The organism is Claveliimonas monacensis, assembly GCF_014982975.1.
GTDB lineage: Bacteria > Bacillota > Clostridia > Lachnospirales > Lachnospiraceae > Claveliimonas > Claveliimonas monacensis.
Map to the genome: position 1 here is coordinate 230,456 of NZ_JADCKL010000003.1, position 57,067 is coordinate 287,522.

Annotated in this window: 49 protein-coding genes (1 of these 49 only partly in view); 47 read left to right on the forward strand and 2 right to left on the reverse strand. The window is 49.7% G+C overall.

Features of this window, described 5'->3' with window-relative positions; all coding sequences use genetic code 11:
- The 10 genes from INF30_RS06710 to rfbC form a co-directional block, all read left to right on the forward strand.
- Positions 1–597, forward strand: partial view of a glycosyltransferase family 2 protein gene (locus tag INF30_RS06710; RefSeq protein WP_226394649.1) — the end only. It extends 1,893 nt beyond the left edge of the window; the window shows 597 of its 2,490 coding nt (coding positions 1,894–2,490); its start codon lies off the left edge, out of view; it ends in the stop codon at positions 595–597.
- A 166-nt stretch (positions 598–763) separates the two neighbouring features.
- Positions 764–1,483 carry a glycosyltransferase family 2 protein gene (locus INF30_RS06715; protein ID WP_226394650.1) on the forward strand — a complete coding sequence of 240 codons (720 nt, stop codon included), beginning with the start codon at positions 764–766 and terminating at the stop codon, positions 1,481–1,483.
- Positions 1,484–2,161: 678 nt separating this feature from the next.
- Positions 2,162–5,314 (forward strand): GBS Bsp-like repeat-containing protein, encoded by a 3,153-nt coding sequence (locus INF30_RS06720; RefSeq protein WP_226394651.1) that lies wholly within the window; start codon positions 2,162–2,164, stop codon positions 5,312–5,314.
- Positions 5,315–5,411: 97 nt separating this feature from the next.
- Complete coding sequence (locus INF30_RS06725; protein WP_226394652.1) at positions 5,412–7,559, forward strand: polysaccharide pyruvyl transferase family protein; 2,148 nt, start codon at positions 5,412–5,414, stop codon at positions 7,557–7,559.
- A 359-nt stretch (positions 7,560–7,918) separates the two neighbouring features.
- Complete coding sequence (locus tag INF30_RS06730; RefSeq protein WP_226394653.1) at positions 7,919–8,536, forward strand: GerMN domain-containing protein; 618 nt, start codon at positions 7,919–7,921, stop codon at positions 8,534–8,536.
- 17 nt (positions 8,537–8,553) lie between these two features.
- Entirely contained in the window at positions 8,554–9,735 is a 1,182-nt protein-coding gene (locus INF30_RS06735; RefSeq protein WP_226394654.1) for a MerR family transcriptional regulator, read from the forward strand.
- Between the two features lie 126 nt (positions 9,736–9,861).
- On the forward strand, positions 9,862–10,758 hold the full coding sequence (gene rfbA / locus INF30_RS06740) for a glucose-1-phosphate thymidylyltransferase RfbA (RefSeq protein WP_076776986.1): 897 nt from the start codon (positions 9,862–9,864) through the stop codon (positions 10,756–10,758).
- A 45-nt stretch (positions 10,759–10,803) separates the two neighbouring features.
- Positions 10,804–11,835, forward strand: coding sequence for a dTDP-glucose 4,6-dehydratase (gene rfbB, locus INF30_RS06745; RefSeq protein WP_191384170.1), 1,032 nt, complete (start codon positions 10,804–10,806; stop codon positions 11,833–11,835).
- On the forward strand, positions 11,835–12,776 hold the full coding sequence (gene rfbD, locus INF30_RS06750) for a dTDP-4-dehydrorhamnose reductase (protein WP_191384169.1): 942 nt from the start codon (positions 11,835–11,837) through the stop codon (positions 12,774–12,776). Before rfbB ends, rfbD begins: the two co-directional genes overlap by 1 nt.
- A gap of 15 nt (positions 12,777–12,791) precedes the next feature.
- Positions 12,792–13,400 carry a dTDP-4-dehydrorhamnose 3,5-epimerase gene (gene rfbC, locus INF30_RS06755; RefSeq protein WP_226394655.1) on the forward strand — a complete coding sequence of 203 codons (609 nt, stop codon included), beginning with the start codon at positions 12,792–12,794 and terminating at the stop codon, positions 13,398–13,400.
- A 121-nt stretch (positions 13,401–13,521) separates the two neighbouring features.
- Here the strand turns inward: rfbC and INF30_RS06760 are convergent, their stop codons facing one another.
- Positions 13,522–14,502 carry a glycosyltransferase family 2 protein gene (locus INF30_RS06760; protein WP_226394656.1) on the reverse strand — a complete coding sequence of 327 codons (981 nt, stop codon included), beginning with the start codon at positions 14,500–14,502 and terminating at the stop codon, positions 13,522–13,524.
- A gap of 243 nt (positions 14,503–14,745) precedes the next feature.
- Here INF30_RS06760 and INF30_RS06765 point away from each other — a divergent pair, with 243 nt between their 5' ends.
- The 33 genes from INF30_RS06765 (at position 14,746) to INF30_RS06925 (ending at position 50,001) form a co-directional block, all read left to right on the forward strand.
- A complete protein-coding gene (locus tag INF30_RS06765) occupies positions 14,746–16,149 on the forward strand; it encodes an undecaprenyl-phosphate glucose phosphotransferase (RefSeq protein WP_076776996.1) in 1,404 nt (467 codons plus the stop codon).
- A gap of 25 nt (positions 16,150–16,174) precedes the next feature.
- Entirely contained in the window at positions 16,175–17,302 is a 1,128-nt protein-coding gene (locus INF30_RS06770) for an LCP family protein (protein ID WP_226394657.1), read from the forward strand.
- 5 nt (positions 17,303–17,307) lie between these two features.
- Positions 17,308–18,636, forward strand: coding sequence for an O-antigen polymerase (locus tag INF30_RS06775; protein ID WP_226394658.1), 1,329 nt, complete (start codon positions 17,308–17,310; stop codon positions 18,634–18,636).
- Positions 18,620–19,534, forward strand: coding sequence for a glycosyltransferase (locus INF30_RS06780; protein WP_226394659.1), 915 nt, complete (start codon positions 18,620–18,622; stop codon positions 19,532–19,534). The genes INF30_RS06775 and INF30_RS06780 overlap by 17 nt, the downstream gene beginning before the upstream one ends.
- A gap of 82 nt (positions 19,535–19,616) precedes the next feature.
- The gene (locus INF30_RS06785) at positions 19,617–21,065 is read left to right on the forward strand and encodes an LCP family protein (protein ID WP_226394660.1); all 1,449 of its coding nucleotides are present in this window, start codon (positions 19,617–19,619) and stop codon (positions 21,063–21,065) included.
- A 59-nt stretch (positions 21,066–21,124) separates the two neighbouring features.
- Complete coding sequence (locus INF30_RS06790) at positions 21,125–22,714, forward strand: cohesin domain-containing protein (protein WP_226394661.1); 1,590 nt, start codon at positions 21,125–21,127, stop codon at positions 22,712–22,714.
- Between the two features lie 128 nt (positions 22,715–22,842).
- Positions 22,843–24,669 carry a glutamine--fructose-6-phosphate transaminase (isomerizing) gene (gene glmS, locus INF30_RS06795; RefSeq protein ID WP_226394662.1) on the forward strand — a complete coding sequence of 609 codons (1,827 nt, stop codon included), beginning with the start codon at positions 22,843–22,845 and terminating at the stop codon, positions 24,667–24,669.
- 41 nt (positions 24,670–24,710) lie between these two features.
- Positions 24,711–25,820, forward strand: coding sequence for a UDP-galactopyranose mutase (glf, locus tag INF30_RS06800; RefSeq protein ID WP_226394663.1), 1,110 nt, complete (start codon positions 24,711–24,713; stop codon positions 25,818–25,820).
- Between the two features lie 89 nt (positions 25,821–25,909).
- Positions 25,910–27,172 (forward strand): S1C family serine protease, encoded by a 1,263-nt coding sequence (locus INF30_RS06805; RefSeq protein WP_226394664.1) that lies wholly within the window; start codon positions 25,910–25,912, stop codon positions 27,170–27,172.
- Positions 27,173–27,324: 152 nt separating this feature from the next.
- On the forward strand, positions 27,325–28,560 hold the full coding sequence (gene glyA, locus INF30_RS06810; RefSeq protein WP_076777014.1) for a serine hydroxymethyltransferase: 1,236 nt from the start codon (positions 27,325–27,327) through the stop codon (positions 28,558–28,560).
- Between the two features lie 72 nt (positions 28,561–28,632).
- A complete protein-coding gene (locus INF30_RS06815) occupies positions 28,633–28,911 on the forward strand; it encodes a metal-sensing transcriptional repressor (RefSeq protein ID WP_076777016.1) in 279 nt (92 codons plus the stop codon).
- Between the two features lie 141 nt (positions 28,912–29,052).
- Positions 29,053–29,367, forward strand: a complete 315-nt coding sequence (locus INF30_RS06820) for a spore coat associated protein CotJA (RefSeq protein ID WP_311136009.1) — start codon at positions 29,053–29,055, stop codon at positions 29,365–29,367.
- Positions 29,367–29,639: a spore coat protein CotJB gene (locus tag INF30_RS06825; RefSeq protein ID WP_076777018.1), complete on the forward strand. Its 273-nt coding sequence runs from the start codon at positions 29,367–29,369 to the stop codon at positions 29,637–29,639. Before INF30_RS06820 ends, INF30_RS06825 begins: the two co-directional genes overlap by 1 nt.
- Positions 29,640–29,642: 3 nt before the next feature.
- Positions 29,643–30,245 (forward strand): manganese catalase family protein, encoded by a 603-nt coding sequence (locus INF30_RS06830; protein ID WP_076777020.1) that lies wholly within the window; start codon positions 29,643–29,645, stop codon positions 30,243–30,245.
- Between the two features lie 168 nt (positions 30,246–30,413).
- Entirely contained in the window at positions 30,414–31,619 is a 1,206-nt protein-coding gene (locus tag INF30_RS06835; protein ID WP_076780772.1) for an FtsW/RodA/SpoVE family cell cycle protein, read from the forward strand.
- Between the two features lie 103 nt (positions 31,620–31,722).
- On the forward strand, positions 31,723–32,562 hold the full coding sequence (locus INF30_RS06840) for a DegV family protein (protein ID WP_226394666.1): 840 nt from the start codon (positions 31,723–31,725) through the stop codon (positions 32,560–32,562).
- A gap of 59 nt (positions 32,563–32,621) precedes the next feature.
- On the forward strand, positions 32,622–32,864 hold the full coding sequence (locus INF30_RS06845) for a hypothetical protein (RefSeq protein WP_226394667.1): 243 nt from the start codon (positions 32,622–32,624) through the stop codon (positions 32,862–32,864).
- Positions 32,865–33,083: 219 nt separating this feature from the next.
- Positions 33,084–33,524, forward strand: coding sequence for a division/cell wall cluster transcriptional repressor MraZ (gene mraZ / locus INF30_RS06850; protein ID WP_076777027.1), 441 nt, complete (start codon positions 33,084–33,086; stop codon positions 33,522–33,524).
- 11 nt (positions 33,525–33,535) lie between these two features.
- A complete protein-coding gene (gene rsmH, locus INF30_RS06855) occupies positions 33,536–34,471 on the forward strand; it encodes a 16S rRNA (cytosine(1402)-N(4))-methyltransferase RsmH (RefSeq protein WP_076777029.1) in 936 nt (311 codons plus the stop codon).
- 38 nt (positions 34,472–34,509) lie between these two features.
- Positions 34,510–35,067, forward strand: a complete 558-nt coding sequence (locus INF30_RS06860) for a hypothetical protein (RefSeq protein ID WP_226394668.1) — start codon at positions 34,510–34,512, stop codon at positions 35,065–35,067.
- Positions 35,068–35,124: 57 nt separating this feature from the next.
- Complete coding sequence (locus INF30_RS06865; RefSeq protein ID WP_226394669.1) at positions 35,125–36,936, forward strand: peptidoglycan D,D-transpeptidase FtsI family protein; 1,812 nt, start codon at positions 35,125–35,127, stop codon at positions 36,934–36,936.
- Positions 36,937–37,010: 74 nt separating this feature from the next.
- On the forward strand, positions 37,011–38,735 hold the full coding sequence (locus INF30_RS06870) for a peptidoglycan D,D-transpeptidase FtsI family protein (protein ID WP_226394670.1): 1,725 nt from the start codon (positions 37,011–37,013) through the stop codon (positions 38,733–38,735).
- An 84-nt stretch (positions 38,736–38,819) separates the two neighbouring features.
- Positions 38,820–39,776 carry a phospho-N-acetylmuramoyl-pentapeptide-transferase gene (gene mraY / locus INF30_RS06875; RefSeq protein ID WP_226394671.1) on the forward strand — a complete coding sequence of 319 codons (957 nt, stop codon included), beginning with the start codon at positions 38,820–38,822 and terminating at the stop codon, positions 39,774–39,776.
- A gap of 24 nt (positions 39,777–39,800) precedes the next feature.
- Complete coding sequence (murD, locus tag INF30_RS06880) at positions 39,801–41,159, forward strand: UDP-N-acetylmuramoyl-L-alanine--D-glutamate ligase (protein ID WP_226394672.1); 1,359 nt, start codon at positions 39,801–39,803, stop codon at positions 41,157–41,159.
- 14 nt (positions 41,160–41,173) lie between these two features.
- Positions 41,174–42,259, forward strand: coding sequence for an FtsW/RodA/SpoVE family cell cycle protein (locus INF30_RS06885; protein WP_076777038.1), 1,086 nt, complete (start codon positions 41,174–41,176; stop codon positions 42,257–42,259).
- Positions 42,260–42,312: 53 nt separating this feature from the next.
- The gene (locus INF30_RS06890) at positions 42,313–43,113 is read left to right on the forward strand and encodes a cell division protein FtsQ/DivIB (protein WP_226394673.1); all 801 of its coding nucleotides are present in this window, start codon (positions 42,313–42,315) and stop codon (positions 43,111–43,113) included.
- Positions 43,114–43,313: 200 nt separating this feature from the next.
- Positions 43,314–44,543, forward strand: a complete 1,230-nt coding sequence (gene ftsZ, locus INF30_RS06895) for a cell division protein FtsZ (protein WP_076777043.1) — start codon at positions 43,314–43,316, stop codon at positions 44,541–44,543.
- 229 nt (positions 44,544–44,772) lie between these two features.
- Positions 44,773–45,561: a sigma-E processing peptidase SpoIIGA gene (locus tag INF30_RS06900; protein WP_226394674.1), complete on the forward strand. Its 789-nt coding sequence runs from the start codon at positions 44,773–44,775 to the stop codon at positions 45,559–45,561.
- Between the two features lie 23 nt (positions 45,562–45,584).
- On the forward strand, positions 45,585–46,325 hold the full coding sequence (sigE, locus tag INF30_RS06905) for an RNA polymerase sporulation sigma factor SigE (RefSeq protein WP_226394675.1): 741 nt from the start codon (positions 45,585–45,587) through the stop codon (positions 46,323–46,325).
- Positions 46,326–46,375: 50 nt separating this feature from the next.
- The gene (locus tag INF30_RS06910) at positions 46,376–47,983 is read left to right on the forward strand and encodes an MBL fold metallo-hydrolase RNA specificity domain-containing protein (RefSeq protein WP_226394676.1); all 1,608 of its coding nucleotides are present in this window, start codon (positions 46,376–46,378) and stop codon (positions 47,981–47,983) included.
- Positions 47,984–48,159: 176 nt separating this feature from the next.
- A complete protein-coding gene (sigG, locus tag INF30_RS06915) occupies positions 48,160–48,939 on the forward strand; it encodes an RNA polymerase sporulation sigma factor SigG (RefSeq protein WP_226394686.1) in 780 nt (259 codons plus the stop codon).
- A gap of 111 nt (positions 48,940–49,050) precedes the next feature.
- Positions 49,051–49,710, forward strand: a complete 660-nt coding sequence (locus INF30_RS06920) for an HAD family hydrolase (protein ID WP_226394677.1) — start codon at positions 49,051–49,053, stop codon at positions 49,708–49,710.
- A 27-nt stretch (positions 49,711–49,737) separates the two neighbouring features.
- Positions 49,738–50,001, forward strand: coding sequence for a glyoxalase (locus tag INF30_RS06925; RefSeq protein ID WP_226394678.1), 264 nt, complete (start codon positions 49,738–49,740; stop codon positions 49,999–50,001).
- Between the two features lie 45 nt (positions 50,002–50,046).
- Here INF30_RS06925 and INF30_RS06930 read toward each other — a convergent pair whose 3' ends face one another.
- A complete protein-coding gene (locus INF30_RS06930) occupies positions 50,047–50,475 on the reverse strand; it encodes an FMN-binding protein (RefSeq protein WP_076777056.1) in 429 nt (142 codons plus the stop codon).
- A 143-nt stretch (positions 50,476–50,618) separates the two neighbouring features.
- Here INF30_RS06930 and pth point away from each other — a divergent pair, with 143 nt between their 5' ends.
- The 4 genes from pth to ltrA form a co-directional block, all read left to right on the forward strand.
- The gene (gene pth / locus INF30_RS06935) at positions 50,619–51,203 is read left to right on the forward strand and encodes an aminoacyl-tRNA hydrolase (protein WP_226394679.1); all 585 of its coding nucleotides are present in this window, start codon (positions 50,619–50,621) and stop codon (positions 51,201–51,203) included.
- 4 nt (positions 51,204–51,207) lie between these two features.
- Positions 51,208–54,546 (forward strand): transcription-repair coupling factor, encoded by a 3,339-nt coding sequence (gene mfd, locus INF30_RS06940; protein WP_076777060.1) that lies wholly within the window; start codon positions 51,208–51,210, stop codon positions 54,544–54,546.
- 53 nt (positions 54,547–54,599) lie between these two features.
- Entirely contained in the window at positions 54,600–55,661 is a 1,062-nt protein-coding gene (locus INF30_RS06945) for a peptidyl-prolyl cis-trans isomerase (protein ID WP_226394680.1), read from the forward strand.
- A 621-nt stretch (positions 55,662–56,282) separates the two neighbouring features.
- The coding region (gene ltrA, locus INF30_RS06950) for a group II intron reverse transcriptase/maturase (protein WP_226394687.1) at positions 56,283–57,067 on the forward strand (785 nt) is incomplete at its 3' end.

Genomic DNA, 57,067 nt, shown 5'->3' on the forward strand with positions numbered 1-57,067 from the left:
TACGGGGTAAAAGAAACCAAGGGAGAATACCTTCTGTTCTTAAACAATGATACAGAGCTGATCTCACCGGATGCAATTGAAGAAATGCTGGGCTGCTGTATGAGAGAAGATGTGGGAGCTGTAGGTGCAAAGCTCCTCTATGAAGATGATACGGTTCAGCATGCAGGTGTGGTGATCGGCTTTGGAGGATACGCCGGACATGTGAATACAGGTATTGGACGGGATGACTATGGATACATGGTACGGGCTCGTATCAATTGCAATTACAGTGCGGTAACTGCGGCCTGTATGATGACTAAAAAGACTCTTTTTAATGAGGTGGGAGGTTTTGATGAGCAGTTTGTCGTTGCCTGCAATGATGTGGATTACTGTCTCAAAATCAGAGAACTGAACAAATGGATTGTATTTAATGCATTTGCTGAGTGGCATCACTATGAGTCTAAATCCAGAGGGTATGAGGATACGAGGGAAAAGAGAAAACGGTTTGACGGCGAAGTGGAAAAATTTCAGAAAAAATGGCAAAATGTATTAGATAAAGGTGATCCGTTCTACAATAAAAATTTTGCGATTACTCAAGCTCCCTTTACTTTGGGATGAATTTATATAGGAATAAAAGAAAATGAACCTCAAAGTGGGGTTCATTTTTTGTATGAAAACCCTTTGCTTACTATACTGGAAAATGTTATGATTATATTAGCTATTCACAGACCATATTTGATAAGATTACACAGCTAAATAAGGATAAAATTAAAGGAGATATAAGATGACTAGTATTATAATGTTGGTGCATAATGCAGTAGTATACACGAGAAATACGATAGAAACACTTCAAGGCACGAAGGGAGAATGGGAGCTAATAGTAGTAGATAATGCATCAGACAAAAAGACTAGAAAAATGTTATATAAAATGTATGAAACGAAAAAGATTAATAAATTACTGATGCTGGATGAAAACACGTTGTTTGCCAAGGGAAACAATTTAGGATTAAAATTGTGTGATCAAAACAGTGAAAAGATACTGCTTCTTAATTCGGATATAGACATACGGAATAAAGAATGGCTGTATGAGATGGAAAAACGATATGAAAAAGGAATTTTCACACTTGGAGTTTGTGAGAATGAGCCACATGTTCGTGTGGACGGGTATTGTTTTATGATAGATAAAGATTTATACGAAAAATATTTGTTGGATGAAAATTATGAATGGTGGTGGTCTATTACAAAGTTGCAGGCACAAGTTCTTCAAGCTGGATATTCTGTAAAAGGAGTAAAAAAATGTACTAATCTTATTTTTCATTATGGTGGTATGTCTGGAAAAGATTTTAAAAATGCAAAAGGGATGGAAATAGAAATCAAAAAAGTAAAAGATTGGTTTGGAGATAAGAATATTGAAATTATAGAAGAAATAGATAATACCCATGTAGATTATAATCCTAGGTCATGTGCAAATAAAATGTATAAGAAAACCAGAAAGGGTTTATAGAATAATAGAAATTCTGTTGTGTAAGACCGTTGTTTGAGGATTCACTGTCTTTCTGCGTGGCCAGACCGGCTTTACAGATGGGGATCCCTTGCGGAAGAAGTTTTGGATTTTTCGTATTGCGCTTGCTTAGAGGGGTGATGCATTCGCTACGATAAAGAAAATTCAACTCGATAAAAAGTATCGATAATCTCTTGTTGGACAAGAAGGAGTATCTGCGATGTTGGAAAGAACAGAGTGATCAAAGTCTTTCAAAAAGCAGTTAAATGCCCAGTAGAGAGGAAACGGTGCTGTAATATCAAAGCTGTAGTAGTGGGCAATAAGAAGGTTGTTGAAGTAATTAACCAAATTGATAATCATAGAAAATCTTTCGTATTCCATAACGATGAAAGCACAGCTCATGGAGCATGAAATAGGAGGAAAAACTTTTGTGGCAGTATGGGGATGTTCTGGATGATTTCTTGATCATAGATAACAATTAGCTTATTTTAGGTGGGTTAATGTTGACAACTTAATTATACCATTAGGAGTTGATTGGTGTTATAAATTTATAGTGATAAAGAGGCTTGCCATGTCTCGTAGACCTGCATAAATACTGAAGATGTGGAGCTGGACTCATGGCTATTACTTATTAAAAAGAGGTGGTTCTGATGCCACCCAATCTAGTAGGAGGGAAGGGAAATGAAAAAGAAATTGCTTAGGATGACAGCGCTTATTATGGCCTTTTGTTTGTTTTCGGGGGTAATAACGCTGCAGGCGGAAGATGTGGCAGCCACACAAGATGAAGTGCAGACGGGAGATACAGATGAGCTAGTCGAAGATAGTGAGATTGACAACGCAGGGGTAGGGGAAGAAGGGGAACAGGAAGATTTACAAAGTGAAGAAGACATAAATGAAAATGGTAAAAAAAGCGAAGAAAAAAATTCATTGAATGACAGCAGTAATTCTTCTTTGCCTCCGCAAAACATAGATAGTAATTTGGATAAACAGCCGCCACTAAATGAGCAGGATGCGGATATTACGGCAAATGTTGATATTTCGAATGAAGATAGGGAGAGAGGGACATTTTTAGCGCGAGCATACGGATTTTCCGATATAAATGTAATTCGGGATGTACGCTTTGCAGTATGGAGCGAGCAAGGAGGTCAGGATGACCTTGTTTGGAAGGTTGTGGAAGATGAAGAAAATGGGGAATATTGTACAGGTGTGAGCATATCAGACCATAACTATTCTCTGGGGAAATATATTGTTGATGTATATGCAGTACTTGAGTCAGGAGAACAGATTGGACTGGGCTCTGCGGAATATGTAATAAATGTTGAAAATTCTGAACTGAAGATTTCGAAGACGGAAAATGCAGGGGCATATTCTTTTGTGTTGGAAGAGGTGATGGTGCCTGGTGGAGAAGATGCTATCATGTTTGCCGTGTGGAGTGAAAATGGCGGACAGGATGATCTGATTTGGTATGATGCTGCAAAACAGACAGATGGATCTTATAGATATAACTGGTCTGTGAAAAATCACAGAGCATTAGGAAAATATAATGTACATGTGTATGCGCGAACAAAAGGTAATTCGATGCAGGAAATGGGAGCGTATGAATTCACTATTGATCAACCTCGGATTGGCAATATAGAAATAGAGAATTTAAATGAAGCGGAAGGTACTTTTACTATAAAGATAAAAGATGTAGCCGACCCGGAGTTGATTAATGAGATTTTAATCCCAGTGTGGAGTGAGAAAAATGGGCAGGATGATCTGGTGTGGTATGGTGCCCAGAAGAGGCCTGATGAAACATATGAATTGAATGTCAATATAAAAAATCACAGGTATATGGGCGGACTGTATAATGTTCACGCATATATAGCAGATGCTACTGGATATCAATATTTTGCTGGTAGAACAGAATGCACTCTGGGAGAACAAAAAGGGAATTTGCAGATTGAAGAGGTCAACGATAATAAATACCGTATTGTGTTAAAAGATCTTATGATTCCTGGCGGTGTATCAGAAGTGCTTTTTCCAGTGTGGAGTGAAAACAACGGACAGGATGATCTGATTTGGTATACAGTTGCTAAAAATTCAGAAGGGAACTTTGCCTATACACTTGATTTAAGTCATCATAGAGGATTAGGAAAATACAATGTTCATGCATATGCGAAGAAGAAAAATGGAGATCAGATTGCTTTAGTAAGCGCTGATTTTACAACAGAAGCACCTTATATTAATAATTTTGAAATTGAGTCTGTTGACAAAACAGCGGGACGCTTTACTGTCAAAGTTTCAGATATTGAAAATGCGGATTTGATAAAGAATGTAAAAATCCCCGTGTGGTCAAAAACAGATCAAAGCGACCTTGTCTGGTATAATGCCAGAAAAACTTTGAAAGGTGAGTATGTCGTTGAAGTAGATATTAGAGATCACAGATACAATATTGGGAGATATAATGTCCATTGTTATGTAGAAGATATAACGGGTGGATTAAGCGGAGTGGGAACAACAGTCTGTGACATGTCCGCAGAGATGAGAAACTTACGGGCAGAAGATAAAGATGGTACGGAGTCGATCTTCACGGTCTCTATTGAGGGACTTCAAGTTCCGGTGCGAGAAAAGGAATTACGTATTGCCGTGTGGGGAGACAAGAATGGCCAGAATGATTTGGCATGGCATACCTTGAGCTATCGGTCGGATGGTAATTACTCATTAAATGTAAAAATCCGTAACCACGGTGAAACGGGATTGTATAATGTGCATATATATTGTGTGACCCAGAGTGGTGAAATGGTTGGGCTGGGAAGAACTAGTTTTGAAGTGTCCAGTGTTCCTGTATATGCAAATGTAGTGACTTCGGAGGTGGATGGCACAAAGGGAACATTCCGGGTGACAATTTCTGGGCTTATGGCGCCTTCTGGGATAGAGAAGGTTGAAATGCCTATGTGGTGTTCAGAAGACCAGAGCGACATAGCATGGTATGAGGCCTCAAAGCTGGGAGAAGGCGTATATACTACCATAATGAATGTTAAAAATCATCGATATCATTTTGGGGATTACAAGATTCACGTATATGTTACAATGGGAAATGGCGTCAGAGTTGGAGTTAGCTCATCCACTATTCAGAATATTAGCCCAAGTAATTATTTGTATAATGAGCACGTAAGCGATACACAGAGAAGAGTATGGTTGTTGGGAGCTGACGGTGAACTTGTGCAATTTCCCACCTGGAGTGATGAGAACGGTCAGGATGATATTGTGTGGTATGGAGGTACTAATCACGGAAATGGTACGTGGAGTACAGTTGTTGACAGTGCGAACCATAGTAGTGGTGGCAACTATACGACACATGCGTATGTGACGAAGAATGGAGTGAGGAAGTCTGTAGGAGCTACAGCATATTCTTTGAGTAAAATACCTACTGATCAAGAAATGATGGGACTGAAAGCTAATTCATATTCCAGTACTACTGGATATATTGCACTTGTCAACAGGACAACGCATAAAGTTGGAATATTCCAGGGATGGCAGGGGAATTGGAGATGTATTCAGTATTGGGACTGTTCTGATGGCAAAGCAAGTACTCCTACGGTAGAGGGAGTGTTCCGAGTGGGAAGCAGGGGACATCATTTTTATTCTGGTGATGCAATATGTTACTGGTGGACACAGTTTTACGGAGATTATTTGTTCCATTCTGTGCTTTATAACAGATATAATGGTTCTTTGATGGATGGAAGACTTGGAATGGGTCTGTCGCATGGGTGTGTAAGGCTTGATATTAATAATGCTAAATGGATTTATGATACAATTCCGTCTGGGACGACGGTAGTGGTTTATCATTAAGTAAGTGATTGGCTTATATGTCGACTATTGTGTGAATGTATAAAGTGAATGGGATTAAAACGGGAAGGAGAAAGTGTTAAAACACAATAAGGAGTTTATGGAAAAAGAATTAGTTAGCGTAATTTTGCCAAATTATAATGGGGGGACTTTTTTAAAAAAAAGTATTGAGAGTGTTATTAGTCAGACATATAGAAAGTTAGAGCTTATTATAATTGATGATGCATCGACAGATAATTCGAGAGAAATAATCGAAAGTTTTAACGATGAAAGAATCAAAACAATATGTTTGTCTGAGAACGGACATATTTGTGCTGCGTTAAATAAGGGAGTGAGTGTTGCAAGGGGCGAGTTTATTGCACGAATTGATAGTGATGACATTTGGGAAAAAGAGAAGTTAGAGAAACAGATAAAAGTATTAGAAGAAGATCTGGAGGTAGGAGCGTGCTTCACATATGTGAAATTAATAAATAGAGAGGGGGAAATTGTTAACGAACAATATAGAGAAGTGTACAATTTGTTTCGGCCTGTGTTTAAAACACAAAAAGAGTGGTTACATTTTTTTGTGTTTAGCGGTAATTGTCTCTCGCATCCGTCTGTCGTAATTAGAAAGCAGGTCCTTGATCAAGTGGGAAAATATAATTTGGCACTAGTTCAAGGTCAGGATTATGAACTTTGGATGAGAATTGCTTTGAAGTATAATTTATATGTTTTATCAGAGGAATTGGTAAGATACAGATGGATGCCAAATGATGAAAAGAGTATTAGTACGAGTACAGAATTGAATGATACTCGATTTTATAATGAATACTTAATGAGTGTATATCGTTTTTTTCAAAATATCTCAGATGAGGATTTTGTTAAATATTTTAAAGAGCTTTTTATTATGCAAGAGGCGAAGAGTCCGATGGAATTATTGTGTGAAAAGGCATTTTTGTGTTTGAAATTCGATCACACAAAGCGATTATATCCTATTGGTATAGAGATGCTGGAACGAATATTTGCGAAAGATGAGGGAGCTAATTTGTTGAAGGAAAAATACAATTTTACTCCCAAGGATTTTTATAGAATCAATTCGCAGCATTTGTTTTATGATAATTTTATAAGGAAGGAATCTGAAGAGTATGAAAAGAAAATAGAGAATTTAAAACAGGAAATTAATAGAAGTATTATAGAGGCGGAACAAAGAATACGTGCAGAATATGAAAGTACAAAAAGTTGGAGGATTACAGCTCCTGTACGCTATGGAGTAAACAAATGCAAAAACTTTAAGGAAAATTTGTTGCCACCCAAATTTTATTTATTAGGAACTGAAGATTATGGTAATCTGGGGGATCATGCCATTGCTATAGCGGAAAGATCTTTTTTGAAGAAATTTTTCCCTAAAATTGAAGTTGTTGAAATTCCTGTTTCGCAATATTATTCCAAGAAAGATGAACTATATCTCAAAATAAGGAAAAAGGATATTATTTTAGGCCATGGGGGAGGAAATATTGGAAATCAATATCCAGTTGCAGAAGAGATACGAAGGGATATAATTAAAACATGGCCTGAAAACATGATTATTATTTTCCCGCAAACTATTTATTTTACTCCTCAACTAGAAAATATGGAAGCTGAAGTGGAAAAAACTCAAATGATATATAATGCGCACAAAAAGCTTGTTCTTTTTACAAGAGAACAGAGGTCCTATAAATTCGCTAAAGATAATCTTTATAACTGTGATGTGTATTTGGTTCCAGACATGGTACTTTTTAGCGAAAAGAGAAAGCGTATACAAAGACAGGAAAAGATAGTTTTGTGTTTGAGAAATGATATTGAAAGGATTTTAAGCGACCGAGAGGAGCAGGCTATAAACTTGATTGCTCACAGCTTGACAGAAGATGTTTGTTATGTTGACACTCAAAAACAATATAATATTCCAGTCGATGGCAGAGAACGATATGTTGATGAGTTTTTGGAGCTTTTAAGTTCCTCTAAATTAATTGTTACAGATAGAATGCATGGAATGATTTTTGCTGCCATTACTGGTACGCCATGTTTGGTATTGGATAATTATAACTCGAAGATAAGAGGATGTTATAAGTGGATTAGGGAATTACCATATATATCTTTTGTAGATAGTTTAGGGAATCTGGAAGAATCAATGAGAAAACTGTATTTATACGAGGAAAAGGGAGAATATAGCGTAAAAAAATTGGATAAATACTATAGTTTTCTTGCTGAAATAATAAAAAAAGAGTTATAAGAAGATAAAAGAGCGGTAGTTACATGGAAAGAATATTAAATAAGGGGGAGTGGGAAAGAACACTTGCTAATGAGAATTTTACTATTTGTTATTTGTTTAATTGAAATTAGAAAAAGAAGAATCTGTAGAGCAGTATAAAGGGATGCTGATGGAAAAGAAAAAGATTCAGGAGTTCTAGGCCAGAATTAAAATATAGCAGATGAAGAGAAGAATTTTACATTAAGAAGATGTAAGGTGTATTTATTTGAAATGTTTATTTTAAATAAGCGAGTAAAATTCACACTAACTACACTGGACATAACTGCCAAATCCGCTTATAATTTCTTCAGACCATTCTTCACAAACGGAGGACAAGCATAATGAAATCCAAACTGATAACAACAATCTTACTAATAACTCTGGTTTTTTCCCTGACGGCCTGTGGAAAGAATTCAGGTGACAGCCAGGAGCTCTCTGACACTTCCGATACGCAGACAGAAGAGCAGAAAGAAGAAGAGCCGGGAGAGGTGGAAGACACGGAGACAGAGAATGAGGAGCCTCAGCAGGAGTCGGAAGACGGCCAGGATACGCAGACCCCTGTGCAGGAACCGGCAGCTGAGACGGCAACGATCACTGTCTATTACAGTAATGCGGATGCCACGGCTTTTGAGTCTTCTGAAGTGTCCATTCCATCCCTCTCACCGGAAGCGGTGCTTGGGGCTCTGGTTTCTCAGGGAGCATTGACTGCTGATGTTGCGGAAAATTCATTTACTGTGAATACAGTGGATGGAAAGGCAAGTATCGAGCTGGATCTGAACAGCGCGTTTGCTGCATATGTTTCCAATATGGGAAGTACAGGAGAGTACTATACGGTTGGCGCTCTTGTGAATACATTCCTGGATGCTTATGAGTGCGAGCAGATCCGGATCACGGTGGATGAGGAAGTGCTGTCCACAGGACACGCCGAGTATCCGGGGTATCTGGCCAGATTTGAGTAAGGCTTGGGGAGCAGGACATGAAGAAACCAGGTTATTATTCATCCGGCGAGTTCGCCCGCATGGCCCAGGTGACCCTGCGGACGATCCGCTACTATGACAAGCAGAATATTTTAAAGCCCTCGTATGTAACGGATGCGGGGGCACGTTTTTATACAGATGAGGATTTTGCAAGGCTGCAGCAGATCCTCCTTTTGAAGTATCTGGGGTTCTCCCTGGATGATATCCGGGAGATGACCATTGCGGACACGGATTATCACTTTATGCTGAATTCTCTGGACATCCAGAAGAAACTGATACAGGACAGGATCGAGCAGATGCAACTTGTGGAACAGGCCATTGAGGATACGACCACGGCTATCCGGGAGGAGCATGCCGTGGACTGGAGCAGGATGCTGGATCTGATCCATCTTACCGGGATGGAGAAGAGCTTTAAGAACCAGTATAAAAGCGCCACAAATATTGCTGCCAGGATCAATCTTCACAGCCTCTATGCACAGAACAGGCAGGGGTGGTTTCCCTGGATCTATGAAAACCTGTGTATGGAGGATGGGATGAAGATCCTGGAGCTGGGATGCGGGGATGGGACTCTCTGGACAGAAAATAAGGAGAAACTCCCGGGACATGTGGCGGTGACCCTTTCGGATATCTCGGAGGGGATGCTGAGGGACGCCAGGCGTGCCATCGGGACAGGAGATGGAAGATTTTCTTTTCGGAGTTTTGACTGTCATCGTATACCGTATAGGGAGGAGCAGTTTGACCTTGTGATCGCCAATCACGTGCTTTTCTACTGCCAGGATGTGCAGGCTGTGTGCCGGGAAGTAAAACGAGTGCTGAAACCTGGCGGAAGGTTTGTCTGCAGTACCTATGGGCGGGAGCATATGAAAGAAGTCAGCCGGCTGGTGCAGGAGTTTGATGAGAAGATCGTTCTGTCTGCGGACAAGCTGTATGAGAAGTTTGGAAAAGAAAATGGGGAAGAACTGCTGGAGAAGAGTTTCGCTAAAGTGGAGTGGAAGCAGTACCGGGACTGCCTTTTTGTCACGGAACCGGAGCCTCTTATCTCTTATGTGCTTTCCTGTCACGGGAACCAGGGCCAGTATATAGGTGAAAAGTATAATGACTTCCGGGCATTTGTGAAGAAGAAGACTGCGGAAGGATTCCGGATCACGAAGGATGCAGGAGTTTTTATTTGTGCAAAATGACTAAATTATTACAAAATGTTAAAAAACACTTGAAGGTGACCTAAGGTCACCTTTTATAATGCAATTAAACTAATAAGATACGGCTTATCAGAAATACCAGATACAGGGTACCAAGGAGGTTTTGAAATGAAAGGTATTATTTTAGCAGGAGGATCCGGCACACGCCTCTATCCTCTCACCATGGTTACATCCAAGCAGCTTCTGCCTATCTATGACAAGCCGATGATCTACTATCCCATGTCTGTTCTCATGAATGCAGGCATCCGGGATATTCTGATCATCTCCACACCCCAGGATACACCCAGATTTAAAGAGCTGCTGGGGGACGGGCATCAGTTTGGCGTGCAGCTTTCCTATGCGGTGCAGCCAAGTCCGGACGGACTGGCCCAGGCGTTTATCATTGGCGAGGAGTTCATCGGCGACGATACGGTAGCCATGGTGCTGGGAGACAACATTTTTGCGGGACACGGACTGAACAAGAGACTTCGTGCCGCCGTAAAAAATGCAGAGGAAGGCAAGGGAGCCACAGTGTTCGGCTACTATGTAGATGATCCGGAGCGTTTCGGTATCGTGGAGTTCAACAAGGAAGGGAAAGCGATCTCCATCGAGGAGAAGCCGGAGCATCCAAAGAGTAACTACTGTGTTACCGGATTATACTTCTATGATAATAAAGTGGTAGAGTACGCCAAAGGCTTAAAACCCGGCAAGCGGGGAGAGCTGGAGATCACAGATCTGAACCGCATTTATCTGGAAGACGGTCAGCTCAATGTGGAGCTTCTGGGACAGGGCTTTACCTGGCTGGACACAGGAACTCATGAGAGCCTTGTGGATGCCACCAACTTTGTTAAGACCATGGAGACCCACCAGCACCGCAAGATTGCCTGCCTGGAGGAGATTGCCTACTTAAATGGCTGGATTTCCAGGGAGGATGTGATGGAAGTGTACGAAGTTCTGAAGAAGAACCAGTACGGCCAGTATCTGAAAGATGTCCTGGACGGCAAGTACCAGGAGAACCTGTACTAATTACGAATACGAAAAAAACAAGCAGCATAAAGGAGAAGAAACACTATGAATATTATTGTAACCGGCGGAGCCGGATTTATCGGGAGCAATTTTGTATTTCACATGTTAAATAAGTATCCGGACTACCGGATCATCTGTCTGGACTGTCTGACATACGCAGGAAATCTGTCCACACTGGCGCCTGTCATGGACAACCCGAATTTCCGTTTTGTGAAGGCCAGCATCACAGACCGCGAGGCAGTATATAAATTGTTTGAGGAAGAGCATCCGGATATGGTGGTGAACTTTGCTGCTGAGAGCCATGTAGACCGTTCCATCGAGAACCCTGAAGTGTTCCTTGATACAAACATTAAAGGAACTGCAGTGCTTATGGATGCATGCCGCAAATATGGTATCCAGAGATACCACCAGGTATCTACAGACGAGGTGTACGGCGATCTGCCGCTGGACCGCCCGGATCTGTTCTTTACAGAGGAGACACCGATCCACACAAGCAGCCCCTACAGTTCTTCCAAGGCAGCTGCAGACCTTCTGGTGCTGGCTTATCACAGAACATACGGCCTGCCTGTGACTATCAGCCGCTGCTCCAACAACTATGGTCCTTATCATTTCCCGGAGAAGCTGATCCCGCTGATGATCGCCAACGCGCTGAACGACAAGCCTCTGCCGGTATACGGAAAAGGCGAGAATGTCCGGGACTGGCTCTACGTGGAAGACCACTGCAAGGCCATTGACCTTATCATCCACAAGGGACGTGTGGGCGAGGTTTACAATATCGGCGGCCACAACGAGATGAAGAATATTGATATCGTAAAGATCATCTGCAAGGAGCTTGGAAAGCCGGAGAGCCTTATCACCTACGTGGAGGACAGAAAAGGACATGACATGCGCTACGCCATCGATCCTACAAAGATCCACAACGAGCTTGGCTGGTTGCCGGAGACAAAATTTGCAGACGGCATCAAGAAAACCATCCAGTGGTATCTGGACAACAAGGAGTGGTGGGAGACCATCATTTCCGGAGAGTATCAGAACTATTATGAGAAAATGTACGGAAACCGGGAGGAGATCAAATAATGAAAGTATTTGTGACTGGTGTGGCAGGACAGCTTGGGCATGATGTGATGAATGAGCTGGCTGGCCGCGGCTATGAAGGAGTCGGCTCTGACATTAAGGAAGAGTACAGCGGCATCAAGGATGGCACTCCGGTGGAGTCTATGCCCTATGTGCCCATGGATATCACAGACCAGGCGTCTGTGGAGAAGGTCCTCACGGAAGTGAAGCCGGATGTAGTGGTGCACTGTGCAGCCTGGACAGCAGTGGATCTGGCCGAGGATGAAGATAAAAAAGAAAAAGTGCACGCCATCAATGTGGACGGTACAAAATATATTGCGCAGGTATGTAAAAAACTGGACTGCAAGATGATCTACTTAAGTACGGACTATGTGTTTGATGGCCAGGGTGAGACTCCCTGGGATCCGGACTGCAAGGACTACAAACCGCTGAACGTGTACGGAGAGACAAAGCTGGCAGGAGAGCTGGCTGTGTCTGAGACACTGGAGAAGTACTTCATTGTCCGCATTGCCTGGGTGTTCGGTAAGAACGGAAAGAATTTCATCAAGACCATGCTGAATGTGGGTAAGACTCACGATACGCTGACGGTAGTGGATGACCAGATCGGCACACCTACGTATACATTTGATCTGGCAAGACTTCTGGTGGACATGCTGGAGACAGAGAAATACGGTTACTATCATGCCACCAACGAGGGCGGCTACATCAGCTGGTATGACTTTACAAAAGAGATCTTCCGCCAGGCGGTGGAGATGGGACACACAGAGTACAGTGAGGACCGTCTGACCGTGAAGCCGGTGACCACGGCAGAGTACGGTGTGTCCAAGGCGGCAAGGCCTTTCAACAGCAGGCTGGATAAAAGCAAGCTTGCAGCCAATGGCTTTACCCCTCTTCCCACATGGCAGGACGCGCTGGCAAGATATCTGAAAGAGATTGAATTCTAAGGAGGCTTTTGGAAAATGGGACAGATCAAAGTAGAGAAAAATGCAGGCGGCATTGAGGGGCTCTGTGTCATCGAACCGGCTGTGCACGGTGATGCCAGAGGATACTTCATGGAGACATACAGCCAGAGGGACATGGAGGAGAACGGTCTGGACATGGTATTTGTGCAGGACAACCAGTCCTGCTCCACAAAGGGTGTTCTCAGGGGACTTCACTTCCAGAAAGAATTTCCCCAGGGCAAGCTGGTGAGAGTCATCAAAGGTTCTGTGTTTGATGTGGCAGTGGATCTTAGAAGCGGCAGCGAGACATATGGCAAATGGTTCGGCATCGAGCTGACAGAGGAGAACAAGAAACAGTTCTACATTCCGGAAGGATTTGCCCATGGATTCCTGGTGCTCAGCGATATTGCCGAGTTCTGTTACAAATGTACAGACTTTTATCATCCGGGAGACGAGGGCGGACTTGCCTGGAACGATCCGGAGATCGGCATTACCTGGCCTCAGCTGGAGGGCGAGTATCAGGGCAGCGCTTCTGCGGAGGGGTATCACCTGGCAGATGGCACAGCACTGAACTTAAGTGAGAAAGACCAGAAGTGGGCCGTGCTGAAGGATACATTTCACTTCTAATTAGCCATAATGTGTGAAAAATTAAAGAAATGACAGAGCGATGTACACAATTGTACACCAGTAAAATGCATTGGGGACGTAATACTTTTTAAAGGGATTACGTCCCCATTTCAAAATTGTTTTATTTGTGTCCCAGTTTTCTGCTGAACCAGTCCTTTGCGTAGGCGAAGGTGTGGGCGATCAGCTCCAGCTCGATCTTAATGTAGTTTCCCAGATGGCGGAGCCGGAAGGGAACTTTTTTCTGTTTGGAGAGAGTCTGAAATCCTTCTTTCAGCCCTTCCCGGTAGTCTTTGCCAAATCCGATTTTCATAAAGAAGATAGATTTGACCAGCCAGCCCAGGGCCAGGGGGATGAAGTTGAGGATCAGCTGTGCCAGGGGCATGTTCTTGTAGTTCAGATACACGCTGTTCCTTGCGGATAATTTTACCTTGAAGGAGTTGTACTTGGAGCCGCTTGTGCCGCTGCCTACATGATAGACAAGGGCAGTAGGACAGTACATATTTTTGTATCCATAGATTTTTGCCCGGTAACCTACGTCGATATCTTCCAGGTAGGCGAAGTGGGACTCGTCAAAGTAGCCGATTTTTTCAAAGGCAGAGCGGCGGTAGATGGCTGCTCCGGCACAGGCGGTGAAGATTTCGTCCGGCTCGGTGTAGTTGGATACCGGTCTTCCGGTGCCGCGGCAGACGCCCCAGCCCATGAGGGTGTAGAGGTCTCCGGCGCTGTCTATGAGCTCCGGGTGGTACATCTGGACCATTTTGCTGCTGACGGAGAAGATCCGTTTTGATTTTCGGATGGCTTTCAACATCTCTTCCACATAGTGGGGATCCACAGTGGTATCGTTGTTCAGGAGGATGACGTAGGGAGTGCGGGAGGCCCGGATCCCTTCATTTACCGCCCGGCTGAAGCCATAATTCTTATCCAGCCCAATACAGTGGATATCCGGATAAGTTTCTTTCATATATTCTATACTCCCGTCGGAGGAGGCGTTGTCCACCACAATGATCTCAAAATCTTTGCAGGTCTGCCTGTCCAATGATTCCAGACAGGGCTTCATGAAATGTTTCCCATTATAATTCGGAATAACGATGGTAACTTGCATGATTTGTTTCCTCTGTTCCTGATTTTTCAGATGATTCATGTTAAATACTTATTGATTATACCAGAGACGGCGCCGAATTGCCATATGATCTTCATGAATATTTCAAAAGTGTTAAATAAATGTTAAGAAAAAATGTGTGGGGAAGTCTTGTTCATTCACTATATTTAGTGTATGATAGAACAGGATTTGATAGCAGTATGTCAAATAATGATAATGTTTATATAAAATTGAGGAAATTATAAAATGATAAAAGACAACCAAAGGTTCTGGAATGGACTGCACGTAGTCCTGGATGCATGTGTCATCGGTATATCTTATGTGCTTGCCTGGTATATCCGGTTTAAGTTTGGCGTGTTCCCGCCTTCGCCGTGGTATTTGTCGCTGCAGGAATATACACGGGTTCTCATCTTTGTGATCCCGGGATATCTGATCCTGTACTATATTTTCCAGCTCTATACCCCTAAGAGAGTGCAGGGGCGCAGGCTGGAGATCTGGCACATCACGCAGGCCAACGCTATTGGTCTTATGGGGCTGATCCTTGTCCTCTATCTTGTAAAAGAGCAGAATTTCTCCCGAAGCATGCTCTTTGTATTTTTCTGCGTCAATGTCTTTGCAGAGGCGCTTATGCGCAATCTGATCCGAATTCTGCTGCGCAGTATCCGCAAAAAAGGGCTGAATCAGAAACAGATCCTTCTGATCGGTTACAGCCAGGCTGCGGAGGCGTATATTGACAGGGTGGTGGCGAACCCTTCCTGGGGGTACACGGTGCGGGGCATTCTTGCGGACAATGTGCCAAGGGGAACAGAGTACAAGGGGATCAAGGTGCTGGGACGGATCGACAACCTGTCCATCATTCTGCCAGAGAACCGGCTGGATGAGATCGCCATCACACTGGGCCTTGCAGAATACCATAAGCTGGCAAAGATTGTCAGCATGTGCGAAAAATCAGGTGTCCATACCAAATTCATTCCGGATTACAACAATATCATCCCTACCAAGCCATATACGGAAGATCTACTGGGACTTCCTGTGATCAATATACGCCATGTGCCCCTGAATAACCGGCTGAACGCCTTTATGAAGAGGTGTGTGGATCTTTTTGGCGCAGTGGTGGCGCTGATCCTGTTTTCACCGGTCATGGCTGTGGTGGCTGTGATCATCAAAGTTACGTCTCCCGGACCTCTGATCTTCAAGCAGGAGCGGATCGGCATGCGGAACAAGCCTTTCTATATGTATAAGTTCCGTTCTATGGTGGTGCAGGACGCATCTGCTGAGAAGAAGGCCTGGACGACCCAGAACGATCCCAGAGTGACGCCCATTGGAAAGTTTATAAGGAAGACCAGCATCGATGAGCTGCCTCAGCTTGTCAATGTGCTGAAGGGAGATATGAGCCTGGTGGGACCGCGCCCTGAACGCCCGCAGTTTGTTGAGCAGTTTAAGGAGGAAATCCCCAGATACATGGTGAAGCACCAGGTGCGCCCGGGGCTGACCGGCTGGGCACAGGTGAATGGATACAGGGGAGACACCTCGATCCGGAAGCGGATCGAGCATGATCTGTACTATATTGAGAACTGGACTCTTGGTTTTGACTTCAAGATCATTATTATGACGTTCTTTAAGGGATTTGTGAATAAGAACGCTTACTAGTTAACGGAAGATGACAGGAGATAGAATGAGCAAGAAGAAGAGATTGCAGAAAAAGCTGACCCGCGAGGAGCGGCGTCAGCTTCGTAAGAAAAAGAGAAGAAAACGGATTATCGTGCTTGTGATCGAGCTGATCATCCTGGCAGTTCTGGGAGTTGTGGCCTACGGTGTATTCAAGCTGGACAAACTGGATTTCAATATTCTGGACCAGAACAAGCTGGATGTTTATAAAGATACAGGGCCGTACACGAACATTGCCCTGTTTGGGCTTGACTCCAGGGAGGGAGAGCTGGAGGGCGGCGTCCAGAGTGATACCATTATGATCGCCAGCATCAACAACGAGACCAGCGATGTGAAACTCGTGTCCGTTTACCGGGATACGCTGCTTCAGCAGGCGGACGGTACATACGAGAAGGCGAATTCTGCCTATAATACCGGAGGCGTGGAGCAGGCAATCAGCCTGCTGAACCGCAATTTTGACCTGGATATTCAGAATTATGCCAGTGTGAATTTTAACGCCCTTGTGGATGTGATCGATCTCCTTGGGGGCATAGAAGTGGAGATGACAGCAGAAGAGGCGTTCTGGTGCAACGGCTATGCTTTTGAGACTGCACAGGTGACGGGAAAAGAGATGGTTCAGATTAAAGAGGAGGCAGGTACGCAGCTTCTGGACGGAGTTCACGCCGTGGGATATGCCCGGATCCGGTATACAGATGGAAACGATTTTAAGCGGACAGAGAGACAGCGGATCGTGCTGGAAAAAGTTGTGGAGAAGGCGAAGAGTGCCAGCTTTTCTACGCTGAACAAGATTATTGACCAGGTATTCCCTCAGGTATCTACCAGCTTTTCTTCGACAGATCTGCTTGGGTTTGCGGCTAATGCACTGAATTACAATATAGTAGATACTTCCGGCTTTCCGTTTGAAGTGACTACATCGGAAAATGTGCTGAACCACAGCGGTTCCTATGTTGTGCCTATTGATTTTTCATCTAATGTCAGCCGCCTGCATGAATATCTTTTTGGGGAGAAAGACTATACTCCATCAGAGACAGTACAGCAGATTGACAATGACATTGTCTATCTTACAGGAGTAGATGCGGGCACAGCGGCGATCCAGTCGGATTTTACGGAGTCGGAAGATACAGGAGATGAGTAGATGCTATGAATGAAAAAGCAGTTCGTAATTTGATAGTGGAGACAGTGATCTGTGCGGCTTTTTATGTTGGCAGTTTCCTGGCCTCCAGGGGAGGAGTGCACGTGTTGAGTGCTCTCCTTCTCATTGTCTACGCTCTTGGCGTCTATATCTGCCGCTTCAGGGAGACAGGAAATCTTGTGGATATGAAAGGATTGTTTGTGCTGGCCTGGGTGGGCGGACAGGGGATTGCCTGCCTGCAGTTGAGCAATCTCCAGACAGATTGGAATGTCTGGACCTGGGTGAGCTTTTTTTTGGCTTACATCGGCTTTTGTGCCGGATACCTGCAGAAGAGGACTCCCTCTGAGGACAGAGAGATTTCGGGTGATGCGATAAGTGCAAACAGACTTCTGATCTGCGCCTGCGCGCTGGCAGTCATATCCTGGATCTGTTTTTTGATCGAATTTTTGGCAGTGGGCTTTATCCCTCTCTTTTCGGAGGAACCTCACGCCTATTCTTATTTCCACGTGTCGGGTGTGCACTACTTTACTATCAGCTGCATACTGGTCCCGGCTATCACCGTTCTCTACTGGAAGGCAAAAGAAAAGAAAAGCACCAGAGACTGGGTGCTGCTTGGATTGGCAAATTTTACAGCTGTAGCGGTTCCGATCCTGTGCGTGTCCAGATTTCAGCTTTTGTTTGCCGTGGGGTTTGCTGTTGTGGTCTATATCCTGACTAACAAAAATCTGAACTGGAAAGTGCTGCTGCTTCTGCTGGCCATTATGGTTCCTGTTTATGTCGGACTTACCGTGGCGAGAAACCATGATGTGGAATATCTGAATGGCATTTTTGATATGAAGAATCGTAATACGCCTATTTTTGTCACGCAGCCCTACATATATGTGGCAAATAATTTTGAGAATTTCAACTGTCTGGTAGAGCAGATCGCAGAACATACATATGGCCTGCGGATGTTGTTTCCGGTATTTGCCCTGACTGGGCTAAAGTTCGTTTTCCCAGAGCTGACAACAAGTCCGATTTATATAACTAAGCCGGAACTTACCACTTTAACCATGTTCTACGATGCGTATTATGATTTCGGAATAGTGGGAGTCCTCCTCCTTGCGCTGGCTATCGGATTTGCAGCCAAGAAATTGACAGGCTGGATACACAGAAGCGGTAACCCGGTTGCCTGTCTCTTTTATGGCCAGATTGCCATTTATCTGGGACTGGCGTTTTTTACCACCTGGTTCAGTAATCCTACTACCTGGTTCTGGCTCGCGCTTACTACAGTGATGTATCTTTTTGTTGGATATCGCAAAAAGGAAAGGAAAGTTGCTGATGACAGAGAAAATTGAAGTGATCATTCCGGTCTACAAGCCGGACAGAGAATTTGAGAAATTGATCTTCCGGCTGAAAAAGCAGACCCGTCTTCCGGACAGGATCCATGTGATCAATACTGTGTCTGATCGTTTTCCGGCAAAGTTCTGTGAAGAGCAGGGGATCCATGTGACCCACATTGAGAAAGCAGATTTTGATCACGGAGGCACAAGAGATATGGGGATGCGCCAGTCAGATGCGGACATTGTTGTCTTTATGACCCAGGATGCAGTCCCGGCTGATCCCTTCCTCATAGAGCATTTGACGGCCCCTTTTGAGAGAGAAGATGTGGGGGCGGCATATGCCCGCCAGCTTCCAAGGAAGGACTGCCATATCATTGAGCGGTATACCAGGTCTTTTAATTACCCGGAAAAGTCGAGGCTGAAGGGAAAAGCGGACATACCGGTCCTTGGGATCAAGACGTTCTTCTGCTCGGATGTGTGCGCGGCCTACAGCAAAAAGGCTTACGAGGAAACCGGAGGTTTTGAGAAGAAGACGATCTTTAATGAGGATATGATCCTGGCAGGACACATGGTCGAAAAAGGATACATGATCGCTTATGCAGCTGATGCCCAGGTGATCCATTCCCACAATTATACAGGGCTCCAGCAGTTCCATCGGAATTTTGATCTGGCTGTCTCCCAGGCGGAGCACCCGGAAGTATTTGCGGGGATCGCCTCGGAGAGCGAAGGCATTCGTCTTGTGAAAAGTACGGCCAGGTATCTGCTGAGAGAGAAGAAAGGGTGGCTGATCCCCAAACTGGTATGGCACAGCGGCTGCAAATATTTGGGATACCGTCTTGGACGCAGTTACCGGAAATTGCCGCTCTGGCTTGTGAGAAAATGTACGATGAGCCAGAGTTATTGGGAAAAATAATTGCAGTTTTGGGAAAAATCATGTATAGTATAGAATGATATGTTCGGAAATCATGTAGTTTTTTAGCGAAAGGATTTTAGTAATGGCGAAAGAAAGAAAGCATTACCGGCGTGGACGCAGAAAGAAAAATCGGGGGTTTGCCTCCTGGTCTCTCGGGAAAAAGATCGCTTCTATTGCCGGAGGGACTTTTCTGGTTGTGGCAGCTGCCGGTGCAGTGCTGCTGGCCAGCAAGCTGGCAAAGATCGATACAGTGGAACTTGATGCAGACAAGCTGAATATTTCTGAGGAGGCCAGACAGAGGGGGACGGGATATCTCAATGTTGCCCTTTTTGGTGTGGATTCCAGGGAGAATGAACTGGGAGAGGGGACAAGAAGTGACACCATCATGATTGCCAGCCTAAACCGGGAGACATTGGAAGTAAAGATCTCTTCGGTATATCGTGATACGCTTTTGCAGCAGAGTGACGGGACACTGAACAAGGCCAATTCGGCCTACGCGTTTGGAGGTCCTGAAGCAGCCGTGGCGATGCTGAATGAAAACCTGGATATGGACATAGAACACTATGTGACAGTAAATTTCAATTCACTGATCGATGTGATCGATGCGGTGGGGGGGATTGAAATTGATGTCACGGAAGAAGAACTGCCCTATGTAAATGGTTATGCGGTAGAGATCATCAAAGCTACAGGAAAAGATTCGGGTGGGGTTAATGAGCCTGGGCTCCAGACGCTGAACGGTGTACAGGCGACAGCATATGCCCGCATCCGCTACACGGCCGGCGACGACTTTAAGCGTGCGGAGCGACAGAGGGACGTGCTCGCAAAAGTGATCGAGAAGCTTCAGGGGGCAAGTCTTTCACAGATCAATAAGATCATCGATAAAGTGTTCCCGGAAGTGTCCACCAACTTTACCCTCACAGAAATCATGGAATATGCTCTGGATGCATTTGATTATAAACTTGGTGAGACAACAGGATTTCCTTTCGACAAGTCTACAGATACATTAAATAATATAGGAAGTGTGGTTATCCCGGTTACGCTGGAGAGCAACGTGCAGCAGCTCCACGAGTTTTTCTTTGGGGCAGAAGCGGGATATACCCCCTCCTCTACTGTGTCCACGATCAGTGGAAACATAGTGGCCAAGGCCGGGGATCGTGTGGCTGATACAGATGAGGACAGCCAGGCGATCATGGTGCAGCCCGAAGATGACTCCTCCTACGATTACAGCGGCGGTTATGATGACGGCTACAGTGACGATTCAGGATGGACCGGCGGCAGCGGAACCGGAGGCTCGGGTACCGGCGGAAGTGGAGGCGCCGGCGGCGGTGGAACCGGAGATGGAAGTGGAACCGGCGGCAGCGGCGGAAGCGGAGATGGAAGCGGTACCGGCGGCAGCGGCGGAACCGGAGATAGTGGGAGCGGCAGTGACAGCGGCAGCGGCGGAACCGGAGATGGCGGAAGCGGCAGTGACGGCGGCAGCGGCGGAACCGGAGACGGAAGCGGCTCTGGCGGCGGAGATGTGGCATCCTGATACGAAGGAAAGAGCGCTGACAGAGATTGAAATATTACGAATAAAGAGGAAAATGAACAATGAAAAAATTGAGAAAAGCATTAATGGCATTGATGGCAGTATGCATACTGGTTTCAGGGTTTTCCTTTTCCGCATATGCATCTTCGGGACAGCTTCGCTTTTCAGACCCCTCCACAACGGTAGGGGCTGAGGTGGAAGTGACAGCCACGTTTACGGGAACTGTGGCAGTGCAGTCGGCGGAGGCGACCCTCACATACGATACATCCATGCTGCGTTTTGTGGAAGGCGGCCAGGTTACGGACAATAATGGCACGCTGACTCTGAGCGGTGCGGGAGACGGCACTTCCACACAGCTGAACTTTACGATGACATTCCAGGCCCTCCAGGAAGGGACGACAGTGATCGAGATCTCTTCCGCATCCGGCACAGATGTGGACGGAGATTCCATCGACGTGACAAGAGGGCAGTCTACAATCACCATCGGCCCCGGGGATCCGTCTCTTATTCAGAACACTTCAGCAGCCTCCGGCCCGTCGGTGGAGGTGAACGGTACATCCTACGTGATCTCCGGTGATTTCTCTGACGCGATCATCCCGGGAGGTTTTGAGCGGTCAGAGATGCAGTTCGAGGGACAGACATGCACGGTAGTTACCCAGGCTTCCAGCGGTGCGACAGCCATGTACCTTGTCCCGGCGGCAGGAGGAGAAGGGGACTTTTTCCTGTACAATACAGATGATGGAAGCTTCTCTCCTTTTGAGGAGGTAGAACTTTCTACAGACCGCTATCTGATCCTTCTTCAGAATGATGGGACAGTGAATATTCCCGGCGGTTACCAGGAGACAACTCTTACGCTGAACGGCAAAGAGTTCCCTGCCTGGCAGAATACGAACAATACAGAGTACTACCTGGTGTACGGCCTGAACAGCGATGGCAACAAAGTGCTCTATCAATACGATACAACAGACGGTACCTACCAGAGATATCTGCGCCCGCTGTCTATCTCCACAGATGAGTCCGGCGAAGCGGACGGTATACTGGGAACGATCCTCCAGTTTATACAGGACAACCTCCGCTGGGTGCTGGTTGCTGCCTGTGTGCTTTTTGTGCTGGTGGTGATCATTCTGATCGTGGTTCTTGTGAAGCTGCATCACCGCAATCTGGAGCTGGATGATCTCTATGATGAGTACGGCATTGATCTGGACGAGGAACAGGAAAAAGCGGCAAACAAGAAAGACAAGAAGGCAGACAAAAAGTCCAGGAAGAAAGACAAGCTGCAGCCTCAGGCTGAGGAGACTGATTTTGATGAAGGTTTTGAGGACTACGAGGACGATGACTTTGAGGATGGTATTGACTACGAGGACGATGATGAGTACGATCTGGACGGCGACGAGTACGACAGCTATGAGGAAGAGGACTACGATGAGGATTACGAGGAAGACTATGATTCCTTCGTAAGAGGGGGAAAGAGATCTTATGGAGATGTGTCCCGCCGCAGCCGTGTGGACGATGAGGAAGATGTTGAGGATCTTGACGCTCTGCTGAATGCGCGGGTGAGAGAGCCGGCAAAGAGGCCGAAGAAAGCGCCTGAGAGACGCAGCCATGCGGAAGAAGACGACACCTTTAAGATGGACATCATTGATCTGGATTAACAGTTTAAGGAGAATGTGGGAAACTGCATTCTCCTTTTTCTTTACAGGAGACCGTATTTTTGATACAATACAGCTTGATAGTGCAAAAAAAATGGATATATGTACAAATATAATAAGGAGAAGTAGTTATGTGTGGAATTGTAGGATATATCGGAGACCAGCAGGCAGCGCCTATTTTGCTGGATGGACTGGAGAAACTGGAGTACAGAGGATATGACTCCGCCGGCATTGCCGTCTATGATGGGGAGGAGATCCATGTGATGAAGGCACAGGGAAGGCTGAAAGTGTTGAATGAGCTGAGTCACGGCGGAGAGATGCTGCCGGGCACTTTGGGGATTGGTCATACAAGGTGGGCCACCCACGGGGCGCCGTCAGACACCAACGCACACCCCCATTTTAATCAGGACAGGACCATTGCGGTCGTGCATAACGGCATCATCGAGAATTATCTGAAACTGAAGAAAAAGCTGGAGAAGAAAGGCTATACCTTTGTGTCAGAGACAGACACAGAGATCATCGCCCAGCTGCTGGATTATTACTACGATGGGAACCCGCTGCGGGCCATCACAAAGGTAATGCACCGCATGGAGGGATCTTATGCGCTGGGTATCATTTTCAGTGATCATCCGGATGAACTCTATGCGGTCCGCAAGGACAGTCCGTTGATCGTGGGGCACACAAAAGGAGGGAGCATCATTGCCTCTGACGTGCCGGCTGTGCTGAAGTACACAAGAGATGTGGTCTTTATAGAAAATGAAGAGATCGTGCGCATGACGGCAGAGCAGATGGAGTTCTTTAATGTGGATGAGGAGCCCATCGACAAGGAGACCGTCCACATTGACTGGGATGTCAATGCGGCAGAAAAGGGCGGATATGAGCACTTCATGCTGAAGGAAATGTATGAGCAGCCCAAGGCCATCACCGATACGTTTTCTCCCAGGTTGAAAGACGGGAAGATCGTGATCGAGGAGCTGGGCATGAGCGATGAGGATATCAAGGCTGTAAGGAAGATCATGATCGTTGCCTGCGGTTCAGCCTACCACACAGGCATGACAAGTAAGTATGTGTTTGAGGGCCTGGCCAGGATCCCGGTGGAGGTGGATCTGGCTTCTGAGTTCCGCTACAGGGATCCTATCCTTGAGGAGGGCACGCTCCTCATCGTGGTGAGCCAGTCCGGAGAGACGGCAGATACGCTGGCGGCTCTGCGGGAGGCTAAGTCCAAGGGCGTGAGAGTGCTTGGTATCGTAAACGTAGTGGGAAGCTCCATTGCCAGGGAGGCGGACAATGTCATGTACACGTGGGCTGGACCGGAGATCGCCGTGGCCACCACAAAGGCCTACTCCGCCCAGCTGATCGCTCTTTATCTCCTGGCTATGAAATTTGCCCATGTCAGGGGAGAACTGTCCGATGAGGGTCTTGCAGAGATGATCGAGGAGCTGAAGGAACTGCCGGCCCAGGTGGAAATGATGCTGAACAATCAGAACAAGATACAGAAATTCGCCAACCGCTATCTGGCGGCCCGCAGTATCTTCTTTATCGGAAGGGGCATTGATTACGCTATTTCCCTGGAAGGGTCCCTGAAGCTCAAGGAGGTCTCCTACATCCACTCTGAGGCCTACGCGGCCGGGGAGTTAAAGCACGGAACCATCTCGCTGATCGAGGAGGGAACTTTGGTGTGCTCTGTTCTGACCCAGGAGGAACTCTATAAAAAGACCATCAGCAATATGGTGGAGGTCAGGACAAGGGGAGCCTTTGTCATGGCTGTGACCAATGTGGACAATACAGAGGTGGAGAAGGCGGCGGACTACGTTGTCTATATTCCCAAGACCAACAAATACTTCACCAACTCCCTTGCCATTATCCCTCTGCAGCTCTTTGGCTACTACGTGGCTGTGGGCAGAGGCTGCGATGTGGATAAGCCGAGAAACCTTGCCAAATCTGTCACAGTAGAGTAAGATATCAGCAGTACGAAAGAAAGTAAAAGAGGAGTTTGCTGATGAAATACGATTACCTTATAGTTGGCGCAGGCCTTTTCGGCGCAGTGTTTGCCCGGGAGGCCATGAACAGAGGAAAGACCTGCCTTGTGCTGGACAGGAGAGACCACATTGGCGGGAATATTTATACCGAGAAAGTGGAGGATATCCAGGTGCACCGCTATGGGGCGCATATTTTCCACACGTCGGACAAAAAGGTGTGGGACTATATCAACCAGTACGCGGAGTTTAATAACTATATCAATTCACCGGTGGCTGTGTACAAAAATGAGCTTTACAACCTGCCTTTTAACATGAATACCTTCAGCAGGATGTGGAATATCCGGACCCCCAAAGAGGCCAGAGAGATCATAGAGGGGCAGATTGCGGATCTTCATATTGAGGAGCCGAGGAACCTGGAAGAGCAGGCTCTCTCCCTGGTGGGGCGGGACGTGTATGAGAAGCTGGTGAAGGGCTATACGGAGAAGCAGTGGGGAAGAGACTGCAAAGATCTGCCCGCCTTTATTATCCGCAGGCTGCCGCTTCGCTTCACCTATGACAACAATTATTTTAATGACAGGTATCAGGGCATCCCGGTGGGAGGATATACACGCATTATAGAGAAGCTCCTTGAGGGGGCAGAAGTCAGGACCGGTGTGGACTATCTGAAAGAGCGGGAGACCTACGAGTGTGCCGCCGGGAAGATCGTTTTTACGGGTATGATCGACGAGTACTACGGCTACAGGCTGGGGGCTCTGGAATACAGGAGCGTCCGCTTTGAGACGGAAGTGCTGGACTGTGACAACTACCAGGGAAATGCAGTGGTCAACTATACAGACAGAGAAGTGCCCTACACCAGGGTCATTGAGCACAAACATTTTGAATTCGGTACCCAGAAAAAGACTGTGATCTCCAGAGAGTATTCCTCGGAGTGGAAGGTGGGGGATGAGCCCTACTATCCGGTAAATGATGAAAAGAATTCCGTCCTCTATGAGAAATATGCCAGCCTGGCAGCTGGAGAGGATAATGTCATATTTGGCGGAAGGCTGGGCGCTTATCGGTATTACGACATGGATAAGGTGATCGCCAGTGCGCTGGAACTTGCGGACAGGGAGTTCGCCGGGGAGATTTAACATTATTTAATCAATTCATCACAGTTTAAACACAATTATGAGCTAGACTACTGTCATAGAAAGCAAAAGATATGAAAGGAGTCTGTACTATGGATAATCAGTATAATTACTACAATCCGGGACCGGATGATCAGAATATATGGAGTGAACAGCCGACAGAGGAGCCGCCGAAGAAGAAAAAAGGCGGAAATTCAAAGAAGTGGCTGTCTATTGTCAGCGGAGGCCTGGTGTTTGGCATTGTGGCCTGCGCGGCGTTTCAGGCGGGAAACATCATTGTGGACCGTGTTACCGGGGGTGAGGCCAAAGAGGTGCGCCAGACATCCACAACCACCCAGCTGAATCAGACGTCCAGCACAGTGACCTCCGATGTGTCCGGCATCGTGGAGCAGGCTATGCCGTCCATCGTATCCATCACAAATATGAGTATCCAGGAGGTCCAGAACTTTTTCGGGCAGACCCAGGAGCAGGAGAGCGAGAGCCTTGGCTCAGGGATCATTATCCAGCAGTCTGATACAGAGCTTCTGATCGCCACCAACAACCACGTGGTGGAAGGGGCAGATACGCTGACCGTTACATTTGTAGATGAAGAGAGCGTGGAGGCCAATATCAAGGGGACGGATCCCTCCAAGGATCTGGCTATTGTGGCGGTTCCCCTGGAATCGATAAAGGATTCCACGATGGAGACCATTGCCATTGCCACACTGGGAGATTCCAATGAGGTGCAGGTGGGTGAGCCTGCCATTGCCATTGGAAATGCCCTCGGGTATGGGCAGTCTGTGACGACAGGTATTATCTCTGCCACAAATCGTCAGATCGATATGGATGGGTTTGACAGTGAGCTGATTCAGACAGATGCGGCCATTAATCCGGGCAACAGCGGCGGGGCCCTCCTCAATGCCAACGGTGCTGTCATAGGCATCAACACGGCCAAGATCAACTCCAGTGTGGCAGAGGGCATGGGCTATGCCATCCCCATCTCAGATGCCAGTGAAGTCCTGACCAACCTGATGAACAGGGAGACGAGGGAGAGGGTTTCCGACGAGGCCAGAGGATATCTGGGCATTACGGGCCAGGATGTCTCTTCTGATATTGGCGAGGCCTACAACATGCCCACGGGCGTCTATATTTCCGAGGTGACAAAAGGAAGCGGCGCCGAGCAGGCAGGGCTCTCAAGAGGCAGCATCATCACGGGAATGGAAGGAGTCACAATAGACAGCATGGAGACGCTGCAGGATCAGCTTTCCTACTATGCAGTGGGAGAGACAGTGGAACTGACTGTCCAGGTTCCTGCAAGCGGCGGCGAGTATGAGGAGCAGACGGTATCTGTGACTCTGGGGGCAAATCCTAATTAGAAAACATATTTCCTGCTGAAAGGCAGAGGACAGGAGTGCGGCAAAAATTCGTGCCGTACTCCTTTTTTCACCAGATGATGTGTGATATAATATATGAATACTTGGCGAAAGATCCAGGGACAGCGGTAAGATGAGTATAAGGAGGAGACGAAATGTACAGTTTTGAGGAAATCCAAAAGACAGACAGCGAAGTGGCAGAGGCTATCCTGCATGAGATGGAGAGACAGAACTCCCATATTGAGCTGATCGCTTCTGAGAACTGGGTGAGCAAGGCAGTCATGGCTGCCATGGGAAGCCCTCTGACAAACAAATACGCGGAAGGATATCCGGGCAGACGGTACTACGGCGGCTGCGACTATGTGGACGTGGTGGAGAATCTGGCTCGGGACAGGGCAAAAGAACTGTTTGGCTGTGAGTATGCCAACGTGCAGCCCCATTCCGGCGCTCAGGCCAATATGGCGGTATTCTTCGCAATGCTGAAGCCTGGCGACAAGATCCTGGGCATGAATCTGGATCACGGCGGACATCTGACCCACGGCTCACCTGTGAATTTTTCCGGGAACTATTTCGTGACATCTTTTTACGGAGTGAATGATGACGGGGTTATCGACTATGATGAGGTGCGCCGGATCGCCCTGGAAGAAAAGCCGAAGATGATCATTGCGGGAGCCAGCGCCTATGCCAGAAAGATCGATTTCAAAAGATTCCGCCAGATCGCAGATGAAGTGGGCGCTTACCTTATGGTGGACATGGCTCACATTGCGGGCCTTGTGGCAGCGGGACTCCATGAAAGCCCGATTCCCTACGCGGATGTGGTGACAACGACTACACACAAGACACTGCGGGGACCCAGAGGCGGTATGATCCTCTCCAGCCAGGAGGCGGCAGAGAAATTTAAATTTAACAAAGCGGTGTTCCCGGGTATCCAGGGCGGTCCTCTGGAGCATGTGATCGCCGGAAAGGCCGTGTGCTTCAAGGAGGCGCTGCAGCCGGAGTTCAAGGAGTACCAGAAGCAGATCGTAAAGAATGCCAAAGCTCTGTCAGAGGCGCTGATGGCTAAGGGGATCAAGCTGGTGTCCGGCGGTACGGACAACCATCTGATGCTCATGGACCTGAGCGAAGAGGATGTGACTGGAAAAGAGCTGGAGAAGCGTCTTGACCAGGCAAATATCACATGCAACAAGAATACGATCCCCAATGATCCCCGGTCACCCATGGTTACAAGCGGTATCCGTCTCGGGACACCGGCTGTCACAACCCGGGGAATGAAGGAAGATGATATGGAGCAGATCGCAGAGGCGATCAGGCTGGTACTGACGGGTGAGGAGAATATTGGCAAGGCCAGAGAGATCGTGGCAGGTCTTACGAAAAAGTATCCTCTGATCTGACCCGGTCCGGACGTCTGGATTCTGAAGATACCGGAAGATGGCCGGGCAGCAGCAACGAAAGGAAAGACATACATGAAGAAAAAACACAGAGATGAAGAGGAACTCAGGAAACTGATGAACCGGCTGAACAGGATAGAGGGACAGGTGCGGGGTGTCAAGAAGATGCTGGAAGAAGAACAGTACTGCGTGGATATACTGACCCAGGTTTCGGCTATCCAGGCGGCGCTGAACGCATTTAACAAAGAGCTTTTGTCCAGCCATATCCACTCGTGTGTGGTGGAGGAGATCCAGAAAGGGAACACAGATGTGGTGGACGAGCTCTGCGAGTCCATCAAAAAGCTGATGAAATAATTTTCAAAGAGAATACGTTCAAAAAGAAGAAGGGGAGCCCTGACGGACAGACGAGATGTCCGGCAGGGTTCCCCTTCTGTCACCTTTTCCTGATCCTTCCATAAAATAATAGTGCAGATTGAAATGGAAGGAGTAATTTACATGCCGAATTACCGTTATCAGGCACAGGACTGCCAGAGGCGGCAGGGCCGGGGCTATCCGAATCAGGGGATGCAGCAGCGTGGAACCATGCAGCAGACGGCCATGCACCAGGCAAATATGCGGCATAGGGCTGCAGACCAGGCAGCAGGCCGCTGCCTGCCGGACTCACGGACGCTCTCTGACCTGCCCATTGCCATGGCCTATGTGCCGTGGCAGGAGTGGTGTGGAATATTGGAACTGGAAAAAGGACTTTGCTGCGGGACTATCTTTGAGGAGCTGAACAAACCATTTACAGGAGCAGGAGGGAGACGCTGATGGCAGAAAACAGACCATGCAGGAAGGACCTGCTTCACTGGATCAATGTGATCAGTTTTGCGATGAATGACACAACGCTTTTTCTTGATACACATCCGCACAACAGGGAGGCGTTGGAATTTTTTGAGGAGTGCCAGTCCAAGAGGAACCGCGCTTTGAAAGAATACGCCAAATACTACGGGCCTCTCACCATTGATACGGCGGACGTCTCCGAGACAGACAGGTGGAACTGGATCAATGAACCGTGGCCGTGGCAGGAAGGGGGATGCTGATTTATGTGGAATTATGAGAAGAGACTGCAGTACCCGGTGAAGATCACCCAGACCAACCCGAGACTGGCCCAGGTGATCATAAGCCAGTTCGGAGGCCCTGACGGTGAATTGGGGGCTTCCATGCGCTACCTCTCCCAGAGGTACACCATGCCCTACAAGGAAGTGACAGGTACACTGACAGATGTCGGAACAGAAGAGCTGGCTCACCTCGAAATTGTGTGCGCCATTGTTTACCAGCTCACGAAGAACCTGACGCCGGAGGAGATCGAGCGATCCGGCTTTGACAAATACTATGTGGATCACACGCTGGCTCTGTGGCCTCAGTCTGCCGGCGGCGTGCCCTGGAGCTCCACCACATTCCAGTCCAAGGGGGATCCCATCACGGACCTGCATGAAGATATGGCAGCAGAGCAGAAAGCCAGGACCACCTACGACAACATCCTGCGGCTTGTGAAAGATCCGGAGGTGGCAGACCCCATCCGGTTCCTGCGGGCCAGGGAGATCGTCCATTACCAGAGATTCGGCGAGAGCCTGCGCATTGTACAGGATCATTTGGACAGCCGCAACTTCTATGCATTCAACCCGGCATTTGATCTGGGAAAATAAAATGAGCACCAAGCCAGGCCCGGTCCGGCGGGAGGCGCATCTGCACGGCGCGCCCGCTCCGGGCTTGTTTTTATCTCCGGTTGCCGTTATAATATATGCGTCGATGTAGACTGACGCAATGATTGGAGTGTAAATAGAATGGACAACAGAAACAGCAAAGTCAGGCAGATGCCTGACCGCAGCAGGGGGAACGGAAGTCCGCGGGGAGCCTATACAAGATCGGAGAAGGTGCGGGCGAGAGTGAAAAACAGTATACGGTACTTTGACTACAGTCTGGTGGCCTCCATGGTCTTCCTGATCTGCTTTGGCCTGGTCATGCTCTACAGTGCCAGTGCCTATGCGGCCCAGGTGGACTATAACGACAGTATGTACTATTTTAAGAGACAGATCTTTTTCTGCCTGGCGGGCGCGGCGGGAGCTTACATAGTCTCGCTGATCGACTACCATATCTGGGCAAAGCTGGCGAAGCGGATCTTTTTCTTTTCTCTGATCCTGATGGCGCTGGTGCAGACTCCTCTGGGAAAAGAAGTGAACGGCGCCAGGCGCTGGATCCGGCTTCCTTTTAATCAGCAGCTGCAGCCCTCCGAGCTTGCGAAGATCGCAGTCATCCTTTTCATCCCGGTGGTGATCTGCCAGGTTGGAAAACAGATCAATACCCTGGCAGGGGTTGTGCGGGTTCTCTGCTGGGGAGCGCTCTCGGCGGCCTGCGTCTTTTTCCTGACGGAAAATCTGAGCACCGCTATTATCGTGTTCGGCATTTCTTTTTTGATGGTCTTTATCGTCCACCCCAAGAAGGCTGTATTTATAGTGCCTGTGGTGGTGGGAGTTCTGGCGGTGCTCCTCATACCGATGATCCTGGGGCCCCTTGTGCAGGCGGGGGACTTTGAGGGAAATTTCCGCCTGGGAAGGCTTCTTGTGTGGCTGGATCCGGAGCGGTACTCCTCCGGCCTTGGCTATCAGGTGGTGCAGGGTCTCTACGCAGTGGGATCCGGCGGCTTTTTTGGGAAAGGGCTTGGAAACAGTGCCCAGAAGCAGTTCATCCCGGAGGTGCAGAACGACATGATCCTGTCCGTCATCTGTGAGGAGCTGGGCGTGTTCGGCGCCATTATGGTACTGCTTTTGTTCGGGCTTTTGCTGTACAGGCTCATGGTGATCGCACAGAATGCGCCGGATATGTATGGCGCTCTTGTGGCCAGCGGCATTTTCTCCCATATCGCTCTTCAGGTCATATTGAACGTAGCTGTGGTGATCAATCTGATCCCCAACACAGGAATCACACTTCCTTTTATCAGCTACGGAGGCACGTCGATCCTCTTTCTGATGGCGGAAATGGGACTTGCTCTGGGAATTTCCAGAAAGATTAAGATGGGATGATCGGATTTCCCCTTTTCAACTGCAGGTTATTGTGCTATGATATATAAAGTGGTTTTTGATACTACGTATAATAGCAACGGATAACGCGGAGGATTGATCGGAAATGAGTTATAAGATTATTGTGGACAGCTGCGGGGAACTTACAGAGGATATGAAGCGCTCTGGACATTTTGAGACAGCTTCACTGAGTATTGATATTGATGAGCATCACATTGTGGATGATGAGACATTTGATCAGAAGAGGTTTCTGGCACTGATCGCCCAGAGTCCCCATTCACCAAAGTCCTCCTGCCCCTCGCCTGAGGCGTACATGGAAGGGTATCACTGTGAGGCCAAGAGAGTCTATGCCGTGACTCTGTCTGCTGAGCTCAGTGGTTCCTACAACAGCGCCGTGCTGGGGAAAAACCTGTACCACGAAGAGTACGGAGACAAAGAGATCTATGTCTTTAATTCCCGCTCTGCATCCGTCGGTGAGACGCTGATCGCCCTGAAGATCGCGGAGTGCGAGGAGGCGGGCATGGACTTCGAGGAGGTAGTGCGCACAGTGGAGGGCTACATTGAGAGCCAGCATACCTACTTTGTCCTGGAGACCCTGGAGACCCTCCGCAAGAACGGGCGGCTGAAGGGAATTAAGTCTCTGATGGCCTCCGCTTTAAATATCAAGCCTGTCATGGGCTCCACGCCTCAGGGCACGATCTGCCAGTTAGGGCAGGCCAGAGGGATCAAGAAGGCTCTGGCAAAAATGATCGACGAGGTTGTGCAGGGCGTGAAGAAACCGGAGGAAAAGATACTGGCTATCAGCCACTGCAACTGTCCCGAGCGGGCGCAGAAAGTGAAAGAGATGCTCCTTGAGAGGATAAACCCCAAGGATGTGATCCTGCTGGATACGGCGGGGATCAGCAGCATGTATGCCGCTGACGGGGGCATAATCGTGGTTGTATAATCATCCTTTTTGTGATAGAATAGGCACTAGCTGATGATTGATAGAAGGAGTGCACACAGATGAGCCAGGAAAAAGTGGACAAATATAAAAAAGAAAAAGCGAACCGCAAGAAGACCATGAAAAAGGAGAAGATCCAGTATTACATCCGCCGTTGTGTTGTGGCCGTGCTGGCTGTGGCGCTGGTGGGATGGATCGGATATTCAGCCTTCAGGGTGTACGAGGACAGCAGGCCTGTGGAGACTGCTGAGGTGAATTACAACGCCATTACAGATTATGAGACCAGCCTGAACACGGGGGAATGATCCGGAGCGGATGAGCGTATATATATCATAGTGGAAGATAAGAGAAGACGGGAAAGTCCCGCCTTCTTTTTTTGTGCCCTTTATTTTGGATTTTTACGAAAAAAGGGGTTGAAATCACCTGTGAAGTGGTTTACAATGGTTTCAAGTGGTAGAAAGTGGTGAAAAGTGGTACAAAGTGGAGCGAAAGTGGCAGACCACTTTGAAAGAGGGTGAGTTCTGATGTTGAAAGGAGAGTACAGTCATAATATCGACCCGAAGGGGAGGGTGATCATTCCAGCCAAGTTCCGTGACGATCTGGGGGAGCATTTCGTCATAACAAAAGGCATGGAGAACTGCCTGTACGTGTATCCGGAAAACGAATGGACCGCTTTCGAAGAGAAACTTAACGCCTTACCAACGACCACAGACAAAAAAGCCCGTGCTTTTGCACATTTCTTTCAGGGAAGTGCGAATGACGGCGACCTTGACAAGCAAGGTAGAACACTGATCCCACCAGCCCTGCGCAGCTACGCAAAACTCGAGAAAGAGGTTGTGTTTATCGGTATGGGGAAGCGTGCCGAGATCTGGGACAAGGCCAGATGGGATGAAAAGAATGCTGAACTGGAACTCACGATTGAGGATATCGCATCTGATATGGAGGAGAGTGGATTCAGTATCTAGAGGGAGAAGATATGGAATTTAAACACAGGTCAGTATTGCTTGAAGAAACTGTCAATGGATTAAACATCAAGCCGGACGGCATTTACGTAGACGGAACGCTTGGTGGAGGCGGACATGCATACGAGATATGCAGACGCCTTGGCAACAAGGGGAGTATTGTAGGAATAGACCAGGATGAAGCGGCCATAGAGGCAGCAGGCATCCGCTTAAAGGACTTCGGGGAGAAAGTCACAATAGTCCGGAGCAACTATTGTGAAATGAAGTCCGTGCTCCAAGGATTAGGCATTGACAAAGTCGATGGGATCGTGCTCGATCTGGGCGTATCATCTTATCAGTTAGATACGGCAGAGCGGGGATTCTCCTATCGCGAAGATGCACCCCTGGATATGAGGATGGACAGGCGTCAGACGATGACGGCCAGGGACATTGTCAATGACTACAGTGAGAAGGACCTCTATCGCGTTATAAGAGATTACGGGGAGGATAAGTTTGCCAAGAATATTGCCAAACATATCGTGATCGAACGCGAAAAGAGGTCCATTGAAACTACCGGACAGCTGACGGAGATCATCAGGGGAGCCATCCCTATGAAATTCCAGAAAAAGTCCGGGCATCCGGCAAAGAGGACATTTCAGGCTATCCGGATCGAGCTGAACAGAGAGCTGGATGTGCTGAAAAATTCTCTGGATGAGATGATCGATCTGCTGAATCCGGGCGGAAGGCTGTGTATCATCACCTTCCATTCCCTGGAAGACCGGATCGTAAAGAGTGCATTTAAGAAAAATGAAGACCCCTGCACATGCCCGAAGGATTTTCCGGTGTGCGTGTGCGGAAAGGTGTCAAAAGGGAGTATTTTAACTAGAAAACCAATTCTGCCAAGCGAGGAGGAACTGGAGGAAAACAGCCGTTCCAAGAGCGCGAAACTTCGGATTTTCGAGAGAAAATAGGAGGGCAGACGGGGAGTATATAGAAAGGGGAAGATCAGATGGCGGCAAGAAGAGCATCATCGGGGAGAATAAATACATATAGAAGAAGCGGCGCTGACACCCGTTCTATGTACGTGTATGGAAATACAGTGACAAAGCCGGATTACGAGCCGCAGCGGCGCGGGGAGCCTCAGAGGGAGGAGCGCCGCAGGAAGAACAGCCGTCAGAGCCGGCAGGTCCGCCAGAACCAGAGAAGAGAGCTGCGGGTGGGAAAAAGATATGTGATCTTTCTCTCAGTTGCCGCAGTGATGGCTCTTTTTATCTGTGTGAACTATGTGCGTCTCCAGTCGGAGATCAGCAGCCGCTCCAGCAATATCACCGCTTTGCAGGAAGAGCTGGCTGATATGCGGGAAGAGAACACCACAAAATACAACTCCATTATCGACTCTGTTAATCTGGATCAGATCAAGCAGAAGGCGGAGACCGAGATGGGTATGGTGCCTGCACAGAGCAGCCAGATCGTGGAGTATGAAAACCCGGATGAAGGCTATGTAAAACAGTATGAGCAGATACCGGAGAGCGGCATCATCGCAAGCGCGGACAATGTACAGGACTAAGGTGTGAAGATGACCAAAAAAGTAAAAAAAATATTGCGGAAAAAATTTCCCAAATTTATGCAGAAAAAGCTAGTTATCCTCTATGTGGGGATCATACTAGCTTTTGCTGGTCTTGTGGTGAGGATCACTTACATCAATGCGGCCAGCGGAGAAGAATACACGAAGATCGTACTGGACCAGCAGCAGTACGACAGCAGAACGATCCCCTACAAGAGGGGAGATATTGTGGACCGGAACGGCACCAAGCTGGCAACCAGCGAGCGGGTGTACAATGTGGTGCTGGATGTGAAGGCCATGCTGGACGATGAGGACTATGTGGAGCCCACCAAGCAGGTGCTGAAAGACTGTTTTGGCATCGAGGAGGAGACGGTGGACAACCTGATAGAGAACAATCCGGACAGCAGGTACAGTGTCCTGCTGAAGGGGATTGACTATGAGACTGCCCAAAAGTTCAATGCCATAGACGAGGATGATGAGAACTATCCCAATGTGCGGGGGATCTGGCTGGAAGACGATTACCAAAGAACCTACCCCTACAGTACACTGGCATCGGATGTGATCGGATTTACTGTAGATGGGAATGTGGGAAACGGTGGTATAGAAGGATGCTACAATTCCACCCTTAACGGCACAGACGGCCGGGAGTACGGCTATCTGGACAGCGGTTCATCTGTGGAGCGGACCGTGAAAGAGCCGGTAAACGGAAAGACCGTAGTGTCTACCATAGATCTGCAGGTACAGAGCGTGGTGGAAAAATACATCCAGCAGTTCAACGATGAGAGAAAAAACAATGCGACTCCGGGAGAGGGTAGTAAAAATACGGCTGTCATGGTCATGAATCCCCAGAATGGGGAGATCCTGGCAGAGGCCAGCTATCCAAACTACGACCTGAACAATCCCAGAGATCTGACAAAATACTACACCCAGGAACAGCTGGACGCCATGAGCGACCAGGAGAAGCTGGATGCGCTCAACAACCTTTGGAAAAATTTTTGTGTCACAGACACATACGAGCCAGGTTCGACCATCAAGCCCTTCACGGTAGCGGCGGCCCTGGAGACGGGGGCGCTCACAGGGGAAGAGACCTTTTACTGCGGCGGTTCCCTCCATATAGGCGACTATGACATCCACTGTATCAACCGGGATGGCCACGGTACCCTGACGGTAAAGGGAGCCATAGAAAACTCCTGCAACGTGGCGCTGATGCAGATCGGCGAGATGATCGGTGCGGTGGATTTTACGAAATATCAGCATATATTTGGATTCGGTGAGATGACAGGCATCGATCTCCCGGGAGAGGCGGAGACATCCGGCCTTCTCTACACGGCAGACAATATGGATGAGACCAGCCTTGCCACCAACGCCTTCGGACAGAACTTTAACGTGACGATGACCCAGATGATGGCGGGCTTCTGCTCCCTCATCAACGGCGGATACTATTATGAGCCCCACATTGTCAAGCAGATCCAGGATGAAAATGGAAATGTCATTGAGAATGTGGACCCTGTCCTTGTGAAGCGGACCGTCTCTGAGGAGACAAGCACGCTGGTGAAGGACTACATGAGAGGTGTGGTACTGGAGGGCAGCGGACAGCCTGCGGACATCGCAGGGTACGAAGTGGGAGGAAAGACCGGAACAGCGGAGAAACTTCCCAGAAGCGAGGGCAAGAACCTTGTGTCCTTTATCGCCTACGCACCGCAGGAGAATCCGGAGATCGCTGTGTACGTTGTCATCGATGAGCCCAACGAATATGATCAGGCGCAGAGCTCCCTGGCTGTCCAGATGGCCAGCGACATTATGAAGGAGATCTTCCCCTATCTGGGCATCACTCAGACAGCAGTGGATCAGACTGCAGCGGAAGCGCAGTAAAAACAGAATAAAGGCTTATGTATAACCTCACAAAAGCGTTCATAAATTGTAGAAAGGCTTTTGTGAGGTTTTTTGTGCGCAACCGGACATATAATAAGAAGAAACTCCTGATCGTTTTTCTGTGCGCTGTGTGCATTGTGATCGTTCTGGCCGGGCGCCTTGTCTGGCTGATGATCTTTGAGGCGGATTATTACCAGGAGAAGGCGCAGGCCCTGCACGAGCGGGAGCGATCCATCAAGGCGGCCAGAGGACGGATACTGGATGCCTCAGGCACGGTGCTGGCGGACAACCGCACAGTCTGCACCATCTCTGTCATACACAGCCAGATCACAGATCCGGAGGAGGTGATCCGGGCGCTCTCCCAGACATTGGAGATGGAGGAGAGCGAGGTGCGGGAGAAAGTAGAGAAAGTGTCCTCCATGGAGCGGATCAGGACCAATGTAGAGAAAGAGACCGGGGATATCATCCGGAAGATGGATCTGGATGGAGTGAAGGTAGATGAGGATTTCAAGAGAAACTATCCCTATGACGAGCTGGCCTCCACGGTCCTTGGCTTTACCGGGGCAGATAACCAGGGGATCATAGGGCTGGAGGTCAAATATGAGGAGTATCTGAAAGGGCAGGACGGCACCATACTGACCACCACCGACGCCCGGGGGATCGAGCTTCCCGGGGAGGCAGAGGATCGGATCGAGCCTGTGCCCGGCAATGATCTGCAGACGAGTCTTGACTATAACCTGCAGATGTACGCGCAGCAGATGGCGGAGAAGGTGATGGAGGAGAAGCAGGCTGACGGTGTGTCGATCCTGCTCATGAATCCGCAGAACGGGGAGATCATGGCTATGGTGAATGTGCCGGAGTTTGATCTGAACGATCCTTTTACATTAAATACAGGGGTGGATGCCTCGATTCTCTCGGATGAGGAAAAACAGGATGCGTTGAATCAGATGTGGAGAAACCGGTGCATCAACGACACCTATGAACCCGGTTCCACCTTTAAGATCATCACTGCCTCCGCCGCTCTGGAGGAGGGTGTGGTGGAGCTGGACGACACATTCAGCTGCCCGGGATACCGGGTGGTAGAGGACAGGAAGATCCGCTGCCACAAAGTGGGCGGCCACGGACAGGAGACTTTTGTTGAGGGGGTCATGAACTCCTGCAACCCGGTGTTCATCGATGTGGGACTGCGCCTGGGAGCGGACACCTTCTGTGATTACTATGAGCAGTTCGGGCTGATGGATCTGACAGGCGTGGACCTGCCCGGGGAGGCGGGGACGATCATGCACAAGAGGGAAAATATAGGGACCGTGGAGCTGGCCACCATGTCATTTGGCCAGTCCTTCCAGGTGACGCCCATCCAGATGGCGGCCACAGTCAGCTCCATTGTCAACGGGGGCTTCCGTGTGACGCCCCATGTGGGAGTGCGGGTGCTGAACGAGGACGGCAGTCAGAAGCTTGTGCTGGAACACGGGAAAAAGGACCGGATCGTCTCTGAGGAAACTTCCCTTACCATGCGCGCGATCCTGGAGAAGGTTGTCTCGGAAGGATCAGGGAAAAACGCGGCTATCGAGGGCTACCAGATCGGGGGAAAGACAGCCACCTCCCAGACGCTCCCCAGGAGTGCCAACAAATATATCTCTTCTTTTATCGGCTTTGCCCCGGCAGATGACCCACAGGTGCTGGGCATGTGCATCATCTACAATCCCCAGGGAGTGTACTATGGGGGAACCATAGCGGCGCCGGTGATACGGGACATTTTTGAAAATATCCTCCCCTATCTTGGCGTTGAAAAAGAGTGAGAAATGAAGTATACTGAATGAAGCCATGGACTGCTGCGGCAGTCCTGGGACAGGAAAATAACGAAAGAGACGAGAGGTGTATCTATGGACTATACAATTTTTGTGCCAGTGCTGATTTCCTTTGCGCTGAGTGTGATCATGGGACCGGTTGTGATCCCGGTGCTCCGCAGACTGAAAATGGACCAGACAGAGAGGGAGGAGGGTGTGAAATCCCATCTGAAGAAAGCGGGAACTCCCACCATGGGAGGCGTCATCATCCTGACTGCCGTGGTGATCACATCGATCATCTATATCGGAAGGTATCCCAACATCATCCCTATCCTGTTTGTGACTTTAGGCTTTGGGCTGATCGGATTTCTGGATGACTATCTGAAGGTGGTGCTGAAAAGGTCTGACGGGCTTTTCCCCAAGCAGAAGATGGCGCTTCAGATCCTGGTGACAGCGGTCTTTGCTTTTTACCTTGTACAGTTTACGGACGTTCCTCTGACCATGCTCATCCCCTTCTCCGGGGGCAGTTATCTGGATATCGGATGGCTTGCCATCCCGCTGCTCTTTGTGGCTGTGATCGGCACGGTCAACGGTGTGAACTTTACGGACGGACTGGACGGCCTGGCCTCCAGCGTGACGGTGCTTGTGGCTACCTTCTTTACTGTTGTGGCAGTGGGGACAAAGAGCGGCATTGAGCCGATCACCTGTGCGGTGGTGGGAGCCCTGCTGGGATTTCTGCTGTTCAATGTGTATCCGGCCAGCGTGTTTATGGGGGACACAGGCTCTCTGGCGCTGGGCGGTTTCGTGGCTTCCACAGCCTATATGCTGCAGATGCCCATCTTCATTATTATCGTAGGTCTGGTCTACGTGGTGGAGGTGCTCTCCGTCATGATCCAGGTTACATACTTCAAGAAGACAGGCGGAAAGCGGTTCTTCAAGATGGCCCCCATCCATCATCACTTTGAACTCTGCGGGTGGTCAGAGACAAAGGTTGTGGCGGTTTTCTCCGTCATCACAGCCATTCTATGCCTGATCGCCCTCATGGCCATGTAGTACAGGAAGGAGAGAAGCTCTGCTATGGAAGTAAAAGGAAAAGAAGTGCTTGTGTTCGGACTTGGGATCAGCGGCATCGGCGCCGGATCCCTGCTGGAAAAAAGAGGAGCACAGGTGGTGCTCTATGACGGCAATGCGAATCTGGACAAGGAGGAGGTCAAAAAGAAGCTGGGCGCAGAGAGCAGCGCCAGAATCATCGCCGGCCCCTTCCCGGAGGAGCTCCTGGGGGAACTGGACCTTGTTGTGTTGAGCCCCGGCGTGCCCACTGATCTTCCTGTCATTGAGAAGATGAGAGAGGCGGGCATAGAGATCATCGGGGAGATCGAGCTGGCTTATCTCTTCGGCAAGGGAGAGATCCTGGCCATCACAGGTACAAACGGGAAGACCACCACTACCTCCCTTCTGGGTGAGATCGCAAAGAACGCTTTTGACAGCGTTTTTGTAGTGGGAAATATTGGCAATCCCTACACCACGGTGGTGGATGAGACAAGGCCGGATTCCGTGATCGTGGCGGAGATGAGCAGCTTCCAGCTGGAGAGTATTGTCACCTTCCGGCCCAGGGTGTCTGCCATCCTCAATCTGACGCCGGATCACCTGAACAGGCACCACACCATGGAAGCCTACATCCAGGCAAAGGAGAATATCACAAAGAACCAGACAGAGGAAGATTTCTGTATCCTGAATTATGAAGATGAGGTACTCCGCACGTTCGCAGAGACCCTGCGGGCCCAGGTCATCTATTTCTCCAGTGCCAGAAAGCTGGATACAGGCATTTATCTGGAAGACGGTCATATAATATACAGGGGGACAGACGGAACGGAGGAGACGCTGTGTGATGTGGAGGAGCTTCAGCTTCTGGGCACCCACAATTATGAGAATGTGATGGCGGCCTCCGCCATGGCCATCGCCTACGGCGTCCCCATGGACGTGATACGTGATACGGTGAAGGCATTTAAGGGCGTGGCTCACCGGATCGAGTTCGTGGCGGAAAAGGAGGGCGTGGCTTACTACAACGACTCCAAGGGCACCAATCCGGACGCTGCCATCAAGGCAGTCCAGGCCATGAAGCGGCCCACTGTGCTGATCGGGGGAGGCTACGACAAGCAGTCTGACTTCAGCGAGTGGATCCAAAGCTTTGACGGCAAAGTGAAGCGTCTCGTACTTTTGGGCGCCACAAAGGAGAAGATCGCCGCCCAGGCAGAGGCCTGCGGATTTACGGACTATGTGTTCGCAGACTCCTTTGACGAGGCGGTCAAAAAAGCGGCGTCAGCTGCCGCGCCCGGGGATGCGGTTCTCCTCTCCCCCGCCTGCGCCAGCTGGGATATGTTTAAAAGTTATGAAGAACGGGGCGATAAATTCAAAGAGATCGTAAATTCCTTGTAAGGGGAGAGCGAAGATTGCCGGGTTCATCCAGAAAGAAAAAATATGACTACACGCTGCTTGCAGCTTTGGCGCTTCTCCTTCTGGCCGGGCTTGTGATCCTGCAGAGCACCAGTGCCTGGAACGGAGAAGTGAAATTCAATGATCCTTATTATTATCTGAAAAAACAGGTTTTTGCCACAACTATTGGGATAGCGGCCATGTTTGTGACGGCCAGCATGGATTACCATGTCCTGCGCCGTTTTGCACTGCCGGCCTATCTGGCGGCGGTGCTTTTGTCCGTCGCTGTCCTTCTTGTGGGAGATGAGTACAACGGGTCCAGAAGATGGCTTTCTTTGGGCCCTTTTTCTTTTCAGCCCTCAGAGTTTGCCAAGGTGGCGGTGATCCTATTCCTGGCGGACAGGGTGACGAAGTATGCGGACAAAATAAAGAAAATGCGGGTCATGGCAGGCATTATGATCCTGATCCTGCCGGTGGCCGGCCTTGTGGGCGCCAGCAATCTGAGCACAGCCATCATTATCCTGGGGATTGGAGTGATCCTTGTGTTTATCGCAAGCCCCAGGTACGGCCAGTTTATCTGGATGGGAGTTGTCGGATGCGGGTTTATGGCTGTCTTCCTGGCTATGGAGAGCTACCGCCTGGAGCGGCTTGCCATCTGGAGGAATCCGGAAGCCTACGAGAAGGGGTATCAGACTCTACAGGGGCTCTATGCCATCGGCTCGGGCGGCCTGTTCGGGCGGGGGCTTGGGAACAGTGTGCAGAAGCTGGGATTTGTTCCGGAGGCGCAGAATGATATGATCTTCTCCATCATCTGCGAGGAGCTGGGACTTTTTGGCGCAGGCTTTATCCTGCTGCTCTTTCTCATCCTGATCTGGCGGTTCTACGTCATTGCCAGCAGGGCGCCGGATCTTTTCGGGGCGCTCATTGCCGCGGGGGCCATGGGACATATGCTGATCCAGGTGATCCTGAATATTGCGGTGGTGACCAACACCATCCCCAACACCGGGATCACCCTGCCTTTTGTCAGCTACGGGGGAACGTCTGTGGTTTTTCTGCTCCTGGAAATGGGGCTTGTGCTCAGCGTGTCATCTCTGGTAAAATAACAGGAAAGCGCCGGACGCATCAGCGGCCGGCACAGGTATACAGGAGGCTTTACATGAGACAAAAGAAAAATAAGGGCTATAAAAAGTCCCATAAAATATATGCGCTGACAGTGATCGTCTTAGGGATTGCCATTATTCTGATGGCTCTGTTCCTGCTCTTCTATGTGCAGAAGATCGAAGTGAAGGGCAATGAGTACACGGACAGCCAGGAGATCGTAGATCTTGTGGAGGAGGACCCGCTCGCCATAAATTCTCTGTATCTGCTGTACAAATACCGTTTCACCGACTACGATATGCCGGGCAGCCTCAACTCCATAAGCGTATCCCTGCGTGCTCCCTGGTCCGTGCAGGTGACTGTGGACGAAAAAAGCATTCTGGGCTATGTGACAAGCGGAGAGCAGAACGTGTATTTTGACAAAGAGGGGACCGTGGTAAAGGAGAGCAGCGAGGTCCTGGAAGGTGTGCCCTGTATCGAGGGACTTGACGTGTCCGGGGCAGAACTGTACCAATCCCTTGAAAACGGGGATGAGGCCGTGTTCCAGTCCATTCTGGAGGTGACACAGCAGGTCAGGGAGTTTGAACTTTCACCGAATCGGATCGTGTGCAGCAGCGGGGACATCCAGCTTTGGTTCGGTGAGATCTGTGTGCTTCTGGGCGATAATATTACTTCTGACAAAATGGCCCAGATTTCCCCCATCCTGGCCAATCTGGAGGGGCGTAAGGGCACGCTTCACCTGGAGCATTTTTCGGAGGAAGGGAACGCTGTCACTTTTGATATCGATGAGCTGCCAGCGTCAGAGGCGACCCAGGAGACACCGGAAGCGGAGCAGCCTGAGGCGGCATCCGGGGAATAGAATGCCGGAGCCGGCGGATACAGCGGATAAAATGCCCTGTTTCTCACGTAAAAATGAGCGGAAATCCATAAAAATAGAGAAAATTCTATTGATATTTTGCACAAAAGCCTATATTATATAGTATATATGGCGGGCTGGCAGTCCGCCGTTATGGGATGTATAATTATATAATAAGGATAGAAACAAAGGAGGAGAAACCCTTGCTAGAGATTAAAACAAACGAGTCAGAAGCGGCGGCAAAAATTATTGTTGTTGGAGTAGGAGGCGGCGGAAACAATGCTGTCAACCGAATGATCGACGAACAGATCGCCGGCGTTGAATTTATCGCTATTAATACAGACAAGCAGGCCCTTCAGTTATGTAAGGCGCCTACACTGATGCAGATTGGAGACAAGATCACCAAGGGACTGGGCGCAGGCGCCCGGCCGGAGATCGGAGAGAAGGCGGCCGAGGAGAGTGCAGAGGAGATCTCAGCAGCTCTGAAGGGCGCGGACATGGTATTCGTCACCTGCGGTATGGGAGGCGGAACCGGAACCGGCGCAACACCTGTAGTTGCCCGCATTGCAAAAGAGCAGGGGGCTCTGACTGTAGGCGTTGTCACAAAGCCTTTCCGTTTTGAGTCCAAGACACGCATGAACAATGCGCTGGCTGGAATTGACAAGTTAAAAGAGAATGTAGATACACTGATCGTCATCCCCAATGATAAGCTTCTGGAAGTGGTAGACAGACGCACCACCATGCCGGAGGCGCTGAAGAAGGCGGATGAAGTGCTGCAGCAGGGTATCCAGGGAATCACGGACCTGATCAATGTTCCGTCCCTTATCAACCTGGACTTTGCGGACGTGCAGACAGTTATGACGGACAAGGGTATCGCTCATATCGGTATCGGACAGGGCCGCGGCGACGACAAGGCGCTGGAGGCTGTGAAGCAGGCTGTTGCCAGCCCGCTGCTTGAGACTACTATTGCAGGGGCTTCCCATGTTATCATCAATATTTCCGGTGATATCACCCTTATGGATGCGTCCGATGCAGCTGAGTTTGTACAGGATCTGGCAGGGGAGGATGCAAATATCATCTTCGGTGCTATGTACGATGACTCCAGAGCAGATGAAGCGACCATCACTGTGATTGCGACGGGATTACATAACGTGGGTGGAACGTCCTCAAAACTGAAATCCAGACTGGAGGGAAGATCTGGGATGGTTCCGCCGGCCAGCAGCTATGACAGACAGCTGAATTCTACCCATGCATCACATACATCCCACACAACTCATGCTCCGAGATCGGAGGCAGGAGCTGTGCCGACTAACAGTGGAAGCGGACTGAAGCGTCCGATGGGAGGCACGACGCCTTCACTGGACACACCGAGAACACCTACCAGCAAGGTGAAGGAGCAGTCCATCAAGATTCCGGATTTCTTTAAAAAATAAAATATAAGAATCGTTTCAGAAGACTGTGCATCGTGCACAGTCTTCTTTTTTCTGTCTTTTTCGAAATCTTTTGTATTTCTGCGGAAACGATGTTTTTCTGTCGAGAAAATCTGCCGGGTCCCCGGCACCATCTGACAAATTTTGAAGCCCTCTTCTCCTTATAATAAATCCTGCCCGGGTACAGTAAAGCAGTACGCGATGTCTGCACAAAAGAGAAAGAAGGTGTAATGTGGAGTATGAACTGTATATAGATGTGTTTTTTCTGGAAAATTTTATGATGGATCACATACTGCTCCTTCTTGTCAGGCGGATATTGAAAAGCCCTGCCACGCTTGGAAATATTGCCCTGGGAGCACTGGCGGGATCTGTGCTCATGTGCGTGGTGACCGTTTTACCGCTTCCCTGTCCGATCATAAAATTTTTTCTGTTCCACGGCGTGGTCAGCGTGATCATGCTGCGGGCGGGGCTTCGGATCCCATGGGGGAGGAAGATGGTGTACGCCCTCTGCCTTCTTTATGCGGCGGGGTTTCTCGCGGGCGGCATCATGGGATACCTGTCTCAGTATGGAGACTGGATGGAAGTGGGAAGCCTCTTCTTTGCTCTGGCAGCGGGAAGCTACTATCTGGCTTCAGGCGTGCTCTGGCTGCTGTCGGCGGCTCTTGGGCATGGCAAGTACAGATGCCGGGCGGAGATTTTCTGGAAGGAGAGAAAGGTGGCTTTGACCGCTCTCATAGACACCGGAAATTCCCTGACGGACCCGTTTACCGGAGAACCGGTCAGCATCCTGGAGAGGACGGCGGCTGATGAGCTGTTCTGTGGACAGATGCCGGAACAGATGCGGTACATCCCATACCGCTCCGTGGGAAGGAAAGAGGGAGTTCTCCCGGCTGTGAGGCTGGAAAAGCTCTGCATATATGAGAGGGGGCCCAGATGGATCGAGGCGCCCCTGGTGGGGATCAGCGAGGACGCAGTATCTTCAGATGGAACGTACCGGATGCTTATCCATCCGGATCTGTAGTATAGATTGGAGGAGAAAAAGACATGATGATAAAAGTTGCAGTGCCAAATCAGTTTAAACTGAAGGTGATACCGAATTTTCGGACCTTTTTGTTTCCGGACAAAGGAGACGTGCACTATATAGGCGGGTCGGATATCCTTCCGGCGCCCCTTGAGGCCCGGGAGGAGGCATCGGCCATCGGAAAGCTGGGGACGGAGGAGGACAAAGCTGCCAGGAAGCTGCTCATTGAGCACAACCTTCGGCTGGTGGTGTACATAGCAAAAAAGTTTGACAACACAGGGGTGGGGGTGGAGGACCTTATCTCCATCGGGACCATCGGGCTCATCAAAGCCATCAACACCTATGATCCGAAGAAGAACATCAAGCTGGCGACTTACGCCTCCCGGTGCATCGAAAATGAGATCCTCATGTACTTGCGGAGAAATAACAAAACAAGGATGGAGGTGTCCATAGACGAACCCCTCAACGTGGACTGGGATGGAAATGAGCTGCTCCTCTCAGACATCCTGGGCACAGAGGAGGACACTATCTACCGGGATCTGGAACAGGAGGCGGAGAGGAAAGTGCTGGGAAAGGCGCTGGAGAGACTTACGAGCAGGGAGCAGACCATCGTGCGCCTCAGGTTCGGCCTGGGTGTGCCCGGCGGGGAGGAGAAGACCCAGAAAGAGGTGGCGGACGTGCTGGGCATTTCCCAGTCCTATATCTCACGGCTGGAGAAGAAGATCATGCAGAGACTGAAGAGGGAAATGGTAAAATATTCATAGCCACAGCCTGAGTAAAATGATACAATAAAAAGAAAAAGGGGTTGAGGTATATGAAACTTACTTTTATCGGCGCGGCCCACGAGGTGACAGGCAGCTGCCACCTTCTGGAAGCCTGCGGGAAACGGGTTCTCATTGACTGCGGCATGGAGCAGGGACCGGATCTGTATGAGAATCAGAAACTCCCGGTGACGGCGGCGGAGATCGACTATGTGCTTCTGACCCATGCCCACATCGACCACTCGGGCAATATCCCTCTTCTGTGCAAGCAGGGATTTACAGGCGAGGTGGTCACCACCTTTGCCACCTCGGATCTGTGCAGCATCATGCTCCGTGACAGCGCCCACATCCAGGAGTTTGAGGCTCAGTGGAGGAACCGGAAGGCCCGCCGCAGCGGCGGAGAGCTCTACGAGCCGGTGTACACCATGGCGGACGCGGACGCGGCCATCCAGCGCTTTGCCCCCTGTGATTATGAGCAGACCATTGACCTGTGCCAGGGGATCAAAGTTCGTTTCAACGATATGGGACATCTTCTTGGATCCGCCAGCATCGAAGTGTGGGTGACAGAGGAAGATGTGACAAAGAAGATCGTGTTCTCGGGGGACGTGGGGAACACCAACCAGCCCATCATTCGCGATCCCCAGCCTGTGAAGGAGGCGGACTATGTGGTCATTGAGTCCACCTACGGCGACAGGCTCCACGGGGATGAGATTCCGGACTACGTGGGAGAATTTACCCGGATCCTGCGGGAGACCTTTGACCGAGGAGGCAATGTAGTCATTCCCTCCTTTGCTGTGGGCAGGACCCAGGAACTTCTCTACTTTATCAGGGAGATCAAGGAAAAAAATCTTCTGCCCGAATACCCCGCTTTTGAGGTGTATGTGGACAGCCCGCTGGCCATAGAGGCCACCACAATCTTCAATAAAAATGTCAGATCCTGTTTTGACGAGGAGGCGCTGGCGCTTGTGGAACAGGGGATCAACCCGCTGCTTTTCCCGGGACTGAAGACAAGTATCACCACGGAGGAGTCCAAGCAGATCAACCTGGACGACCGCCCCAAGGTCATCATCTCGGCTTCGGGCATGTGCGAGGCTGGAAGGATCCGCCACCATCTCAAGCACAATCTGTGGCGCAGCGAGTGCACCATCTGTTTCGTGGGATACCAGGCGGTGGGGACGCTGGGCAGAAAACTTCTGGAAGGTGCCCAGGTGGTCAAGCTCTTTGGAGAGACGATCTCGGTCAATGCCAGGATCGAGTCCATCAAGGGGATCAGCGGCCATGCGGATATGAACGGTCTTCTGGCATGGCTGGAGGGCTTTGAGAGGAAGCCGAACCAGGTTATCGTAGTACACGGGGAGGACACGGTGACAGAGAGTTTTGCGCAGACTGTGGAGGAGAGGATCCATTGTCCCGCCTTTGCACCCTTCTCCGGAGGCTGCATAGACCTTGCTACGGGAGAGATCCTGTCAGAAGGCCTGCGCATTCCCAAGAAAGCGTCTGAGAAACCTGCCAGGGCGAAAGCCAGGGCTGCCTTTGAGCGAGTGGTGGCAGCAGCCCGGCGCCTGATGGAGGTAGTCATGAAAAATGAAGGGCTCTCCAACAGAGACCTTGCCAAATTTGAGAGCCAGATCCAGAATCTGGCAGACAAGTGGGACAGGTAAGCTGCCGGATGGAGACGAAATAAAAACAGGAAAATGCAACAGAAAGTTTTAGCTCTTTGTCAAGGGCTAAAACTTTTTTTATTTTCCCATGTGCCAGTATAAGCCCGGGCCGGATTGAGAAAAATCAATACTGTACGAGATCAGATGACGACGGAAAACAAGGAGGTTTGAAGATGATGGCACAGGGGAAGGTTGAGATCTGCGGGGTGAATACGTCAAAGCTCCCGCTCCTTACAGAAGAGGAAAAGGAAGAACTGCTGGACCGCATAAAAGAGGGGGATGAGGAGGCAAAAGACAGGTACATCAAGGGGAACCTTCGGCTGGTGCTCAGTGTCATAAAGCGCTTTTCGGCCAGCAATGAAAATCCGGATGATCTTTTTCAGATCGGCTGTATCGGTCTGATCAAGGCAGTGAACAATTTTAATACGGAACTGAATGTAAAGTTTTCCACCTACGCGGTTCCCATGATCATCGGGGAGATCCGGCGCTATATGAGAGACAACAATTCCATCCGGGTGAGCCGCTCCCTGCGGGACACAGCGTACAAGGCCATCTACGCCAGGGAGAGCTACATGAAGCAGCACCTGAAGGAGCCCACTGTCCAGGAGATCGCGGAGGAGATCGGTATCTCCAAAGAGGACATTGTCTTTGCCCTGGACGCCATACAGGCCCCGGTCAGCCTGCAGGAACCGGTGTACAGCGACGGCGGGGATGCCCTCTATGTGATGGATCAGATCAGCGATAAGAAGAACCGGGAGGACAAGTGGATCGAAGATCTGTCCCTGGAGGCGGCCATGGAGCATCTGAGCGGAAGAGAACAGTACATTATCAGGCTGCGTTTCTTTGAGGGGAAGACACAGATGGAGGTGGCGGAGGAGATACAGATCTCCCAGGCCCAGGTCAGCCGGCTGGAAAAGCATGCCCTGAAGATCATGAGACAGTATTTTGGCAGCTGACGCAAAAAGAAGCGGCGAAAAAACAGCAGGATATGCAAATGCCCGTTGAAATTTCAGCCGCTTCATACTATGATAGGGGGGAAAGAAAAAGGAAAAGGAGTGCCGTGTATTATGAGAGGCTGCATATTTGACCTGGACGGAACATTGACGAATACATTGGAGTCACTGACCTGTTCTGTAAATCTTACGCTGAAGGAGATGGACCTTCCTCCCATCACCATGGACCAGTGCCGAAGTTTCGTGGGCGACGGGGCGAGAAAGCTCATAGAGCGGACCCTGGAGGCCTGCGGAGACGCGCATCTGAGCCGCCTGGAAGAGGGGATGGAAATCTACGGGAGAATATTCCATGACAATTGTACATATCATGTAACACCCTACGACGGCATCAGAGAGATGCTGAATGATCTGAAAGAGATGGGCATCCGGCTGGCAGTGCTGTCAAACAAACCGCACGGGCAGACTGTGGATGTGGTGAGACAGATCTTCGGGGAAGGGATCTTCGACTTCGTGCAGGGGCAGAGCGGGGAGCTGCCAAGAAAGCCGGACCCTGCCGGTGTCCTGTACCTGCTGGATAAAATGGGGGTTGGCAAGGACGATTGCGTCTATGTGGGAGACTCGGAGGTGGACGTTGCAACTGCCAGAGCAGCCGGTGTGACCGGTGTGGCCGTCACATGGGGATTCCGCAGCAGACGGATCCTTGAGGAAGCGGGGGCCAGGCGTCTGATCAGCCATCCGGGTGAGCTGACAGAGTTTCTGAAGGAAAACAGATAGAGAAAGGGAAGAAGGGAGGAAAGAAAAATGTATGAGTATGATGAAGAATGTCTGCAGGTGTTCCTTGACAGACAGGGACAGCTGTTTGACGAGCCTGTGGCCGAGACCTTAGAGGAGGCGGAGGCATTTCTTGAGGACTGTATGGCCGTTGTGGTGGACAGTATCCAGGAAGTGGCAAACTATTTCCTTGAGGAGGGCGTGGACGTGGAAGGCATGTCTCTTGAGGAACTGGAAGAGGCCTCAGAGGTTTTTACCCTGCCAAGCGGCAAGTATCTGATCGTAGAAAGCTAGGAAGGACTTTGCAGGAAAAGGAGCCGCCCGGTGTGGGCGGCTCTGTTATTTCTCTGCCTTTGCCAGCGCGTCTTTGATGGCGTCCACGATGACCTGGGAGGTGTAGGCGGAGTCGGATGAGAAGGAGAGATTGTCAAGGGACTGGGTCTCGCAGATCTGGGCTGCGATGTCCTCCATAGCCGGCTGGGCCAAAGGAAGCATGGCGGCTGCCGTCTCATCCATGTTGGTAAAGCGGATGGAGCTGATCCCTGCGTCATCCACCGAGACTTCTACTTCCAGGTCTGTATTGTTCAAGGTAAGGGAGGAGGTGTAGACGCCGGCTTTGTACTGGGCTGCCGGGCTGTTTCCCTCTTTGTCATTGGGAAAGAACATGAAGACCAGCAGCAGGATCAGAAGGATTGCCAGTATGGCAAAAATGACGGTGTAGATGATCTCTTTCATGTGGAGCACGACGATTTTTGTTCTGGAACTCATAAAAAGCCCTCCTGTACCATTATGGCAGTATTTTATTCTCTATAATGTATGCCGGGAAGCGGGAAAATATTCCCGGCTTTTGCGTGACAAACCGCCTCTCTTCCTGTAGAATGGAGAGAGCGTGAAAGGAAAGGTGGAAGACAATGTATATTATAGCAGGACTTGGTAACCCGGGACTTCCCTATGAGGGGACAAGACATAACGCCGGGTTTGATGTCATAGATGTGCTGGCCCGGGAATATAATATCTCCGTAGATTACCGGAAAAACAGGGCCCTGATCGGGAAGGGGGCCATAGAGGGTCGGAAGGTGCTTTTGGTCAAGCCTCAGACCTACATGAATCTGAGCGGGGAGAGTATCCGCGGGCTTGCAGATTACTATAAGATCGATGAAGAGTCGGAGCTCATCGTCATTTATGACGATGTAAGTCTTGATCCGGGACAGATCCGGATCCGCAAGAAGGGGAGCGCCGGCGGACATAATGGGATAAAGAGCATCATCTCCCATCTGGGTACGGATGTGTTCCTCCGCGTCAAGGTGGGCGTGGGCCAGAAGCCAAAACAGTATGATCTGGCAGACTACGTCCTGGGACATTTTTCGGCAGAAGAGAAAAAAGAGATGGAGGAAGGATACCGCCATGCCGCGGAGGCGGTGAAGTACATGGTGACAGATCGTGTGGATGAGGCCATGAACGAGTTTAACCGCAAGGTGAGACCAAAGGAGCTGTAGAGATATGAGAGCGCTGACAATGCCGCTTGAGGAGCTTGCGGAATTTGAAGAGATAAAAAAAGAACAGAAAAAAGGGAAGGGCCTTCTGCAGGTGTCGGGCTGTGTGCGTTCCCAGAAGACCCATCTTGTCTACGCCCTGTCCGGCGGATCAAAAAGACGCGTTATCGTCTGCGCCAGCGAGTCAAAGGCAAAGCAGGTGTACGAGGAATACCGGTTTCTCGGCAGTGACGTCTGGTTCTATCCGGCAAAGGACTTTCTCTTTTACCAGGCAGATATCCGCAGCAAGGAGTTGATGAGTCAGAGAATGTCTGTCATCCAGGCTGTGCTGGAGCAGGAACAGATCACAGTGGTGCTGGGATTCGACGCCTTTATGGACGCTCTGCCCGCTCCGGAGGCAGTGCGCAGCCAGGCCATATCCATAGAAAATGGGGCATTTATCGACTTCCAGCAGGTACAGCGCCGTCTGGCCCAGGCTGGATATGACAGGGAGTCCCAGGTGGAAGGCCCGGGACAGTTTGCAGTGCGCGGAGGCATTCTGGACATCTTCCCCATCACAGAGGAGCTGCCTGTGCGGATCGAGCTGTGGGGGGACGAGGTGGATTCTGTGCGCACCTTTGACGTGGAGAGCCAGCGGTCTGTGGAGAACCTGGATCGGGTCCTTGTGTATCCCTGCGAAGATGCGCAGAAAGAAGGGGCAGGGGTCTCCTTCCTGGACTATTTTTCCGCGGAGGACACGATCCTTTATCTGGACGAACCGGTGCGCCTTCTGGAAAAAGGGGAGGCCGTGGAGAGTGAGTTTGTGGAGGCACAGGCCAAGCGGATGGAGAGCGGATACCAGGTCAGCGACGAAGAGATGGTCCTGTACCATACGCCGGATATTGCGAAAAAAATGAACCGTTATTCCTGCGTGGGGCTGTGCGCGCTTGAGACAAGGTGTCCGGAGTTTAAGATCCGGGGGAAATACAGCCTGGAGACAAAGAGCGTCAGCCCCTACAACAACAGTTTTGAGATGCTCACCAGAGACCTGAAGCGGCTCAAGAGAGAAGGGTACAGGGTCGTCCTCCTGTCCGGATCAAGGACGAGGGCAAAGCGTCTGGCGGAGGATCTGCGGGACTACAATCTGAGCAGTTTTTACAGTGATGAGATGGACCGGGAAGTGGAGCCTGGGCAGATCATGACCGCCTACGGACATGTGGGGGAGGGCTATGAGTATCCCCTGCTGAAATTCGAGGTCATCTCAGAGACAGATATCTTCGGAAAAGTAAAAAAGAAAAAGAAGCGCCGCACCTACGAGGGAAGAAAGATCCAGAGCTTTTCCGAGCTGAAGGTGGGGGACTATGTGGTCCATGAAAATCACGGCATCGGCATCTACCAGGGCATCGAGAAGATCGAGGTGGATAAGGTGGCCAAGGACTACATGAAGATCTCCTATGCCCAGGGAGGGAACCTCTATATTCCGGCCACCCAGCTGGACCTGATCCAGAAGTATGCAAATGCAGACGCAAAGAAGCCGAAGCTGAACCGTCTGGGTACCCAGGAGTGGCACAGGACAAGGACAAAGGTGCGGGGAGCGGTCCGGGAGATCGCCAAAGATCTGGTGGCGCTCTACGCGGCCAGACAGGAGCAGGACGGCTTCGTATATGGGCCGGACACAGTCTGGCAGAAGGAATTTGAGGAGATGTTCCCCTTTGAGGAGACGGAGGATCAGCTCACGGCCATCGAGGCTGTGAAGCAGGACATGGAGAGCCATAAGATCATGGACCGCCTCATCTGCGGAGATGTGGGATATGGAAAGACGGAGATTGCTATCCGGGCGGCCTTCAAGGCTGTCCAGGAGAACAAGCAGGTGGTCTATCTTGTCCCCACCACCATTCTGGCTCAGCAGCATTACAATACCTTTGTCCAGCGGATGAAGGAGTTTCCGGTGCGGGTGGATCTGATGTGCCGGTTCCGCACACCGGCTCAGCAAAAGAAGACCATCGAGGACACAAAGAGGGGGCTTGTGGACATTATCATCGGTACCCACCGGGTTCTCAGCGACGACCTGAAGTACAAGGATCTGGGGCTTCTGATCATTGACGAGGAGCAGCGTTTCGGCGTGCAGCACAAGGAGAAGATCAAGAAGCTGAAGGAAAATGTGGATGTGCTGACCCTGACGGCCACCCCTATCCCCAGAACCCTCCATATGAGTCTCATCGGCATCCGGGACATGAGTGTCCTGGAGGAGGCGCCGGAGGAGAGGATGCCCATCCAGACCTATGTCATGGAGTACAATGATGAGATGGTGCGGGAGGCCATTGAGAGAGAGTGCGCCCGCCAGGGGCAGGTGTACTATGTCTATAACCGGGTGGAGGATATTGCCGAGCTGACAGCCAGGATCCAGAGACTGGTGCCGGATGTGACGGTGGCATTTGCACACGGGCAGATGCGGGAGCATGAGCTGGAGAAGATCATGTATGCCTTTATCAACCGGGAGATCGACGTGCTTGTCTCCACCACCATCATTGAGACGGGGCTGGACATCTCCAACGCCAACACCATGATCATCCATGACGCGGACAGGCTGGGCCTCTCCCAGCTCTACCAGCTCAGGGGCCGGGTGGGGCGGTCCAACCGCATGGCTTACGCCTTCCTTCTCTACCGGAAGGATAAGCTGCTCAAAGAAGTGGCGGAGAAGCGTCTGGCCGCCATCCGGGAGTTTACAGACCTTGGCTCCGGCTTCCGGATCGCCATGCGTGATCTGGAGATCCGCGGAGCCGGCAATCTGCTGGGGGCAGAACAGCACGGCCACATGGAGGCAGTGGGATACGATCTTTACTGCAAGATGCTGAATGAGGCGGTGAAGCACCTTAAAGGAGAGACAGAGGAGGAAGAGACCTTTGCCACGACCATCGACCTGAACGTAGATGCCTTCATCCCGGACACTTACATTCCCAATGAATACCAGAAGCTGGATGTGTACAAGCGGATCGCGGCCATTGAGAATGAGGAGGAGATGGAGGACATGCTGGAGGAGCTCATCGACCGGTTCGGCGATATCCCCCGCAAGGTCCAGCAGCTGCTGCAGATCGCCGGGCTGAAGGCCAGGGCCCACAGGGCTTATGTGACTGCGGTGGAGCAAAAGGGCGCCCAGTATATATTTACCATGTACGAACGGGCCAAAGTGGATCCTTTGAAGATTCCGGATATGCTTGCCGCCTACAGGGGAGACCTGACTTTCAAGGCAGAGGAAACGCCCTGCTTTGTGTATGAGAAAAAGGGCGGCAGCCGGAAGGTCAAGGAGGAAAATGCTCTGGAAGTGGTGAAAAAAGTGTTAATTTCCCTGGAGGGATTGCTTGAATAGACAAAAAAAGTTATAATGTGGACTAGGCATTTTAAAGGAGGATAAAAGTTATCATGAAGAAGAGAGCAGTTATTTTGCTGCTGGCCGGCGTTCTGGCGGCTGGATCACTGACCGGATGCGGCGGTCTGGAGGACAGTGATGTAGTGGCAACTGTGAATGATACAGATATCACAGCGGATGTGGCAAATTTCCTTGCCAGATATACACAGGCCCAGTACGAGACATACTATGCGGGGTACATGGGAGATGACATGTGGTCCGGTGAGAGTGAGGAGGGAAAAACCTACGAGGATACGGTCAAGGATTCTATCCTCGAGTCCCTGGAGAACATGTATTTGATGGAAGAGCACATGGACGAGTATGATATCTCTCTGTCTGACGAGGAGAAGAATTCGATCAAAGAGGCGGCCAGCCAGTTTGATTCGGAAAACGGACTGGCAGAGAAAGAGAAAGTCTCTGGAAATACAGATACAGTGGAGCGTGTCCTTGAGCTTCTGACAATTCAGAAGAAGGTGCAGGACGCTGTGGAAGCAGGAGCTGACACGGAGGTCTCTGACGAGGAGGCGGCTCAGAAGAGCATGCAGTATGTGACCTTTTCTTTCACGACGACAGATGAAGAAGGCAATTCTGTGGATCTGACTGATGAGGAGAAAGAACAACTGAAGGCAACAGCGGAAAGTTTTGCGGCCGGCGCTGCGGGAGCAGCCGATTTTGCGGCTTATGCTACCGAGCAGGGACAGACATCTCAGGATGCCACCTTTGACGCGGAGAGTGCCACCTTGCCGACCCAGCTTGTGGAGGCGGCAGATGCCCTGGGCGAGGGGGAGACCACAGGAGTCGTGGAAGGAGACAACGGCTACTATGTGGCCAGAGTGACCAGCCTTTTAGACCGGGAGGCAACAGACGCCAAGAAGCAGGAGATTGTGTCTGAGAGGCAGCAGGAGCTGATGGACGAGACCATCGCCGGGTGGCGCGAGGATGCAGATATAGAGGTACACGAGAGGGTGTGGGACAAGATTGAGTTTACCACCCTCACAGTCACCATGAAGCAGGATGAGGCCGATCCTTACACGGATGAGGTTCAGACAGACGATCAGGTTGAGGATACAGAATAGTATAGATTGTATCGAAAAAAATACAGAGGGAACACTTGACAGGAAAGCGGGACATATTTATACTTGGTAAGTGTTAAGGCAAAGGTGTCACACATGAAAATGTGTGGCACCTTTTTTGGTATGACGGGCATGCCGTCAGTCTGTGGTGAAAGTCCACAAGGGGCGTAGTTGCCGACGAACCCCAGAGCGACTCCCAAGGTTTGTATCGTGAGGTATAGGCGAGAAGAAGGGATAGCGAAATCGTAGCCTGACGGACAGAAACCTGATATAAGGCGTACATGGTGGATAAGCTGACCGTAGACAGCGAAGTCCAAAAGGCAACCGTAACCCATGTGCGTAGATCAGGCAGGTAGACGAGGAAAGACTGGCAGGCTTATCCCGTGAGGTCTCACAGGCGGAGAAAACTCACCGTAGTAACAACGAACTGTGAGAAGTCAGCAGAAGCCGTAGTAGGCAGCGCCTTGAGATGGGCGTTGCTGAAGGGCTGAACAATGTAACCGTGTAATCAAATGTATGCTCCATGGAATACCTGACAGCAGGAAGGGTGAAACGTAAATGAGCAGGCACTGCACAACTTATGGCGAATCCATGGAAACGGAAAGGAGAAAAGCACACAAGGCAATGTCAGAACTGTTGGAAAAGATATTGTCCAAAGACAACATGAACGCCGCATACAAAAGAGTCTGCGCCAATAAAGGCGCAGGAGGAGTAGATGGGGTGACAGTGGAAGAACTTGGCGATTATATCAAAGAGAACTGGGACAGTATCAGAAACCAAATCAGGAGCAGGGAGTACAAACCACAACCGGTCAGGAGAGTGGAAATTCCCAAGCCGGATGGTGGAGTGAGAAAGCTGGGAATCCCAACCGTAATGGACAGGGTTATCCAGCAGGGCATCGTACAGGTGATAAGCCCCATGTGTGAGCCTTTGTTTTCAGAGCGGAGTTATGGTTTCAGACCGAACCGAAGCTGTGAAACGGCAATCAGGCAGCTGCTTGTATATCTAAACGAGGGATATGAATGGATTGTGGACATCGACCTGGAGAAATTTTTCGACAATGTACCGCAGGATAAGTTGATGAGTCTGGTGCATGACATTATCAACGATGGCGATACAGAATCCTTAATCCGTAAGTATCTGAAAGCAGGAGTCATGACAACACAAGGTTATGAGGAAACAAAACTCGGAACCCCGCAGGGCGGAAATCTGTCACCATTGCTGTCAAACATCATGTTGAATGAATTAGATAAGGAACTGGAAGCAAGAGGGCTGCGGTTCACAAGATATGCAGATGATTGTGTGATAGCGGTCAAAAGCGAATCAAGTGCAAAAAGAGTGATGCGGACGGTATCGGATTGGATAGAGAGGAAACTGGGGTTAAAGGTCAACATGACCAAGACCCGCAT

What these genes read in the sequence shown, in the direction of transcription:
- INF30_RS06715 (WP_226394650.1), top strand. Translation starts at nt 764, where the DNA reads ATGACTAGTATTATAATGTTGGTGCATAATGCAGTAGTATACACGAGA.
- INF30_RS06720 (WP_226394651.1), top strand. Translation starts at nt 2,162, where the DNA reads ATGAAAAAGAAATTGCTTAGGATGACAGCGCTTATTATGGCCTTTTGT.
- INF30_RS06725 (WP_226394652.1), top strand. Translation starts at nt 5,412, where the DNA reads ATGGAAAAAGAATTAGTTAGCGTAATTTTGCCAAATTATAATGGGGGG.
- INF30_RS06730 (WP_226394653.1), top strand. Translation starts at nt 7,919, where the DNA reads ATGAAATCCAAACTGATAACAACAATCTTACTAATAACTCTGGTTTTT.
- INF30_RS06735 (WP_226394654.1), top strand. Translation starts at nt 8,554, where the DNA reads ATGAAGAAACCAGGTTATTATTCATCCGGCGAGTTCGCCCGCATGGCC.
- rfbA (WP_076776986.1), top strand. Translation starts at nt 9,862, where the DNA reads ATGAAAGGTATTATTTTAGCAGGAGGATCCGGCACACGCCTCTATCCT.
- rfbB (WP_191384170.1), top strand. Translation starts at nt 10,804, where the DNA reads ATGAATATTATTGTAACCGGCGGAGCCGGATTTATCGGGAGCAATTTT.
- rfbD (WP_191384169.1), top strand. Translation starts at nt 11,835, where the DNA reads ATGAAAGTATTTGTGACTGGTGTGGCAGGACAGCTTGGGCATGATGTG.
- rfbC (WP_226394655.1), top strand. Translation starts at nt 12,792, where the DNA reads ATGGGACAGATCAAAGTAGAGAAAAATGCAGGCGGCATTGAGGGGCTC.
- INF30_RS06760 (WP_226394656.1), bottom strand. Translation starts at nt 14,502, where the DNA reads ATGCAAGTTACCATCGTTATTCCGAATTATAATGGGAAACATTTCATG.
- INF30_RS06765 (WP_076776996.1), top strand. Translation starts at nt 14,746, where the DNA reads ATGATAAAAGACAACCAAAGGTTCTGGAATGGACTGCACGTAGTCCTG.
- INF30_RS06770 (WP_226394657.1), top strand. Translation starts at nt 16,175, where the DNA reads ATGAGCAAGAAGAAGAGATTGCAGAAAAAGCTGACCCGCGAGGAGCGG.
- INF30_RS06775 (WP_226394658.1), top strand. Translation starts at nt 17,308, where the DNA reads ATGAATGAAAAAGCAGTTCGTAATTTGATAGTGGAGACAGTGATCTGT.
- INF30_RS06780 (WP_226394659.1), top strand. Translation starts at nt 18,620, where the DNA reads ATGACAGAGAAAATTGAAGTGATCATTCCGGTCTACAAGCCGGACAGA.
- INF30_RS06785 (WP_226394660.1), top strand. Translation starts at nt 19,617, where the DNA reads ATGGCGAAAGAAAGAAAGCATTACCGGCGTGGACGCAGAAAGAAAAAT.
- INF30_RS06790 (WP_226394661.1), top strand. Translation starts at nt 21,125, where the DNA reads ATGAAAAAATTGAGAAAAGCATTAATGGCATTGATGGCAGTATGCATA.
- glmS (WP_226394662.1), top strand. Translation starts at nt 22,843, where the DNA reads ATGTGTGGAATTGTAGGATATATCGGAGACCAGCAGGCAGCGCCTATT.
- glf (WP_226394663.1), top strand. Translation starts at nt 24,711, where the DNA reads ATGAAATACGATTACCTTATAGTTGGCGCAGGCCTTTTCGGCGCAGTG.
- INF30_RS06805 (WP_226394664.1), top strand. Translation starts at nt 25,910, where the DNA reads ATGGATAATCAGTATAATTACTACAATCCGGGACCGGATGATCAGAAT.
- glyA (WP_076777014.1), top strand. Translation starts at nt 27,325, where the DNA reads ATGTACAGTTTTGAGGAAATCCAAAAGACAGACAGCGAAGTGGCAGAG.
- INF30_RS06815 (WP_076777016.1), top strand. Translation starts at nt 28,633, where the DNA reads ATGAAGAAAAAACACAGAGATGAAGAGGAACTCAGGAAACTGATGAAC.
- INF30_RS06820 (WP_311136009.1), top strand. Translation starts at nt 29,053, where the DNA reads ATGCCGAATTACCGTTATCAGGCACAGGACTGCCAGAGGCGGCAGGGC.
- INF30_RS06825 (WP_076777018.1), top strand. Translation starts at nt 29,367, where the DNA reads ATGGCAGAAAACAGACCATGCAGGAAGGACCTGCTTCACTGGATCAAT.
- INF30_RS06830 (WP_076777020.1), top strand. Translation starts at nt 29,643, where the DNA reads ATGTGGAATTATGAGAAGAGACTGCAGTACCCGGTGAAGATCACCCAG.
- INF30_RS06835 (WP_076780772.1), top strand. Translation starts at nt 30,414, where the DNA reads ATGCCTGACCGCAGCAGGGGGAACGGAAGTCCGCGGGGAGCCTATACA.
- INF30_RS06840 (WP_226394666.1), top strand. Translation starts at nt 31,723, where the DNA reads ATGAGTTATAAGATTATTGTGGACAGCTGCGGGGAACTTACAGAGGAT.
- INF30_RS06845 (WP_226394667.1), top strand. Translation starts at nt 32,622, where the DNA reads ATGAGCCAGGAAAAAGTGGACAAATATAAAAAAGAAAAAGCGAACCGC.
- mraZ (WP_076777027.1), top strand. Translation starts at nt 33,084, where the DNA reads ATGTTGAAAGGAGAGTACAGTCATAATATCGACCCGAAGGGGAGGGTG.
- rsmH (WP_076777029.1), top strand. Translation starts at nt 33,536, where the DNA reads ATGGAATTTAAACACAGGTCAGTATTGCTTGAAGAAACTGTCAATGGA.
- INF30_RS06860 (WP_226394668.1), top strand. Translation starts at nt 34,510, where the DNA reads ATGGCGGCAAGAAGAGCATCATCGGGGAGAATAAATACATATAGAAGA.
- INF30_RS06865 (WP_226394669.1), top strand. Translation starts at nt 35,125, where the DNA reads ATGCAGAAAAAGCTAGTTATCCTCTATGTGGGGATCATACTAGCTTTT.
- mraY (WP_226394671.1), top strand. Translation starts at nt 38,820, where the DNA reads ATGGACTATACAATTTTTGTGCCAGTGCTGATTTCCTTTGCGCTGAGT.
- murD (WP_226394672.1), top strand. Translation starts at nt 39,801, where the DNA reads ATGGAAGTAAAAGGAAAAGAAGTGCTTGTGTTCGGACTTGGGATCAGC.
- INF30_RS06890 (WP_226394673.1), top strand. Translation starts at nt 42,313, where the DNA reads ATGAGACAAAAGAAAAATAAGGGCTATAAAAAGTCCCATAAAATATAT.
- sigE (WP_226394675.1), top strand. Translation starts at nt 45,585, where the DNA reads ATGATGATAAAAGTTGCAGTGCCAAATCAGTTTAAACTGAAGGTGATA.
- INF30_RS06910 (WP_226394676.1), top strand. Translation starts at nt 46,376, where the DNA reads ATGAAACTTACTTTTATCGGCGCGGCCCACGAGGTGACAGGCAGCTGC.
- sigG (WP_226394686.1), top strand. Translation starts at nt 48,160, where the DNA reads ATGGCACAGGGGAAGGTTGAGATCTGCGGGGTGAATACGTCAAAGCTC.
- INF30_RS06920 (WP_226394677.1), top strand. Translation starts at nt 49,051, where the DNA reads ATGAGAGGCTGCATATTTGACCTGGACGGAACATTGACGAATACATTG.
- INF30_RS06925 (WP_226394678.1), top strand. Translation starts at nt 49,738, where the DNA reads ATGTATGAGTATGATGAAGAATGTCTGCAGGTGTTCCTTGACAGACAG.
- INF30_RS06930 (WP_076777056.1), bottom strand. Translation starts at nt 50,475, where the DNA reads ATGAGTTCCAGAACAAAAATCGTCGTGCTCCACATGAAAGAGATCATC.
- pth (WP_226394679.1), top strand. Translation starts at nt 50,619, where the DNA reads ATGTATATTATAGCAGGACTTGGTAACCCGGGACTTCCCTATGAGGGG.
- mfd (WP_076777060.1), top strand. Translation starts at nt 51,208, where the DNA reads ATGAGAGCGCTGACAATGCCGCTTGAGGAGCTTGCGGAATTTGAAGAG.
- INF30_RS06945 (WP_226394680.1), top strand. Translation starts at nt 54,600, where the DNA reads ATGAAGAAGAGAGCAGTTATTTTGCTGCTGGCCGGCGTTCTGGCGGCT.